This is a genomic window from Streptomyces sp. NPDC059256, assembly GCF_042753785.1.
Classification (GTDB): Bacteria; Actinomycetota; Actinomycetes; order Streptomycetales; family Streptomycetaceae; genus Streptomyces.
This window is the reverse complement of the sequence record NZ_JBHYZO010000001.1, coordinates 908,964-965,656: the sequence shown is the minus strand read 5'-3', so window position 1 is coordinate 965,656 and position 56,693 is coordinate 908,964. Positions and strand designations below refer to the sequence as shown.

51 protein-coding genes (1 of these 51 only partly in view) are annotated in these 56,693 nt (G+C 69.6%); 27 read left to right on the top strand and 24 right to left on the bottom strand.

Features of this window, described 5'->3' with window-relative positions:
• Positions 1-687 carry the 5' portion of a sigma factor-like helix-turn-helix DNA-binding protein gene (locus ACFXJL_RS04185; RefSeq protein ID WP_384688975.1) on the bottom strand. The gene continues 1,044 nt to the left of window position 1, outside the view, so the window shows 687 of its 1,731 coding nt (coding positions 1-687); its start codon is at positions 685-687; the stop codon falls past the left edge of the window.
• Between the two features lie 116 nt (positions 688-803).
• Between ACFXJL_RS04185 and ACFXJL_RS04180 the strand changes: the two genes are divergently transcribed.
• Entirely contained in the window at positions 804-2,948 is a 2,145-nt protein-coding gene (locus tag ACFXJL_RS04180; RefSeq protein WP_384688972.1) for a DUF6350 family protein, read from the top strand.
• Between the two features lie 284 nt (positions 2,949-3,232).
• Here the strand turns inward: ACFXJL_RS04180 and ACFXJL_RS04175 are convergent, their stop codons facing one another.
• Entirely contained in the window at positions 3,233-4,021 is a 789-nt protein-coding gene (locus tag ACFXJL_RS04175) for a hypothetical protein (protein WP_358876404.1), read from the bottom strand.
• Between the two features lie 305 nt (positions 4,022-4,326).
• On the opposite strand from ACFXJL_RS04175, the gene purN reads away from it, so the two are divergent.
• Both purN and purH read left to right on the top strand, forming a co-directional pair.
• Positions 4,327-4,971, top strand: coding sequence for a phosphoribosylglycinamide formyltransferase (purN, locus tag ACFXJL_RS04170; protein WP_358876403.1), 645 nt, complete (start codon positions 4,327-4,329; stop codon positions 4,969-4,971).
• Positions 4,968-6,557: a bifunctional phosphoribosylaminoimidazolecarboxamide formyltransferase/IMP cyclohydrolase gene (gene purH, locus ACFXJL_RS04165; protein WP_384631657.1), complete on the top strand. Its 1,590-nt coding sequence runs from the start codon at positions 4,968-4,970 to the stop codon at positions 6,555-6,557. Before purN ends, purH begins: the two co-directional genes overlap by 4 nt.
• Positions 6,558-6,868: 311 nt before the next feature.
• On the opposite strand, the gene ACFXJL_RS04160 is transcribed toward purH, so the two are convergent.
• Positions 6,869-7,474, bottom strand: a complete 606-nt coding sequence (locus ACFXJL_RS04160; RefSeq protein WP_358876401.1) for a hypothetical protein — start codon at positions 7,472-7,474, stop codon at positions 6,869-6,871.
• A 255-nt stretch (positions 7,475-7,729) separates the two neighbouring features.
• On the opposite strand from ACFXJL_RS04160, the gene ACFXJL_RS04155 reads away from it, so the two are divergent.
• From ACFXJL_RS04155 to ACFXJL_RS04140, 4 genes are all read left to right on the top strand, one after another.
• On the top strand, positions 7,730-8,593 hold the full coding sequence (locus tag ACFXJL_RS04155) for a bifunctional methylenetetrahydrofolate dehydrogenase/methenyltetrahydrofolate cyclohydrolase (RefSeq protein WP_329022376.1): 864 nt from the start codon (positions 7,730-7,732) through the stop codon (positions 8,591-8,593).
• Between the two features lie 21 nt (positions 8,594-8,614).
• A complete protein-coding gene (locus tag ACFXJL_RS04150) occupies positions 8,615-9,382 on the top strand; it encodes a DUF3017 domain-containing protein (protein WP_384631654.1) in 768 nt (255 codons plus the stop codon).
• A 390-nt stretch (positions 9,383-9,772) separates the two neighbouring features.
• Positions 9,773-10,825, top strand: coding sequence for a helix-turn-helix domain-containing protein (locus ACFXJL_RS04145; protein ID WP_384688966.1), 1,053 nt, complete (start codon positions 9,773-9,775; stop codon positions 10,823-10,825).
• A 260-nt stretch (positions 10,826-11,085) separates the two neighbouring features.
• On the top strand, positions 11,086-12,075 hold the full coding sequence (locus ACFXJL_RS04140; RefSeq protein ID WP_384688963.1) for a malate dehydrogenase: 990 nt from the start codon (positions 11,086-11,088) through the stop codon (positions 12,073-12,075).
• A gap of 198 nt (positions 12,076-12,273) precedes the next feature.
• On the opposite strand, the gene ACFXJL_RS04135 is transcribed toward ACFXJL_RS04140, so the two are convergent.
• From ACFXJL_RS04135 to ACFXJL_RS04125, 3 genes are all read right to left on the bottom strand, one after another.
• Complete coding sequence (locus tag ACFXJL_RS04135; RefSeq protein WP_358876397.1) at positions 12,274-12,624, bottom strand: hypothetical protein; 351 nt, start codon at positions 12,622-12,624, stop codon at positions 12,274-12,276.
• Between the two features lie 34 nt (positions 12,625-12,658).
• Positions 12,659-13,696, bottom strand: coding sequence for an alpha/beta hydrolase (locus ACFXJL_RS04130; protein ID WP_358876396.1), 1,038 nt, complete (start codon positions 13,694-13,696; stop codon positions 12,659-12,661).
• Positions 13,697-14,002: 306 nt separating this feature from the next.
• Positions 14,003-14,815 carry a DMT family transporter gene (locus ACFXJL_RS04125; RefSeq protein WP_358876395.1) on the bottom strand — a complete coding sequence of 271 codons (813 nt, stop codon included), beginning with the start codon at positions 14,813-14,815 and terminating at the stop codon, positions 14,003-14,005.
• A 131-nt stretch (positions 14,816-14,946) separates the two neighbouring features.
• On the opposite strand from ACFXJL_RS04125, the gene ACFXJL_RS04120 reads away from it, so the two are divergent.
• Positions 14,947-15,228 carry a hypothetical protein gene (locus tag ACFXJL_RS04120; protein WP_358876394.1) on the top strand — a complete coding sequence of 94 codons (282 nt, stop codon included), beginning with the start codon at positions 14,947-14,949 and terminating at the stop codon, positions 15,226-15,228.
• A 15-nt stretch (positions 15,229-15,243) separates the two neighbouring features.
• On the top strand, positions 15,244-16,425 hold the full coding sequence (locus ACFXJL_RS04115; RefSeq protein WP_384688958.1) for a glutathionylspermidine synthase family protein: 1,182 nt from the start codon (positions 15,244-15,246) through the stop codon (positions 16,423-16,425).
• A gap of 70 nt (positions 16,426-16,495) precedes the next feature.
• Here ACFXJL_RS04115 and ACFXJL_RS04110 read toward each other — a convergent pair whose 3' ends face one another.
• A complete protein-coding gene (locus tag ACFXJL_RS04110; protein WP_358876392.1) occupies positions 16,496-17,161 on the bottom strand; it encodes a polysaccharide deacetylase family protein in 666 nt (221 codons plus the stop codon).
• A 396-nt stretch (positions 17,162-17,557) separates the two neighbouring features.
• Positions 17,558-18,763 carry an ornithine--oxo-acid transaminase gene (gene rocD / locus ACFXJL_RS04105; protein WP_384688955.1) on the bottom strand — a complete coding sequence of 402 codons (1,206 nt, stop codon included), beginning with the start codon at positions 18,761-18,763 and terminating at the stop codon, positions 17,558-17,560.
• A 297-nt stretch (positions 18,764-19,060) separates the two neighbouring features.
• Here rocD and glyA point away from each other — a divergent pair, with 297 nt between their 5' ends.
• The gene (glyA, locus tag ACFXJL_RS04100) at positions 19,061-20,329 is read left to right on the top strand and encodes a serine hydroxymethyltransferase (protein WP_358876390.1); all 1,269 of its coding nucleotides are present in this window, start codon (positions 19,061-19,063) and stop codon (positions 20,327-20,329) included.
• Here the strand turns inward: glyA and ACFXJL_RS04095 are convergent.
• Entirely contained in the window at positions 20,319-20,888 is a 570-nt protein-coding gene (locus tag ACFXJL_RS04095) for an RNA polymerase sigma factor (protein WP_384688952.1), read from the bottom strand. The genes glyA and ACFXJL_RS04095 overlap by 11 nt on opposite strands.
• Positions 20,889-20,943: 55 nt before the next feature.
• Between ACFXJL_RS04095 and trpS the strand changes: the two genes are divergently transcribed.
• Together trpS and ACFXJL_RS04085 are read left to right on the top strand one after the other, a co-directional pair.
• Positions 20,944-21,957, top strand: a complete 1,014-nt coding sequence (gene trpS / locus ACFXJL_RS04090; protein WP_358876389.1) for a tryptophan--tRNA ligase — start codon at positions 20,944-20,946, stop codon at positions 21,955-21,957.
• A gap of 325 nt (positions 21,958-22,282) precedes the next feature.
• The gene (locus ACFXJL_RS04085) at positions 22,283-22,873 is read left to right on the top strand and encodes a 2'-5' RNA ligase family protein (RefSeq protein WP_329022404.1); all 591 of its coding nucleotides are present in this window, start codon (positions 22,283-22,285) and stop codon (positions 22,871-22,873) included.
• 116 nt (positions 22,874-22,989) lie between these two features.
• Here the strand turns inward: ACFXJL_RS04085 and ACFXJL_RS04080 are convergent, their stop codons facing one another.
• Together ACFXJL_RS04080 and ACFXJL_RS04075 are read right to left on the bottom strand one after the other, a co-directional pair.
• On the bottom strand, positions 22,990-23,745 hold the full coding sequence (locus tag ACFXJL_RS04080) for a decaprenylphospho-beta-D-erythro-pentofuranosid-2-ulose 2-reductase (protein WP_358876388.1): 756 nt from the start codon (positions 23,743-23,745) through the stop codon (positions 22,990-22,992).
• Between the two features lie 70 nt (positions 23,746-23,815).
• The gene (locus tag ACFXJL_RS04075) at positions 23,816-25,243 is read right to left on the bottom strand and encodes an FAD-binding oxidoreductase (protein WP_384688947.1); all 1,428 of its coding nucleotides are present in this window, start codon (positions 25,241-25,243) and stop codon (positions 23,816-23,818) included.
• A 260-nt stretch (positions 25,244-25,503) separates the two neighbouring features.
• On the opposite strand from ACFXJL_RS04075, the gene ACFXJL_RS04070 reads away from it, so the two are divergent.
• The 4 genes from ACFXJL_RS04070 to ACFXJL_RS04055 all read left to right on the top strand — a co-directional run bounded on the left by ACFXJL_RS04070 (position 25,504) and on the right by ACFXJL_RS04055 (position 28,786).
• A complete protein-coding gene (locus ACFXJL_RS04070; RefSeq protein ID WP_384689170.1) occupies positions 25,504-26,163 on the top strand; it encodes a phosphatase PAP2 family protein in 660 nt (219 codons plus the stop codon).
• On the top strand, positions 26,156-27,118 hold the full coding sequence (locus ACFXJL_RS04065; protein WP_358876385.1) for a decaprenyl-phosphate phosphoribosyltransferase: 963 nt from the start codon (positions 26,156-26,158) through the stop codon (positions 27,116-27,118). Before ACFXJL_RS04070 ends, ACFXJL_RS04065 begins: the two co-directional genes overlap by 8 nt.
• Before the next feature lie 55 nt (positions 27,119-27,173).
• Positions 27,174-28,076 carry a YihY/virulence factor BrkB family protein gene (locus ACFXJL_RS04060; protein ID WP_384688944.1) on the top strand — a complete coding sequence of 301 codons (903 nt, stop codon included), beginning with the start codon at positions 27,174-27,176 and terminating at the stop codon, positions 28,074-28,076.
• 122 nt (positions 28,077-28,198) lie between these two features.
• Positions 28,199-28,786, top strand: coding sequence for a dihydrofolate reductase family protein (locus ACFXJL_RS04055; RefSeq protein WP_384688941.1), 588 nt, complete (start codon positions 28,199-28,201; stop codon positions 28,784-28,786).
• A 107-nt stretch (positions 28,787-28,893) separates the two neighbouring features.
• On the opposite strand, the gene ACFXJL_RS04050 is transcribed toward ACFXJL_RS04055, so the two are convergent.
• Positions 28,894-30,114 (bottom strand): D-alanyl-D-alanine carboxypeptidase family protein, encoded by a 1,221-nt coding sequence (locus ACFXJL_RS04050; protein ID WP_384631932.1) that lies wholly within the window; start codon positions 30,112-30,114, stop codon positions 28,894-28,896.
• Positions 30,115-30,259: 145 nt separating this feature from the next.
• Here ACFXJL_RS04050 and ACFXJL_RS04045 point away from each other — a divergent pair, with 145 nt between their 5' ends.
• Both ACFXJL_RS04045 and ACFXJL_RS04040 read left to right on the top strand, forming a co-directional pair.
• Positions 30,260-30,511, top strand: coding sequence for an SCO4848 family membrane protein (locus ACFXJL_RS04045; RefSeq protein ID WP_329022412.1), 252 nt, complete (start codon positions 30,260-30,262; stop codon positions 30,509-30,511).
• Between the two features lie 11 nt (positions 30,512-30,522).
• On the top strand, positions 30,523-31,992 hold the full coding sequence (locus ACFXJL_RS04040; protein ID WP_384688938.1) for a metallophosphoesterase: 1,470 nt from the start codon (positions 30,523-30,525) through the stop codon (positions 31,990-31,992).
• Here the strand turns inward: ACFXJL_RS04040 and ACFXJL_RS04035 are convergent.
• Both ACFXJL_RS04035 and ACFXJL_RS04030 read right to left on the bottom strand, forming a co-directional pair.
• The gene (locus ACFXJL_RS04035) at positions 31,958-33,715 is read right to left on the bottom strand and encodes a sensor histidine kinase (RefSeq protein WP_384688936.1); all 1,758 of its coding nucleotides are present in this window, start codon (positions 33,713-33,715) and stop codon (positions 31,958-31,960) included. The genes ACFXJL_RS04040 and ACFXJL_RS04035 overlap by 35 nt on opposite strands.
• A complete protein-coding gene (locus ACFXJL_RS04030; protein ID WP_358876381.1) occupies positions 33,712-34,419 on the bottom strand; it encodes a response regulator transcription factor in 708 nt (235 codons plus the stop codon). The genes ACFXJL_RS04035 and ACFXJL_RS04030 overlap by 4 nt, the downstream gene beginning before the upstream one ends.
• A gap of 222 nt (positions 34,420-34,641) precedes the next feature.
• Between ACFXJL_RS04030 and ACFXJL_RS04025 the strand changes: the two genes are divergently transcribed.
• Positions 34,642-37,098: an MMPL family transporter gene (locus ACFXJL_RS04025; protein ID WP_384689168.1), complete on the top strand. Its 2,457-nt coding sequence runs from the start codon at positions 34,642-34,644 to the stop codon at positions 37,096-37,098.
• Between the two features lie 185 nt (positions 37,099-37,283).
• On the opposite strand, the gene ACFXJL_RS04020 is transcribed toward ACFXJL_RS04025, so the two are convergent.
• From ACFXJL_RS04020 to ACFXJL_RS04010, 3 genes are read right to left on the bottom strand one after another with little or no spacing between them, the layout of a single operon-like run.
• A complete protein-coding gene (locus ACFXJL_RS04020; RefSeq protein WP_358876380.1) occupies positions 37,284-38,099 on the bottom strand; it encodes a TetR family transcriptional regulator in 816 nt (271 codons plus the stop codon).
• 9 nt (positions 38,100-38,108) lie between these two features.
• Entirely contained in the window at positions 38,109-38,543 is a 435-nt protein-coding gene (locus ACFXJL_RS04015) for a thiol-disulfide oxidoreductase DCC family protein (protein ID WP_384631634.1), read from the bottom strand.
• Positions 38,544-38,547: 4 nt separating this feature from the next.
• Positions 38,548-38,997, bottom strand: a complete 450-nt coding sequence (locus ACFXJL_RS04010) for a hypothetical protein (RefSeq protein ID WP_358876378.1) — start codon at positions 38,995-38,997, stop codon at positions 38,548-38,550.
• A 134-nt stretch (positions 38,998-39,131) separates the two neighbouring features.
• Here ACFXJL_RS04010 and ACFXJL_RS04005 point away from each other — a divergent pair, with 134 nt between their 5' ends.
• From ACFXJL_RS04005 to ACFXJL_RS03995, 3 genes are read left to right on the top strand one after another with little or no spacing between them, the layout of a single operon-like run.
• Positions 39,132-39,944 carry an alpha/beta fold hydrolase gene (locus ACFXJL_RS04005; protein WP_384688932.1) on the top strand — a complete coding sequence of 271 codons (813 nt, stop codon included), beginning with the start codon at positions 39,132-39,134 and terminating at the stop codon, positions 39,942-39,944.
• Positions 39,945-40,002: 58 nt separating this feature from the next.
• Complete coding sequence (locus tag ACFXJL_RS04000) at positions 40,003-40,299, top strand: hypothetical protein (RefSeq protein ID WP_358876376.1); 297 nt, start codon at positions 40,003-40,005, stop codon at positions 40,297-40,299.
• On the top strand, positions 40,299-42,779 hold the full coding sequence (locus ACFXJL_RS03995) for a DUF4132 domain-containing protein (RefSeq protein WP_384688929.1): 2,481 nt from the start codon (positions 40,299-40,301) through the stop codon (positions 42,777-42,779). Before ACFXJL_RS04000 ends, ACFXJL_RS03995 begins: the two co-directional genes overlap by 1 nt.
• Before the next feature lie 107 nt (positions 42,780-42,886).
• Here ACFXJL_RS03995 and ACFXJL_RS03990 read toward each other — a convergent pair whose 3' ends face one another.
• From ACFXJL_RS03990 to ACFXJL_RS03965, 6 genes are all read right to left on the bottom strand, one after another.
• Positions 42,887-43,411, bottom strand: coding sequence for a hypothetical protein (locus tag ACFXJL_RS03990; RefSeq protein ID WP_358876374.1), 525 nt, complete (start codon positions 43,409-43,411; stop codon positions 42,887-42,889).
• Between the two features lie 189 nt (positions 43,412-43,600).
• Positions 43,601-44,359, bottom strand: a complete 759-nt coding sequence (locus tag ACFXJL_RS03985; RefSeq protein WP_358876373.1) for a succinate dehydrogenase iron-sulfur subunit — start codon at positions 44,357-44,359, stop codon at positions 43,601-43,603.
• Positions 44,359-46,113 (bottom strand): succinate dehydrogenase flavoprotein subunit, encoded by a 1,755-nt coding sequence (gene sdhA / locus ACFXJL_RS03980; RefSeq protein ID WP_358876372.1) that lies wholly within the window; start codon positions 46,111-46,113, stop codon positions 44,359-44,361. The genes ACFXJL_RS03985 and sdhA overlap by 1 nt, the downstream gene beginning before the upstream one ends.
• 20 nt (positions 46,114-46,133) lie before the next feature.
• Positions 46,134-46,610, bottom strand: a complete 477-nt coding sequence (locus ACFXJL_RS03975; protein WP_329022437.1) for a succinate dehydrogenase hydrophobic membrane anchor subunit — start codon at positions 46,608-46,610, stop codon at positions 46,134-46,136.
• Between the two features lie 8 nt (positions 46,611-46,618).
• Entirely contained in the window at positions 46,619-46,999 is a 381-nt protein-coding gene (gene sdhC, locus ACFXJL_RS03970) for a succinate dehydrogenase, cytochrome b556 subunit (protein WP_308312055.1), read from the bottom strand.
• A gap of 223 nt (positions 47,000-47,222) precedes the next feature.
• Positions 47,223-47,678, bottom strand: coding sequence for a 2-oxo-4-hydroxy-4-carboxy-5-ureidoimidazoline decarboxylase (locus ACFXJL_RS03965; RefSeq protein WP_384631926.1), 456 nt, complete (start codon positions 47,676-47,678; stop codon positions 47,223-47,225).
• 655 nt (positions 47,679-48,333) lie between these two features.
• Here ACFXJL_RS03965 and ACFXJL_RS03960 point away from each other — a divergent pair.
• The 4 genes from ACFXJL_RS03960 to ACFXJL_RS03945 all read left to right on the top strand — a co-directional run bounded on the left by ACFXJL_RS03960 (position 48,334) and on the right by ACFXJL_RS03945 (position 53,756).
• A complete protein-coding gene (locus tag ACFXJL_RS03960; RefSeq protein WP_384688922.1) occupies positions 48,334-49,881 on the top strand; it encodes a glycoside hydrolase family 20 protein in 1,548 nt (515 codons plus the stop codon).
• 537 nt (positions 49,882-50,418) lie between these two features.
• Positions 50,419-51,015 carry a hypothetical protein gene (locus ACFXJL_RS03955; protein WP_358876369.1) on the top strand — a complete coding sequence of 199 codons (597 nt, stop codon included), beginning with the start codon at positions 50,419-50,421 and terminating at the stop codon, positions 51,013-51,015.
• A gap of 786 nt (positions 51,016-51,801) precedes the next feature.
• Complete coding sequence (locus ACFXJL_RS03950; RefSeq protein ID WP_384688918.1) at positions 51,802-52,608, top strand: RNA polymerase sigma factor; 807 nt, start codon at positions 51,802-51,804, stop codon at positions 52,606-52,608.
• Complete coding sequence (locus ACFXJL_RS03945; protein WP_384688915.1) at positions 52,608-53,756, top strand: hypothetical protein; 1,149 nt, start codon at positions 52,608-52,610, stop codon at positions 53,754-53,756. The genes ACFXJL_RS03950 and ACFXJL_RS03945 overlap by 1 nt, the downstream gene beginning before the upstream one ends.
• A 245-nt stretch (positions 53,757-54,001) precedes the next feature.
• Here ACFXJL_RS03945 and ACFXJL_RS03940 read toward each other — a convergent pair whose 3' ends face one another.
• Positions 54,002-54,907 carry a L,D-transpeptidase family protein gene (locus ACFXJL_RS03940; RefSeq protein WP_384688912.1) on the bottom strand — a complete coding sequence of 302 codons (906 nt, stop codon included), beginning with the start codon at positions 54,905-54,907 and terminating at the stop codon, positions 54,002-54,004.
• A 172-nt stretch (positions 54,908-55,079) separates the two neighbouring features.
• On the opposite strand from ACFXJL_RS03940, the gene ACFXJL_RS03935 reads away from it, so the two are divergent.
• Entirely contained in the window at positions 55,080-56,660 is a 1,581-nt protein-coding gene (locus ACFXJL_RS03935) for a methylmalonyl-CoA mutase family protein (RefSeq protein ID WP_358876366.1), read from the top strand.
• Positions 56,661-56,693: the final 33 nt, after the last annotated feature.

Here is a 56,693-nt window from a genome sequence, read left to right as displayed (position 1 = left end):
AGGGACTGGAGACGCGGGATGGACGACTGGCAGAGCGGGGCTGGCCGGATGCGGAGGCGCCGGCCTGGCGGCGCGCTTCACCGCGGGAACGGGCCGGGTGGTGTCGTGCTGCTGCTTTCCTCGGGCCGGCTTGGGCGCCTGGGCGGCCTGCGCCTGGGGCGGTTTCGGACCGGAAGCGTCGCCGTACGACGCCCCTTCGTGGCGGTCCTCACCGTGTTCCTTCGCGACGGATCGCGGTTCCTTCGCGACGGAACGCGCTGGTGACGGTCGTGACGTCTGCGCCAGCTGGGCCGCTTCAACCGGATTCGTCGGAACCGGGTCCGCCGTGTCCAGTGCTGCGCCGTCCGGGCTCGACGCTCCCGTCGCCCCACCCGCAAGAGCGACCGCGGCAACCGCAGCCGACGGTCCCTGCGCGCTCTCGCCACCCGCCACGGCCGGGGCGCTGCCGGTGTCGACATCCGCCGTGGCCGATTCCCCCGACGGCGCCAGCAACCTCAGGTACGCCTCGCGGCGCCGGCCGCGCGGATCACTGCGGCCCGTCTCCCACGCCCGCACGGTCGCCTTCGTCACACCGAGCGCGATGGCGACCTCCTGCTCGCTCATCGACTTCGCCTCGCGCAATCTGCGCCGTTCCTTCGGGGAGGGCAGCGGAGTCCCGGAAGCGGAGTGGGTGGTGCTCTGGGTCATGTGGGGCTCCCCGAAGCGCTGCACTCGGCGTAAAAGTACATAAACGTATCTTGAGCGACACAACGGCCATTCGCCTGTTACATGGATAGAGCGCGTGTCGTTGGGAGCATGGGCCGGTGACCCAGACGACCGATCACGGCACTTTCCCCGCCCCGGCACCCGTTCTCGTACAGGGCCGACGGAAGGCCGCCCTGGTGGCCTGCTTCGCCCGTGGAGCCATCACCGCAGGGCTGGGGCTCGGCGCGATCGCCGTACTGGTGATGGTGCTGTGGATCAGTTCCCCGTACCCCGACAGCGGACCGCAGGGCGCGCTCCATGTGGCCGCCGGCATCTGGCTGCTGGCCCACGGCACCGAACTCGTCCGGACGGACACCCTCACCGGGCCGCCCGCGCCGATGGGCTTGGTGCCCCTGCTGCTCGTGGCGCTGCCCGTCTGGCTCATCCACCGTGCGGCCCGTGATGGGCTGCTGCCCGCCAACGGGCGCCCCAGGCCCTCGGTAGGCGGGGTGGTCTGCGCGGTGAGCGCCGGATATCTGCTCGTCGGCGCGGCGGCAACGGCCTACGCGGCCCGCGGCCCACTGATCGCGGACACCCGCAGCGCAGTGCTGCACCTGCCGCTCGTGACGGTCCTGGCGGCCGTGGCGGGCGTGTGGACCGCGAGCGGTCGCCCCGGTGGTTCCCTGCCGACCTGGCTGCCGAGGACCTGGCGGCTGACGCTCGCCCGCACCTGGGTGATCGTGGCAGTGCGCGCGGCCGTCGCCGGGGTGCTGGCGCTGTTCGGCGGCGGGGCGCTGCTCGTCGCCGCCGCACTGGTGTGGCACGCGGATGCCACCCAGGACACCTTCCTGCACCTCGCATCGGTGTGGTCGGGCCGGCTTGCGGTGCTGCTGCTGGGTCTCGTGCTCGTACCCAATGCGGCGGTGTGGGCCGCGGCCTACGGTCTGGGACCGGGGTTCACCCTCGGTACGGGAGCGACCGCCACGCCCATCGCCGTGTCCGCGGACCCGGCGCTGCCGCCGTTCCCGCTGCTCGCCGCCGTACCCGCGGAGGGGCCGGGAACTCCATGGAACTGGGCCTGCGCAGCGGTTCCGCTGATCGCGGCACTCGTGATCGCCCGGTTCGTGACGGTGACGGCAGCTCCGCGCGGCGGGCCGCGGGCGCTGGTGTGGAGCAACCGAGAGACCGCCCTGACCGCGCTGTGCGGTGCCGTGGGGTGTGGCCTGTTGACGGCGGCGATGGCCGCGGCCTCGGGCGGCGCGCTGGGGACGGGGCGACTGACGCACTTCGGTCCCGTGTGGTGGCAGTCGGGCGGGGCCGCGCTGCTCTGGTCGGCCGCGATCGCGGTTCCCGTATCCGTCCTGCTGCGCATGTGGCGCGTACGAGGACAGCGTGCGCCGCAGTCATCGGCGGCAGACGAGTCCGGGCCCCAGCCGTCGATGACCGCGGCTCGGTCAGCGCGGGTCGACGAGGTGAGCATCGACGACGGTGGCGATTGCTATGACTTCCTGCCCACGGAGCCCTGGCGCGAGTGGGACGATGCGGCCCACCCCACTGCCGCGTCTGCGTCTGCGTCTGCGTCGGCGCCTGCGGCGCAGGGCGCGTCAACCACGCCACCTCCGCTCCCCACGCCACCCTTGCTGCGGCCGGCTCAACCCGGTGCCGGGAGTGCGGATGACGGCACCCCGGACGGTGACCGGGTTGAGGCTGCGGGACAGTCCCCGTCCGCGGAACCGTCTCGTATCGACTGGGTGAAACGACAGCCGGAGATCGGTACGGCGTGGATGGCACCGCGACCGGCGTCAGGGCAGGGGGCTGCCGTGTCCGTCGCATCAGACGCGGGGCACCCCGACCCCACCGACGTCCACCCGAAAGAAGCAGGGCCCATGACGGAACTGAACCCCTCCGGGGAAGGTCCGACCGTCCCCGGCGCAGGAAGCGGAACGTCCGTGGACGCCGTCTCCCGGCCGTCCGTCTCCCTGCGCAAGCCCTACCTGCGCAAGCCCTGGTCCGCGCCTCCCAGCCCCTGGCCGAGCAGCCCCGGCAACCTCAGCAGCCCCGGCGACCCTGGCAACCTCAACAGCCCTGGCAACCTCAGCAGCCTCGGCGACCCTGATACGAGCGATGCCCCTACGGGCCAGGGGACGCCATGGCGCGAGGGCAATCGGGAGGGCACTCCGGAGGCGCCGGCCGTGCCCGGCCATCAGAGTGCGCCGGACTCTCGGAAGGCGCCCCAGGCCCCCGGGCAGACAGATGATCGATGATCCCGGCCGGACCGCCCCTCCCGGTCCGCGGGAGTAACGGCCGGCCGCCCCGGCACGGTCCGCCCCGTCGATCCGGTCAAAGCGCACGGCCGATCGGTCGAGCGGCCGATGAAGACGGGCGCCGAGCGGATGCGTCCAGGGGCCGCCCGACTCGCTGACGGCCCCGACGAACGGCGGGCGTCCCCCGTGGTCGACGCCCGCCCGGCCTGGTGTTCGGTTCGCTCCCGGGCGGTGGTACCCGCCTGCTCCCCGGCCGGTCTGCTCCCGGACGCTATTCCCAGACGCTATTCCTGGACGCCGAGCACTCCGCGGAGGTCCTTCGGCAGCTCCTGGTTGCAGGCGATCTGGGCATTCTTGGTCAGCGCGTCCCGCTCACAGGTGTAGAAGTCCCTGAAGACCAACTGGGAGGCGAAGACACCGGCGACGATGAGCAGGGCGATGCCCGCCATCACCACACCGGTCACCGCGGCGGTGCGCTGCGACCTGCCGGCGGCTTGGGCCGATGCCCCGTTGGCAGCCGCGCCCGGGACGGCCGAGGTGTCGCGCTTCTTGTTCGCCTTGAGGGAGCTGATGCCCCAGTACAGCGACAGGGCGCCGAGCAGCAGGGCGATCTCCGTGAAGTCGAACAGCACGAAGAAGAAGGCCCACATGCCCGAGAGCAGTGAGTAGCGGGCCCGGCGCTGGGCCGGGTCGGTGGGGTCCCAGCGCAGCCCCGGAGGGGTGCCACCGGGGCCCTGCTGCCCGCCGTTGGACCCGTCGGAGCCGCCCGGGCGACCGCCGAAGCCGCCGCCCGATGAGCGGCCGGGCTGGCGGCTGCTCCACTGGCTGCCCCATCTGCCGCGCTCGTCGGACGAGCCCGATGATCCCGATGAGTCGGGTGCACCGTTGTCGGGTGATTCCGAACCGGACGAGCCGGTGGATCCGGAGCCGGATGATTGGTCGTTCGAGGGCTGCCGCGGCTGCCACGGCTGGTCCGGCTTCCCCTCCGGCGGCGGCGCGAAGGGGTTGTTGTCGTCGGTGGACTGGCGCTCCCGCGACAACAGGAGGTCCGTACGGCGGCGTCGGTCCCGCATCTGGTGAACGTCTTCCCCTCAGACCCTGTGCACATGGGGTCGTGTGTCGTCGTACCCGTTGTGAGACGGGTGTGTTCCCCTGACGCTACCTCCCTGCTCCGCCCCCGTCCCGTGGGGGCCTTCCCGCGTGCCGGTATCGTTGCTGACGGTCGGCCTCTTCGTAGGGTTCCCCGTATGCGGGAGCGTGACTCGTTCGTACGACCGTACAAAGACGATCGACCGCACTCAGAGACGATCCGCTGGGAGCCGTCACCCTCGGTCGATCACGTACAACCCCAAGTCGATCACGCAGAAAGAGACCCGCTGTGGCCTCTCCGTCCTTCGTCCCTTCAGCCGACCGACCGGCCCGACTGGTGGTCCTGGTCTCCGGCTCGGGCACCAATCTCCAGGCCCTGCTCGATGCGTGCGCCGCCGACCCCGAGGGTTTCGGCGCGCGGGTCGTCGCGGTGGGCGCGGACCGGGACGGCACGGTCGGCCTGGAGCGCGCCCGGCAGGCCGGTCTGCCGACGTTCGTGTGCAAGGTGAAGGACCACGACGACCGTGAGGCGTGGGACCGGGCGCTGACGGACGCCATCGCCTCCCATGAACCGGACCTCGTGGTGTCGGCGGGATTCATGAAGATCGTGGGCAAGGAGTTCCTCGCCCGTTTCGAGGGTCGGTGCATCAACACCCACCCCGCCCTGCTGCCCAGCTTTCCCGGGGCCCACGGAGTGCGCGACGCCCTCGCGTACGGCGCCCGGGTCACCGGATGCACCGTCCACTTCGTCGACGACGGTGTCGACACCGGCCCGATCATCGCGCAGGGCGCGGTGCAGGTCCGGCAGGAGGACGACGAAGCCGCTCTCCATGAGCGCATCAAGGAAGTCGAGCGAGCGCTGCTCGTCGAGGTCGTGGGGCGTCTGGCCCGCAACGGCTATCGCATTGAGGGACGAAAGGTAGTTATCCCGTGACTGTTGAGGCTACTGAGACTGCCGTGGCCGAGAAGCGGGCCATCCGGCGAGCGCTGATCAGCGTGTACGACAAGACGGGCCTGGAGGACCTCGCCCGCGGTCTGCACGGCGCCGGTGTGGAGCTCGTCTCCACCGGCTCCACCGCTGCGAAGATCGCCGCGGCCGGGGTGCCGGTCACCAAGGTCGAGGAGCTGACCGGCTTCCCCGAGTGCCTGGACGGGCGGGTCAAGACGCTCCACCCCCGGGTCCACGCGGGCATCCTCGCCGATCTGCGGCTCGATTCCCACCGTGACCAACTCGCCGAACTGGGTGTCGAGCCGTTCGGCCTGGTGATCGTCAACCTCTACCCCTTCCGGGAGACCGTCGACTCCGGCGCGGCCCCCGATGAGTGCGTGGAGCAGATCGACATCGGCGGACCCTCCATGGTCCGCGCCGCGGCCAAGAACCACCCGTCGGTGGCCGTGGTCACCAGCCCCGCCCGGTACGCCGACGTCCTCGCGGCGGTGCAGGACGGCGGCTTCGACCTCGGTGCCCGCAAGCGCCTGGCCGCCGAGGCGTTCCAGCACACCGCGGCCTACGACGTGGCCGTCGCCTCCTGGTTCGCCTCCTCCTACGCGCCCGCCGACGAGTCCGGCTTCCCCGACTTCGTGGGCGTCACCTACGAGCGCTCGTCGGTGCTGCGCTACGGCGAGAACCCGCACCAGGCCGCCGCGCTCTACGTGGGCGGTGACCTGCAACAGGGCGGCCTCGCCAAGGCCGAGCAGTTGCACGGCAAGGAGATGTCGTACAACAACTACACGGACACCGAGGCCGCACGCCGTGCCGCGTACGACCACGAAGAGCCCTGTGTCGCGATCATCAAGCATGCGAACCCCTGCGGCATCGCCATCGGCGAGGACGTCGCCGAGGCCCACCGCAAGGCGCACGCCTGCGACCCGGTCTCCGCGTACGGCGGTGTGATCGCGGTCAACCGGCCGGTCTCCGTCGCCCTCGCCGAGCAGATCGCGGGAATCTTCACCGAGGTCGTCGTCGCGCCCGCCTACGAGGACGGCGCGGTCGAGGTGCTCGCCCGCAAGAAGAACATCCGGGTCCTGCGCTGCCCCGACGCCCCCGCCGCGCACATCGAGGCCAAGCCCATCGACGGCGGCACGCTGGTGCAGATCACCGACCGGCTCCAGGCGGCGGGTGACGACTCCGCGAACTGGACGCTGGCGACGGGCGAGGCCCTCAGCGCCGACGAGCTGGCCGAGTTGTCCTTCGCCTGGCGGGCCTGTCGGGCGGTCAAGTCCAACGCCATCCTGCTCGCCAAGGACGGCGGATCCGTCGGCGTCGGCATGGGGCAGGTCAACCGGGTCGACTCCGCGAAGCTCGCGGTGGAGCGCGCCGGCGAAGAGCGTGCACGCGGCTCCTACGCCGCGTCGGACGCGTTCTTCCCGTTCCCCGACGGCCTGGAGATCCTGACGGCTGCGGGCGTCAAGGCCGTGGTCCAGCCGGGCGGATCGGTCCGTGACGACGCGGTCATCGAGGCGGCCAAGGCGGCCGGCGTGACGATGTACTTCACCGGTACGCGCCACTTCTTCCACTGACACCTCGCCCGGACAGGGCGGCCACGGCCCGCAGTTCCCCTGGGAGCTGTGGGCCGTCGCGTATTGCGGTGACGGCTGACCGCCGAGGGGGCAGATGGCCGGGGTGGGGCGGGGCAGAGCGTCTTCGACGTACCTCGCCGCCGTGTTCCGCAGCGCTCAGAGGCTGTGCTGCGGAAAGAGCGGAAAGAACAGAGGCCGTGACGTTTCTCCAGGGATGGGGACGCCATCGGGAGATCGGTCACGGCCTCGGGCCGCAGCGCGGTCGACGGGGGTCGGTCGTGCGGCTCCGAACCACCGGTTGCGGCGGACGGTCAGTGCCGGGGACGGTTGAACCAGGCCGCACCGTCGGACTTGCCGACGAACACGGCTATCAGCACGGCGAGCACCGTGTAGATCAGACCGACGAGGACGAAGATGAACGGGTAGATCCCGAGTACCGCCGTGACGACGGCGAAGACGAGCGTGGTGACCCGGATGCCGTTGCCGCCCTTGGCGAGCTTCGCAGCCAGGAACATCGCAAACACACCCCACAGCAGGGCGAGCACACCCACGACGTGGAAGCTGTCGCTGTACTGGGCCAGATCCTGGAACGCCTGGTCGTTGCGGAACTCCGGGTCGTCCTTGAGTTCCTCGATGCCCACGCCGGCCCAGAACAACAACAGCGCACCGATGAGCTGGAATCCGCCGATGACGTACAGCATGACGCGGGACGCCTTCACCCCGCCCGGCATCTCGGTCGGCGGGCCACCGTACCCGTACCCGTCGCCGTATCCACCGCCGAAGGACTGCACCGGCGGCGCCTGGGGATAGCCGAACGAGGGCTGTGCCTGGGGCTGCCCCTGCTGGGGGTAGCCGTAGCCCGGCTGACCGCCCTGCTGCTGCTGGCCGTAGGGGTTGTTCGGGTCGCCGAAGCTCATGGGGGGATTCCTCCGTTGGAAGCGGGGACGCACGGCCGACGGAGGACGGTCGAACGAGCGGTTGTCCCCCCGACCTTCCGCGGTTATCTACCACGTCATCGTGGTGTTGCCACGGACTTTTTGTCCAGTCGGTATGCCTATGTGTTGTGCAAGTGCAACCTCGGAATCGGGCGGGGGCCATGGCATTCGTCCCCCGGGCCCGAGGGGGAGGCAGGGGATTGGAACCAGGACGGGTCCATCCGCGAGGATGGGTCTATGACTGCCCAGATTCTCGATGGCAAGGCCACCGCAGCCGCGATCAAATCCGAAATTGCCGTCCGTGTGGAGGCCCTCAAGGAGAAGGGGGTGACACCGGGGCTCGGCACCCTCCTCGTGGGGGACGACCCGGGCAGCCGTTGGTACGTCAACGGCAAGCACCGTGACTGTGCGCAGGTCGGCATGGCCTCGATCCAGCGCGAGCTGCCGGCCACCGCGACCCAGGAGGAGATCGAGGACGTCGTCCGGGAGCTCAACGAGAACCCCGAGTGCACCGGCTACATCGTGCAGTTGCCGCTCCCCAAGGGCATTGACGCCAACCGGGTGCTGGAGCTGATGGACCCGGAGAAGGACGCGGACGGCCTCCACCCGATGAGCCTGGGCCGGCTGGTGCTCGGCGAACCGGGGCCGCTGCCCTGCACCCCGTACGGGATCGTCCAGCTGCTGCGGCGCCATGGCGTGGAGATCAACGGCGCCCATGTCGTCGTCGTCGGCCGGGGCATCACCATCGGGCGTCCCATGCCGCTCGTGCTCACCCGGAAGTCGGAGAACGCGACGGTGACGCAGTGCCACACCGGCACGCGCGATCTCGCGTCGCATCTGCGGCAGGCCGACATCATCGTCGCGGCGGCCGGCGTGCCGCACCTGGTGAAGCCCGAGGACGTGAAGCCCGGCGCGGCGGTCCTGGATGTCGGCGTGAGCCGGGACGAGAACGGCAAGATCGTCGGTGATGTCCATCCGGGGGTCGCCGAGGTCGCCGGTTGGGTCGCTCCGAACCCCGGTGGCGTCGGCCCGATGACCCGGGCCCAGCTGCTGGTGAACGTGGTCGAAGCGGCGGAACGCTCGGTCGCAGTGGCGGGTTGACCAGGAGAAGAGGCTGCCCTGATGGGCGTACGTACGAATGACGACCCCGAGGCGGGGGGGCCGGCGCCGCACCAGGCTGCTGGCAGGCCCGTCGGTGCAGGGGGTCGTCCTGCCGGGCAGGACGCATCGGCCCGACCGGAGGGGGCGACCGGCCCCAACGGGTCGGCGCCGGACGCCGCGGGCGGTGGCCGACCGTCCGACAACGGCGCAACGACGCCTGCCGGTGACGGGGCACAGGATCGAGGGAGGGACGCGGACTCCGGGTCGGAGACGACGGAGCCCCCGCAGGAGCCGACAGCGGGACAGGGGAAGGAACGGGCGAACGGGCGGGCGAGGGCGGATTCGCCGGAGTCGAACGCCGACGCCACGGCGCCCTCGGCGCCCTCGGCGCAGACCTCCCGCCGACCGCCGACCCTCACCACCGATACGGCCCGCCCCGAAGGTGGCGGCCGAGCGGCCCCCGGTGACGCTCCGGCTCCCGCCCGTCAGTGGCCGCTGCTCGCCGTCCTCGCGCTCACCGGGGCCGGCCTGCTGATCATCGGACTTGACCCGTTCGCGGAGGCGTTCCGCATCGGCGCGATCCTGGTGGGTGTGGCGCTGATCACAGGTGCCGTGTTCCGTCGCACCCTGCCCTCGGTCGGCATGCTCGCGGTGCGTTCGCGCTTCACCGACATGGTCACGTACGCCGTGCTCGGTGGAGCGATCACCCTGCTCGCCCTGATGGCGCAGCCGAACCCTTGGCTGGAACTTCCGTTCCTGAAGGATCTGGTCGAATTCGCCGTGCGCTGACCGACGGTGGGCTGCCGTTCGGCGCGCTGACGTACGGCGCCTGTCCTCTCCCCCGAGGAAGGACAGGCGCCGCAGCCGTCCCAGAGTCATGGACGCGCCAATTCGGTTTCAAGGGACGAAGGTGGCCTGTGGCACGGAAGTGACCATTCCGCCATGGTGTGATCCCCCTGTCCCGGGAGTGGGAGACTGATGGCGCATTCGGTATGGGGGCGCACGTGGGGCGCGGTCGTCATTCCGAATGCTCCCGTGCACGCCGGTGGCAGGAACTGACATCCTGGCCCTGCGCATCTTCTTGAACGGTCCGCCGTGGTGGACCGTTCGGAATGGCGCAGGGGGCGGATAGGCGCGGGGCACTGCACCTACGTTCGGGGGGACAAGGGGGGTTAGACCATGCCTCGTTGGAAAGCGCTGCCAGATGAGCTCGACCCGGAGGTCCGGGAGTTCGCCGAGAATCTACGGCGACTCGTGGACCGCAGCGGGTTGAGCATCGCGGCAGTATCGGACCGCACGGGCTACAGCAAAACGTCGTGGGAGCGCTATCTCAATGGGCGAATACTCGCGCCCAAGGGCGCTGTCGTCGCACTGGCGGAGGTGACGGGCACCAGCACCATCCACCTCACCACCCTGTGGGAGTTGGCGGAGCGCGCCTGGAGCCGGGCCGAGATGCGTCACGACCGCACGATGGAACAGATACGGATATCCCAGGCGCGGGCCGCGCTCGGGGAGTCGGGCTCCGTCGGGCGGTCGCCGTCGATGGGCGACCCGATGGACGGCGGGCGGCCCAGGGGGGCGGCGACCCGCCCGGGCACTGCGGCTCCCGCCGGGTTTCCTCCGTACACGGGACAGGCGGCCAGCATGGGGCAGGCCCCCGGCCGGGCCGGTCATCGGGCGGTGCCGCCGTCAGGCCGACGCCAATCCGGTGGCAACGGTACGCCTCCCGGCAAGCGCAGGGTCGGCATGTTCCTCGGTGGGGTGGTCGGTGCGCTGGCGGTGATCGCCGGTGCCGTGCTGCTCACCGACCTCGGCGGGGAGCAGGACCACACGAAGAACGTGGCCGCGACCCCCTCGCAGGCGGCCACCAGCAGCACCCCGGTGCTGCCGGAAGGGGTGAAGTGCAGCGGCAAGGACTGCACCGGTCAGGACCCGGAGACGATGGGCTGCGGCGGTGAGTTCGCCAAGACCACCGCGACCGCGCAGATCGGCGAGGCCAAGGTGGAGGTCCGCTACAGCGAGATCTGCAAGGCGGCCTGGGCCAGGCTCACGGCAGCCGCCCCCGGCGACACCGTGGACATCAGCGTGGGTGGGAAGGGCCGGCAGGAGGGCCTGGTGAATGCGGACAACGACGCCTATACGCCGATGACGGCCGTGGCGGCGGGCACCGAACCCAAGGCGTGCGCGACCGCGACGGCGACGGGGGTCAAGACCTGCACCGAGGTGCAGTGAGCCGGCGCCCGGTGTGACACCGGGCGCGCCGCCGCCGTACGCACCCGTACTGAGCTGCGCGGTTTCCGGCGTTCGTGTGGGCGTGAGCTGCACCACAAGGGGTCGCCTGAACGCGTCGCCTCGGGTCGGATAGCCTGACCGCTGGATGTCTCTTCACATCAAGATTCATCAGGAGTCACCGTGCTTCCTGACGGGTGCGAAGGGGTGTTCCGGACCCGGGGCAGCAACGCCCCCACGCCAGCTGTCTTACGGAGATCGCCATGACCCGCACTCCCGTCAACGTCACCGTGACCGGCGCGGCCGGCCAGATCGGCTACGCGCTGCTGTTCCGTATCGCGTCCGGCCACCTGCTCGGCCCGGATGTGCCGGTCAAGCTGCGCCTCCTGGAGATCACGCCGGCGCTCGGCGCCGCCCAGGGCACCGCCATGGAGCTGGACGACTGTGCCTTCCCGCTGCTCCAGGGCATCGACATCAGCGACGACCCGAACGTCGCCTTCGACGGCGCGAACGTCGCCCTCCTCGTCGGCGCCCGCCCCCGTACCAAGGGCATGGAGCGCGGTGACCTGCTGGAGGCGAACGGCGGCATCTTCAAGCCCCAGGGCAAGGCCATCAACGACCACGCCGCGGACGACATCAAGGTCCTCGTCGTCGGCAACCCGGCCAACACGAACGCACTGATCGCGCAGGCGTCCGCCCCGGACGTGCCGGCCGACCGCTTCACCGCCATGACGCGCCTCGACCACAACCGCGCCATCTCGCAGCTGGCCGCGAAGACGGGCTCCGCGGTCTCCGACATCAAGCGGCTCACCATCTGGGGCAACCACTCGGCCACCCAGTACCCGGACATCTTCCACGCGGAGATCGCCGGCAAGAACGCCGCCGAGGTCGTCAACGGCGAGGCATGGCTGGCGGACACCTTCATTCCGACCGTCGCCAAGCGGGGTGCGGCGATCATCGAGGCGCGCGGCGCGTCCTCGGCCGCCTCGGCCGCCAACGCCGCGATCGACCACGTCCACACCTGGGTGAACGGCACCGCGGACGGCGACTGGACCTCCATGGGCATCCCGTCGGACGGCTCGTACGGTGTGCCGGAGGGTCTGATCTCCTCCTTCCCCGTGACGACGAAGGACGGCCGGTACGAGATCGTCCAGGGTCTGGACATCAACGAGTTCTCGCGCGCCCGCATCGATGCCTCGGTCAAGGAGTTGGCGGAGGAGCGCGACGCCGTGCGCGCTCTCGGCCTTCTCTGAGCCGGCGGCGTAGCCAGCTCGCTCCACCCGGTCTGACGGGTCAAGCCCCCGGTCGCGGCATGCGACCGGGGGCTTCCCTGCGTCGAACGGCGCGCTCTCGGCCCTGGATGGTCGCCTGTCGTTGATCTGAGCCGCATCCGCCCGGATCCGGGCGGACCGTACGTCCGCCGGCGGGCACCATCGCGGATCGCCCTGTTGTCAGTCGCCCAGGTCCACTCCCGGGACGGGGAAGCGGCCTTCCTCGCCCCATTGCGCGGGGGCCAGCAGGGCCAGTTCGGCCTCGTCCAGGGGGCGGGACTCCGCGTGCCACACGGCCGTCAGCGGTACGTCGAACGGGAACTCCACCTGGGTGCCGTCCTCGAAGGAGACCACCACATGGGTATCGGGGCCGGCCGGATGGTTGTCGAGCCAGAGCACGTCCTCCACCACTGCCGTCAATCGTCCCCCTGGCCCCACCAGCCGATACCCCTCGTCCACGCCCTGTGAGGACACGGACAACAGGGTGGGCTGGTGGAGCGCCGCCCGCTCGTCGCGGTAGTACGAGGTCACGTGGACCCTTCTTTCAGGACTCGGAGGAAGGGACCTAGGGTCGACCCGCTCCGAGGAACGACAGCACTTCCCGTTCGAAGCGCTTCTTCGCCTCCAGCTGGGGGAGGTGGCCCACGCCGTGCAGTTCCACGAGCCGCGCGCCGGGGATGGCAGCGGCGGCCAGTCGGCCCAGTACGGGGAAGTTCCCGAGCTTCGCCCGGTTCTCCGGGGTGGCGTACGACTTGCCGACCGCGGCGCGGTCCTCCTGACCGATCACCAGCAGCACCGGAAGCCGTAGGGCGGGCAGGTCCTGCACCACCGGCTGGTGGTATGCCATCTGATAGGTGCGGGCCGATGCGAGCGCCCAACGCGGGTACTCCCCGCTGAGGGTGACGCGGTACCGCAGTTCCACATTCCGCTCGTAGGCCCGTCGCCAGGTCACCACGTACGACTGGTAGAAGGCCCGGATGCCGGGGAGGGCGGTGTTCGCCAGTTCGTCCGCGAACAGTCGCTCGGTGGTGTGCGCGGGCACCAGCTCCCGGTAGTCCTCCAGTCCCACCGGGTTGGCGAGCACCAGACGGCGGATCCGCGTCGGATGCAGCAGGGCGAAGCGCACTCCGAGCATTCCGCCCATGGAGTGGCCCACCACGTCGACGTCCGCGATGCCGAGGTGGTCCAGGAGTGCCACGGTGTTGTGCGCGAGCAACTCGAAGCTGTAGTCGAGGGCGGGCTTCGACGATCGCCCGAACCCGATCTGGTCCGGCACCACGACCCGGTTCCCGGCCGCCGCCAGTGCGCGGGCGGTGGTCGTCCAGGCCCCGCCGTCGAAGTTCTTGCCGTGCAGCAGCAGCACCGTGCGCCCGGTGGGGGACTGGCCCGCGGGCGCGATGTCCAGATACGCCATGTCGACGGTCTCGCCCTGGTTGACCATCCGCAGGAACCGTACGGGGTACGCGGTCGTGTACCCCTCCATGGCGATCCCCAGCGGCTGGTCGTACGTCGGGTCGGCGGGGGTGTGCAGCGCACCGGCCCCCTGTGCCGGAGCGGCAGCCGCCACTCCCGTACCCATCGTGGCGACGGCCCCCGCACCCACGGAGAGAAACGTCCGGCGTGTTGTCACACATCCCCCAACTCGGTCGTACATCTGTGCGCTCATAGTGCACCAACTCCCCACAAGATCAAAGGAGTCCGCAGTTGGCTGTGGACTGATCAATGGATTGGCAAGGGGGTCGGCCCGGGGGTCAATTGGGGGCGATCGAGGGCTTGCAGGGGGAGCCGATGGCGGCCCCTCGGCGTACGGCCGTGGTCGCCGGTGGACCGGCAGCGGATCAGCGGCGGATCGGCAGCGGATCGCCGGTGGACCGGCACGCGCGGCCGGTCCTGGAGGCGGCGCATCCGGTCAGGGCTCGCCGAAACGCGCCAGCGCCAGAGCGCCGGCGACGGCCACCGCGAAACCCAGCACCGCCAACCACGCCAACCCCGGCCGGGTGTGATCGCCCAGCCAGACCACCCCGACCACGGCCGGGCCGACCGTCTCACCGAGGACGAGCCCCGCCGTCGCCACCGTCACCGAGCCTCGGGAGAACGCCGAGGTCAGCAGGAGGAAGGCCGCTGCCCCGCCCAGAAGCAGCGCATAGAGCGCGGGATTGGCCAACACCTCGGGCAGGGCGACCGAATCGATCAACCGGACCGCGACCTCCACCACCCCGAATCCCGCGCCTGCGCCCAACCCCAGCACCAGGGCGCGCGATCTGTTCGGAAGCCTGCCGGCGAGCGCTCCGACCAGCAGGACCGCGACCGCGACCCCCAGCAGTGACCAGCCCATCGCGGTGGAGCCGGGGCGGTCCCCCTCGGCCCCGGCTGCCAGACCCAGCATCGCGAGGCCGGCGCAGACCGTACCCACCGCGCCCCACTCCACGGCGCTCAGCCTCATGTGCAGCAGTCGGGAGGCGACCAGGGCGGTGACCGCGAGGGAGGCGGCGAGCGCCGCGCCCACCACATAGATGGGCAGCGACCGCAGGGCCACGATCTGCAACGCGAAACCGAATCCGTCGAGTGCGAGCCCCAGCAGATAGCGCCACTGGCGCAGGGCCCGCAGGAGCAGTGCCGTATCGACACCGGAACCCGAGCCCGGTTCGGCGGCCTTCGCCGCTATGGCCTGGAGAACGGAAGCGGTGCCGTAGCAGAGAGCTGAACCAAGTGCGCAAAGCATGCCAAGGATCACAAAACGACTGTAGATCAATGGGGTTGATCGCCCGTTTGAAGGCGGTGTGCCTGTCGGCCACTAGTCTGTCGTCGATTTACGGTGCGTTGTAGGACAGTCACACGAACGGGGGTTGGGTGATGGCTCGTCGACGCCTGAGGTCGAGAACGGTACTGCTGGGAGGCATGGGGGTGTTGGCCGTGTCCCTCACCTCGTGCGGTGCGGAACCGGACAAGCGAGGCGCGGACCGACTGTCCCCAGAACAGCTCGCGATGAGCGAGTGCAGAGAACACGGTGGCGAGGGTGACTACGCCTCCTCCGCCTACGGTCGGGGCGAGGGCGGCGCGGCCACGGGCGGCAGCTTCGACGAGGACGCCGTCGAGCGGGGCGGCTTCGGCTGCTCGGGCTCCGGCGGCGGTTGAACGGGGACTGGTCCAATGAAGCGTCACACCATCGAGCCGCGTCCGGGCTGGCAGGCGATCGTCGAACAGCAGGGGTGCATCTACCCCCTGACTCGCTACCCGGACGGCTCCCTGCGCCCCTATTGGGACGAGAGCGCCTACTACGAGTTCTCGCTGCCCGAGGTGGAGGCGTTGGAAGAGGTTGTCGAGGAACTCCACGCGATGTGTCTCGCCGCCGCTGCACACATCGTCGAACGGGACAGGTTCGCCGAATTAGGCATCATCCAGCCCCGGCTGGTCTCCCTGGTCGCCGAGTCCTGGCGGCGACGGGCCGAACTCCCCACCATCTACGGCAGGTTCGACCTCCGCTACGACGGCACCGGGCCGGCCAAGATGTTGGAGTACAACGCCGACACGCCGACCTCGTTGGTCGAGGCCGCGAGCCCCCAGTGGTTCTGGATGGAGGACCGCTTCCCCGGCGCCGACCAGTGGAACTCCCTGCACGAGCGGCTCGTCGACGCATGGCGCAAGCAGGCTTCCCTACTGCCGCCCGGGCCCGTGCACTTCGCCCACTCCGCGGGCGACGACCTCGGTGAGGACCTGATGACGGTCGCCTACCTCAGGGAGACCGCGGAACAGGCGGGACTCGTCACCCAGGCGCTCGCGGTGGAGGAGATCGGTTGGGACCGGCTGTCCCGGCGCTTCGTCGACCAACGTCTGCGCTTCATCCGCTCCTGCTTCAAGCTCTACCCCTGGGAGTGGCTGACGACCGACCGCTTTGGACCCCATGTGCTCGAAACGCTCGACAACGGCGGCGGCACCGGCACCACCTGCTGGATCGAACCCGCCTGGAAGATGCTGCTCTCCAACAAGGCGCTGCTCGCGATCCTCTGGGAGCTCAACCCCGGCCATCCCCATCTGCTGCCCGCCTATCTCGACGGTCCGCGTGAACTGGCCGCCGAGGGCGGCTATGTCGCCAAACCGCTCCTGGGGCGGGAAGGCGCGGGGGTCACGATCCACGGGGCAGGCACCGCACCCCTCTTGCGCGAGGAAGCGTGCTGCTACCAGGGCTTCGCCCCGCTACCGGACTTCGACGGCAACCGGGTGGTGCTCGGTGCGTGGACCGTCGAGGGCGAGGCAGCGGGGCTGGGCATTCGGGAGTCGTCCGGTCCGATCACGGACGGGTACGCCCGCTTCCTGCCCCACGTCATCCTCTGATGTCACCCCGGCCGCGACCCGGGTGGGGTGTGTGGCCCTTCAGGAATTCTGGGCAGGAGCCGGTGGGTCGTCAGTCGGCGATGTAGTCGCGCAGACGGGCGGGCTTGAGGCCGGCCGCATCGGCCGCGGCCAAGGCGCGATTGAGGTCGGCGGGCAGGTCGTCGGTGAAGTGCAGCAGGATGATGTCGCCGGCCTGGAGTTGCGGGGTGGGGGGCTGCCAACTGCCCCAGGTGGTGAAGTCGTGCGTCCAGGTCACCAGTGCCTTCGCACCGCAGGCGCCGGCCGCGATGCGGGTGTCTTCGTTGTAGTCGCCGTAGGGCGGACGCAGCAGCCGGGGCTCCAGACCGAAGGTCGACAGGGCCCGCTGACGTGCGCCGCAGATCTCGGCTCGCTGGCCCGCCAGGTCCAATGAGCTGAGGTACGGGTGGGTCACGGTGTGGTTCTCGACCCGGGACGGACCGTGGTCGAGCAGATTCCGGAAGTACGGGACGCCGTAGCTGGCGGCGTCCGACACCAGGAACAGCGAGGCGGGAACGTTCCGGTCACGCAGGATCTTGGCCGCGGCGGGACTCTGCGCCCAGCCGTCGTCGATGGTGATGAAGACGACCGGATCGTCCGTGGTGACCTTCGAGACGACGGGGACCGGCGTCGGCCATGCTGCCTGCGCGGGGGTGGTCAGGCCCAGGAGGGCGAGGAGAGGTACGAGGACGGCGAGTAGCACTCGGGGTCTCGGCATGGCCCGCATCATTGGTCCAGACCAGCGGTCGTGTCAATGGCCTGGATGACGTCCCGATCGGTAGCCGTGTCCGAGGTTGTTGGAACGTGTCAGTCCGGTCTGAACTCACCTTTCCCTGGAGGCTCATGAGTGTCGCCGGGCCGCGGGCGGCGACCCGTGCGTTCCTGTGCTGGAGGGGTGCGGGGGTGGATTCCCTGGGATCCCGAGGCCGGCGGCTGACCTCCGGGCCCGATCATCATGGGCCCTCGTCATGCATCGCGGACCCTCGTCATCGTCGGGCGCTCGACGATGACGAGGGGCGAGGGCGGTTGAGGGGCGAGGTGGGCGAGGGGCGGGCACTAAGGGGGGTGAGGGGCTGAGGGAGTTGTCCTCAGCGCGGTCGTGCCGCGGCTGGGCTCAGCCCGCTAGCACCGCCCGCAACTGGTCGAGGCCCCAGTCCAGATCCTCCTTGCTGATCACCAGCGGCGGGGCGATCCGGATGGTCGAACCGTGGGTGTCCTTCACCAGTACGCCCCGGTCCATCAGCTTCTCGGAGATCTGCCGACCCGTTCCGCGCTCCGGCACGATGTCCACGCCCGCCCACAGCCCCCGGCCGCGTACGGCTTCCACCGAGCCCGTACCGACCAGGAGGCCGAGTTCATGGTGGAGATGCTCACCGAGTTCGCTCGCGCGCTGCTGGTACTCCCCACTGCGCAACATCGCGATCACCTCCAGTGCCACCGCACAGGCCAGTGGATTCCCGCCGAAGGTCGAACCGTGCTCCCCGGGGCGGAAGACGCCGAGCACCTCCTGCGAGGAGACCACAGCGGACACCGGGACGACTCCGCCGCCGAGCGCCTTGCCGAGCACGTACATGTCCGGCACCACGCCCTCGTGCTCCAGGGCGAACGTCCGACCGGTACGGCCGAGGCCCGACTGGATCTCGTCCGCGATGAAGAGGATGTTGCGCTCCTGGGTGAGTCGACGGACCCCCGCCAGATATCCCGGCGGCGGCACCAGAACCCCCGCCTCGCCCTGGATCGGCTCCAGCAGCACCGCCACCGTGTTCTCGGTGAGGGCGGCCTCCATCGCCGTGAGGTCCCCGTACGGGACGATCTCAAAGCCCGGGGTGTACGGGCCGAAGTCCGCCCGGGCCTCCGGATCGGTCGAGAAGCTGATCACCGTCGTCGTGCGCCCATGGAAGTTGTTCGAAGCGACCACGATCTTCGCCATGTTGTCGACGACGCCCTTGACCCGGTAGCCCCACTTCCGGGCGGTCTTCACCGCGGTCTCCACGGCCTCCGCGCCGGTGTTCATCGGAAGTACCGACTCCATCCCGCACAAATCGGCGAGCTGCTCGCAGAAGTCAGCGAAACGGTCGTGGTAGAAGGCGCGCGAAGTGAGCGTGACACGTTCCAGCTGTGCCTTGGCGGCATCGATCAGACGACGGTTCCCATGGCCGAAATTCAGCGCCGAGTATCCCGCGAGCATGTCGAGGTACCGACGGCCCTCGACATCAGTCATCCATGCGCCCTCCGCCGAGGTCACAACGATGGGGAGCGGGTGGTAGTTGTGCGCGCTGTGGGCTTCGGCGGCGGCAATGGCGCTCTCTGATGCAGACACGGGATCTCCGATCGCGTAGTTCACATGGATCTCGCGGAGGCTTGTCGTAAGACAAGGCTTCCGGCTGGGGCAGGGTGATGCCCCTGTTTCTATCGTCGCTCGCCGAGTGGGTGAAGAAACCTTGCTGCGCACTCCGAGCGATCCGGCCCGCCCCGGAGACGCGTACTAAGGTTGCGGGTACGCACGGCGACTGGCGCACGGGGAACTGACCCCGAGGGAGCCCTGCGCGCAACAACCAACGAGGTGTCGCCCGCCTGGGCACCCGGGATCGTCAAGAACGATGACCCGGAGGACGTCATGAGCCTGCCCCCGCTCCATCCCGCGCTACGCGCCACCGATCCAGAACTGGCCGCACTCATCCTCGCCGAGGAACAGCTTCAAGCCACCACTCTGCGGCTCATCCCCAGCGAGAACTATGTCTCCGCCGCCGTTTTGGAAGCGTCCGGCACGGTCCTTCAGAACAAGTACAGCGAGGGGTACGCCGGCCGCCGCTACTACGAGGGCCAGCAGAACATCGACCAGGTCGAACGGCTAGCGGTCTCCCGCGCCAAGGACCTGTTCGGTGTCGAGCACGCCAATGTGCAGCCCTATTCGGGCTCCCCGGCCAACCTCGCCGTCTATCTGGCCTTCGCCGAGCCCGGGGACACGGTGATGGGGATGGCACTGCCGATGGGCGGGCACCTCACACACGGCTGGGGCGTCTCCGCCACCGGACGCTGGTTCCGCGGTGTGCAGTACGGCGTACGCCAGGACACCGGACTGATCGACTTCGACGAGGTCCGCGAACTGGCGCTCAAGGAACGCCCGAAGATCATTTTCTGTGGTGGTACCGCCCTGCCCCGCACCATCGACTTCGCCGCCTTCGCGGACATCGCCCGTGAGTCCGGTGCCGTCCTGGTCGCCGACATCGCGCACATCGCCGGGCTGATCGCAGGCGGTGCGCATCCTTCCCCCGCACCGCACGCGGACGTCATCTCCACGACCACGCACAAGACGCTCCGAGGCCCCCGTGGAGCGATGCTGATGTCCCGCGAGGAGCACGCCAAGGCGATCGACAAGGCTGTCTTCCCCGGTCTCCAGGGCGGCCCCCACAACCAGACCACCGCGGCCATCGCCGTGGCGCTTCGCGAGGCCGCGCAACCCTCCTTCCGCAGCTATGCACATGCCGTCGTCGCCAACGCCCGGGCGCTGGCCGACGAACTGCTCGCACGCGGTTTCGACCTGGTCTCCGGCGGTACGGACAACCATCTGATCCTGATGGACCTCACCCCCAAGGACGTCCCCGGCAAGGTCGCGGCCAAGGCCCTCGACCGGGCCGGGATCGTCGTGAACTACAACACCGTCCCCTACGACCCCCGCAAGCCGTTCGATCCTTCCGGCATCCGCATCGGGACGCCCTCCCTCACCTCGCGAGGGTTGGGCACCGACCAGATGGCCGCCGTGGCGGACTGGATCGACCGAGGTGTGACCGCTGCCGGTGCGGGTGATGAGGACGCATTGGCCGCGATCCGCTCGGAGGTGGCCGAGTTGATGGCCGCCCATCCCGCCCCGGGGCTCACCGGCTAGTGGATCGGGCCGGCAGAGCCGGCCAGAGGTATCGGGTGGCCGGGTCGCCCCCGTTTGACGCCCCGGCCATCTGCCGGGCCGCTGAGCCGCCCCCGTGGCGCCTCAGCCGCCCGCCAGCCGACAACAATCCCGTCCCTCCCGCCCCTTCGTCCGACGAGCGGGAGGAACCTTCGCCGTGACACAGCAGTGCGGCCGGGCCGGCGCCCAAGAGCACCGCTTCTCGCCCTGCGAGCGCCCGCAGCCGCACCGCCGAGCGCACTGTGTTCCTCGTCTCATTGACCCCGATCTGGAGGAGCCAGGGGCGAAACGCACCGCCCTCCCAGAAGCGGTCCAGCGACTGGTACGCCGTGAGGAAGGAGGTCTGCACCAGGTCTTCCGAATCGTCGCCTGCGCCGAACGCCACTGCCGCCCGCAGCGCCACCTGGGTGTGGGCGCGCACCGGCTCCGTGTACGCCTCCGGCTCCCCGGCGCGCACCCGGGCGATCACCGCGCCCTCGTCCAGGATGCCGCGGTCTCCCCTCCGTACCCGCCCCTGTAGGCGCCCCTCCCGCGTGCTCACACCTTTGATGCACCGCCGACCGGAGATCGGTTCCACACCTGAGAGAATGAGCGACATGGCCGCACTCCGACCCCGTGCTCTCTCCGGCATCCAGCCCACCGCCGGCTCGTTCCACCTCGGTAACTACCTGGGAGCGATCCGCCAGTACGTGGCGCTGCAAGAGACCCATGACGCGTTCTACATGGTCGTCGACCTGCATGCGATCACCGTGCCGCAGGACCCGGCCGAGCTGCGGGCCAACACCCGCCTCGCCGCCGCCCAGCTGCTGGCCGCCGGCCTCGATCCCGAGCGCTGCACCCTCTTCATCCAGAGCCACGTCCCTGAGCACGCTCAGCTCGGTTGGGTGATGAACTGTCTGACGGGCTTCGGCGAGGCGTCCCGGATGACGCAGTTCAAGGACAAGTCGGCCAAGCAGGGCACGGACCGGGCGACCGTGGGCCTGTTCACCTACCCGGTCCTTCAGGTCGCCGACATCCTGCTCTACCAGGCCGATGCGGTACCGGTCGGCGAGGACCAGCGCCAGCACATCGAGCTGACCCGTGACCTCGCCGAGCGCTTCAACACCCGCTTCGGTGACACGTTCACCGTCCCGGCGCCGCACATCGTCAAGGAGGTCGCGAAGATCTACGACCTCCAGGACCCGACGATCAAGATGAGCAAGTCGGCCTCGACGCCCAAGGGCCTGGTCAACCTGCTCGACGAGCCGAGAACGACCGCGAAGAAGATCAAGAGCGCGGTCACCGACACCGACACCGTGATCCGTTTCGACCCGGTCGACAAGCCCGGTGTCAGCAATCTGCTGACGATTTACTCCACCCTCACCGGCACCACCGTCGCCGCGTTGGAGAAGGAGTACGAGGGCAAGATGTACGGCGCGCTGAAGACGGACCTCGCCGAAGTGATGGTGGAGTTCGTCACTCCGTTCCGTACCCGGACGCAGGCGTACCTCGACGACCCCGAGACGTTGGACTCGGTGCTCGCCAAGGGTGCCGAGAAGGCGCGTGCGGTGGCCGCCGAGACCCTGGCCGCGGCCTACGACAAGGTCGGCTTCCTGCCCGCCAAGCACTGAGCGCCCACCGGCGCCCGGCTCGGTTCGCCCCCGTGGCCCCGGCCCCCGTACCGTCGGGTGCGGCGCGAGCCGCGGGCGGACCGGGCGGACCGGGCCGACCGTCGCAGAAGGTCGGTGTTTGACCGCCGGCGGGCGGTATTGCAGCCGCCCGCACCAACCCTGACCAGCCACGGGGCAACCTTGGGGCCGGCCGGCAGCGCCGGGTGTGTCCAACGCCTCTGGTCACATGCACCGTGCAGCCGCCACACTGGCGGCTGCACCACATCCGTCAACAGCTGACGTGCGGATGGACAGCCAGCCCGTACGAGACGATGAGGAGAACGACGTGGGGACCGTAACGCTCGGCGTTTCGATCGCGGTCCCGGAGCCCTACGGCAGCCTGCTCCAAGAGCGGCGTGTGGGCTTCGGTGACCCCGCCGCACATGGGATTCCCACGCACATCACCCTCCTGCCGCCGACCGAGGCGGACCCCGCGCTGCTGCCCGCCATCGAAGCCCACCTCACGGAGATCGCCCGCGCCGGTCGACCGTTCCCGATGCGCCTGTGCGGTACGGGCACCTTCCGCCCCGTGTCGCCCGTGGTCTTCATCCAGGTGGTCGAGGGCGCGGCGGCCTGCTCCTGGTTGCAGAAGCGGGTGCGGGACGACTCCGGGCCGCTGGTGCGCGAGCTCCAGTTCTCGTACCACCCGCACGTGACGGTGGCGCACGCCATCTCCGAGGAGGCGATGGACCGCGCCTATGCGGAGCTGGCGGAGTTCGAGGCGGCTTGGACGTGCGCCTCCTTCGCCCTCTACGAGCAGGGTGCGGACGGGGTGTGGCGCAAGCTGCACGAGTACGCGTTCGGTGGTGGCATCGGATCCGTGCCGGCCCAGGGCTCCCCGGTCGACGAGCCGGCCACGGCGCCCTCCACCTCGTAACGCCCCCCAGGGACGCTGCGACCCCGCCGCACCGACCGGGTGCCGGGGCAGCCGGTCAACTCACACGGTCAAAGTCACACGGTCGAGATCGCAGGGTCGAGATCACACGGCGGACATCAGAGGGGCAGTCGGCGAAAGAGACCGCGCGGCGCGTGCCGCAGGGCCGCCATCACCACCCGTAGCAACCCCGGCACCCAGATGGTCTCGCTCCTGCGCCGCAGTCCCAGCTCCACGGCTGTGGCGACCGCTTCGGGGGTGGTGGCGAGAGGCGCCTCAGGCATGCCGGCCGTCATACGGGTCCGTACGAACCCGGGGCGCACCACCATGACGTGGACCCCGGTGCCGTGGAGTGCGTCCCCGAGGCCCTGGGCGAAGGCGTCCAGACCGGCTTTGCTGGAGCCGTAGATGAAGTTGGTGCGGCGGGCGCGTTCGCCCGCGACCGACGAGAGCACCACCAGCGAGCCGTGCCCCTGGTTCTGGAGGGCCACTGCGCAGATCAGTCCGGCCGAGACGGCGCCCGTGTAGTTGGTCTGGGCGACGCGGACCGCGGCCGGGGGGTCGCCCTCGTCGTTCGCCTGGTCGCCGAGGACCCCGAACGCGAGCAGCACCAGGTCGATGTCCCCCTCGGCGAAGACCTTTCCGAGCACCTCTTCGTGCGGAACCGGGTCGAGCGCATCGAAGGGCACGGTGCGCACCTCTGCGCCGAGCGTGCGCAGCGAGCCGGCCGCGGCCTCCAACTCGGGGGAGGGCCGGCCGGCCAACCAGACCGTGCGGACGCGGCGGGCGATCATCCGCCGGGCGACGGCCAGCCCGATCTCCGATGTGCCGCCGAGGACGAGCAGGGACTGTGGGGTGCCGAAGGCGTCCTTCATGCCGGATGACTCCTTGGGATGTGTTCTGACTGACTGCTGGATCGGGGCGGGGCGCGGAACGGTCGCGGTGTCAGAGGGCGAGGCGACGAGCCAGGTCGGAGCTGAAGACCCCCTGCGGGTCCAGTCGGGCCCGTAGTTCGCGGAAGTCCGTGAGCCGCGGATACATGCCGTCGAGGAGTTCGGGGCGGAGCCGGGAGTCCTTGGCCAGGTAGATCCGTCCGCCCGCCGCCGCGACCTCCTCGTCGAGTTCGTCGAGGAAGGCGCCCAGGCCGTCCAGCCCGGCGGGAACGTCCAGGGCGAGCGTCCAGCCGGGCACGGGGAAGGAGAGCCAGCCGGGGTCCGCCGCGCCGAAGCGCTTCAGCACGGCGAGGAAGGAGGGGCAGCCCCGTTCGGCGATGCGTCGGACGATGCGCCGCAGGGCTTCCTCCTGGCCGTGGCCGACCACGAACTGGTACTGGACGAATCCGTCGGGGCCGTAGATCCGATTCCAGTGCGGTACGGCGTCCAGGGGATGGAAGAACCTGGTCAGCGGCTGGAGTTCGGCTCTGCGGGACCGCGGTGCCCGGTGGTACCAGAAGGCGTTGAAGAGTCCCACCGAGGTTCGGTTGAGCAGTCCCCGCGGTACGTGGGCGGGGGGTGCGGGCAGCCGTCCCGGACGGAAGGCCAGTGGTGTCCGTCGGGCCCGGGCGTCCAACGCGTCCAGCGGGGCGTGCTCCCCGCGGGTGAGGACCGCGCGTCCGAGGGATCGGCCGCGGGCGAGGAGGTCGATCCAGGCGACGGAGTAGCGGTAGCGGTGGTCGTCGGTGGTGAGTCTGGACAGCAGATCGTCCAGGTCGGTGGCGCGCTCGGTGTCCACCGCCACCCAGGAGGTCGCCACCCGGTGCAGCCGTACGGTCGCGGACAGGATCACTCCGGTGAGTCCCATGCCGCCCGCTGTGGCATCGAAGAGGGCGGTGCCGGGCCGAACGGTCTGGATCTCGCCGTCGGCGGTCAGCAGGTCGATGGATTCCACATGGCGCGAGAAGGAGCCGCTGACGTGGTGGTTCTTGCCGTGGATGTCCGCACCGAACGCGCCTCCCACGGTCACTTGCCGGGTGCCTGGTGTCACCGGGACGAACCAGCCGAGCGGGAGCAGCACCTCCATCAGCCGGTGCAGGCTCACTCCGGCGTCACAGGTCACGGTTCCGCTGTGCGTGTCGATGCCGTGGATGCGGGCGAGAGCGGTCATGTCGAGCACACAGCCGCCGGCGTTCTGGGCGGCGTCGCCGTAGGCACGCCCGAGACCTCGTGCGATCCCGCCCCGCGCGCCCAGGCTCCGTACCACTGCCGCGGTCTGTTCGGCGGAGTGTGGACGCATCATCCGTGCGGTGGTCGGTGCCGTACGTCCCCAGCCGCTCAGTCGGACGAACGGATCGGCCTCGTCGAGGAGGCGCGATGGGGTGTCGGTGTCCACGAAGCCGTCGGGCGGAGCGGGGTCAGAGGGAGTGTCGACAGACATAGCGCCGACCGTATAGCCGGTTATGCCCGCATTTTCGTAGTGCCTTGCTGACTCGCCGAAATGGGTGATTAAACGAGTGTCATCAAAGAATGGCGTGAAAACTGGGCGATCGCCCAGAAGAGTCGCCCCTGGTTCATGGGAAGGGGTGGTGGATGACCGACGCAGTGGACACCGGATGCGCCGGACACTCCGCGGCGGACCGCGGCTGGGCTGCGACCGCCGGTGGATGGCTGGCCGCCGATCGACGGCTGCTGTCCGCGATGCGGGAGTGCGGCACCCAGCCGGAGATCGCCGCGGTCGCCCGAGCGCTCTCCTTCGTCGGTGAACACGGCGCGCTCTGGCTCGCTGCCGGCCTGGTGCACGCGGCAGCGGACCGAAGGCGCCGGAGGGCGTGGCTCCGGGCGACGGTGGTGGTCGGCGGGGCGCATCTCGTGAGCGTGGGCGTCAAACGGGTGGTGCGCAGAGCACGCCCCGGCGCGGCTCCTTACTCACCTCCGCCGAACGGAACGGAAGCCGATGCCCCGGGGCGCATGCAACAGGAGGACGCCTATGCCGTCCATGCCACCCATGCCGCCCATGCCGTCCGCCCGGGTGCGCGGGCCTCGAAGCGGGACGAGGCGCATCGGTCGTCCGGGCCAGCCGTATGGACACCCCTGGTGAGCACCGCAGGCCGCTACTCCTTCCCCAGCTCCCACGCCACCTCGGCCGCCGCGGCTGCCGTCGCCTTCGGCGCCCTGCTGCCCGCGGCGCGGCGCCTGCTGCCCCCGGTCGCCGCCGCCATGTGCGTCTCCCGGCTCGTCGTCGGCGTCCACTACCCCACCGACATCGCCGCAGGTGCCGCGCTCGGCGGGCTTGCCGCCCACCTCGGACACCGTTGGACGCTCCGCCCCCTCGTCGGGGGAGGAGGGCACGATGAATGAACCCGGCACCGCCCTGCTGGTACGGCCCGAGCGGGGGTCCGGGCGCTCGCCCGCGCCGCCCCGCGGCGGTCTGCTGGCCGGTCTGCTGAGGACCGCCAGACCCCGGCAGTGGGTCAAGAACCTGCTGGTCCTCGCCGCGCCTGCCGCCGCGGGCGAACTGGACTCCCGATACACAGCGGCGCGGCTCGCGGTCGTCTTTGTCCTCTTCACCGCCGCCGCTGCGGCCGTCTATTTGATCAACGATGCCCGGGACGCCGAAGCGGACCGCGCCCATCCGGTCAAGTGTCGCCGCCCGGTCGCCGCCGGGCTGGTGCCCGTACCGCTGGCCCACGCCGTCGGCGCGCTCCTCGCCGCCCTCGCCGTGGCGGGCGCCGCCGCCTTCTGCAACGCCATGACCGGGGCGCTCATCACCGCGTACCTCTCGATGCAACTCGCCTACTGCATTTGGCTGAAACACGTACTCGTCGTCGATATGGCCGTCGTCACCACCGGCTTTCTGCTGCGGGCCATGACGGGAGGAGTGGCACTGGACATTCCGCTCTCCCGGTGGTTCCTGATCACCACGGGGTTCGGAGCGCTGTTCATGGTGGCGGCCAAGCGCTACTCGGAAGCCGTGCAGATGGACGGCAGGGGCGGCGGCAAGGGTGCGACCCGGGCCCTGCTGAGCGAGTACACCACCGGCTATCTGCGTTTCGTCTGGCAGCTCGCGGCCTCGGTCGCCGTACTCGCCTACTGCCTCTGGGCCCTGGAGAACGGCGTCCCGAACGAGTCCGCACTGCTGCCCTGGCGGCAACTCTCGATGATCGCCTTCATCCTCGCGGTCCTGCGGTACGCCGTGTTCGCCGATCGAGGGACCGCGGGTGAACCCGAGGACGTGGTGCTGGGCGACCGGGCGCTGGCGGTGATCGGTCTGGTGTGGGCCGCGATGTATGCGTGCGCAGTCGCCGGACTGTGATCTTCCGATGCATGATCCGGCCACTGCCGACGGCAACGGAGGGTAGGCGTAGGCCATGGATTGGTTGACCAAGCTCCCCGTCGTCGGGCCCACCGTCGTCCGGCTGATGCAGACGCACGCCTGGCGTTCCTACGAGACGCTGGAACGAGTGCACTGGACCCGGCTCGCCGCGGCCATCACCTTCCTGAGCTTCCTGGCGCTCTTCCCGCTGATCACGGTCGCCGCCGCAGTCGGGGCCGCCCTGCTCAGCGACGACCAGCTCGGCAAGCTGGAGGACAAGGTCAGCGAGCAGGTGCCCGGCATCTCCGAACAGCTCAACATCGACTCGCTGGTGGCCAATGCCGGCACGGTCGGTCTGGTCGCCGGTGCGCTGCTGCTGCTCACCGGCATCGGCTGGGTCGGCGCCATGCGGGACTGTCTGCGCGCCGTGTGGGGGACCGACGACGAGGACGAGGGCAACCCCTTCGTCCGCAAGGCCAAGGACGCGGGCGTACTGCTGGGTCTCGGCGCGACCGCGCTGGTCTCCCTCGGCGCCTCCGCACTCGGCTCCAGCGCGGTGGGCTGGACGGCGGATCGACTCGGCCTCGACAAGGACGGCGCCTGGGGAGTGCTGCTGTCCGTCGTGGCGATCGCCATCGCCGTCCTCGCTGACTTCCTGATGCTGCTCTATCTGCTCACCCTGCTACCGGGTGCCCAGCCCGAGCGGCGCCGGCTGATCGTGGCCGGGCTGATCGGCGCCGTCGGATTTGAACTGCTGAAGCTGCTCCTGAGCGGCTATATGGCGGGTGTGGCGTCCAAGAGCATGTACGGCGCCTTCGGCGTACCGATCGCCCTGCTGCTGTGGATCAACTTCACGGCGAAGCTGCTGCTGTTCTGTGCGGCCTGGACGGCGACCCCCAGCAGGAGTTCGGCGATCGTGGCGGACATCGAGGGACCGAAGGCACCGCGGGCGATCTGAAGGGCCTCCCAGAAGGGCGGGGGGGGGTGACCCCGTCTCGCCGGCCTTCCGCCGCAACCGATGAATTCCGCTCCCGGGCCTGGTCAACCTCGGTGGAGCAAGCGCACAGATGGGAGCAGCACATGGGACAGCTGGTCGTGGTCAACTTCGTATCGTTGGACGGCGTCATGCAGTCGGTCCTCTCGGCCGACGAGGACCGGGACGGTGGGTTCGATCAGGGCGGCTGGGTGCTGCCCTATGTCGACGAGGTGGTGGAGCGGTTCATGAGCCGGGCCACGGCTGGTGCCGGAGCCCTGCTGCTGGGCCGTAGGACGTATGAGATCTTCGCCGCCACCTGGCCGTACGCCGATATGAACGACCCCGCGGTGGCCGCGATGAACGCGATGCCCAAGTACGTGGCTTCCCGCACAGTCAGGGATCTGACGTGGGCGAACTCCACCGTCCTCGGTGCCGATCTGGCGGCGGAGGTCAGCCGCATCAAGGCCGCGTCCGAGCGCGAGACGGTGGTGTTGGGTAGCGGGGGGCTGCTCGGGACCCTGATCGAACACGACCTCGTCGACGAGTACCGGCTGCTGGTCTTTCCCCTGGTCCTGGGCGGCGGGAAGCAACTCTTCGCCGACGGCAAGAGCCCCCGCCGTCTGACGCTGACCGCCACGCAGCCGACACCGTCCGGCGTCTTGATCAACACATATCGTCGCGCTGAAGGCTGAGGGCCTCTCCGTCAGGCCCTTCACCAGGCCCTTCACCAGGCCCTTCACCCGGCCCGGGACCCGGCCCCGGACCTGGGCTCCTGCGAGCGCCGTCCGGCCGGACCCCATCATCCCCGGTGGGAGGGCCAGCGCCGGTTCACCACGAAGAACGCGCCGGCGAGCGCCACCAGCACACCGCCCACGATCGCCAGGGCGATCCCGACGCCCCCGGAGGACTCCTCCCGGGCGATGGCCACCGGCTTCGCCTGCGTACCGTCCTTCCCCGGGCCCGCGCCGACCGCCTCCTTGAGGCGTGCAGAGCGCGGCGGCACCAGCTCGCCGACCGGCGTGACCTTCCCGCCGGCGGCGAAACCCCAGTCGAGCAGTCGGGCCGTCTCCTTGTAGACGGCCTGGCTCTCATCCGATTCGGGGTTCATGACGGTGACCAGCAGCACCTTTCCGGCCCGCTCGGCAACCCCGGTGAACGTCGATCCCGCGTGGGTGGTGTTGCCGTTCTTGACGCCGGCGATCCCCGGGTAAGGGGTGACGCCGTCCTCGCCGGTCAGCAGCCGGTTGGTGTTCTGGATCTCGAAGGTCTCCCGCTTGTCGCCGTCCATCTCGCCCGGGAACTGGGCACGGACGGTGGCGGCGTAGTCCCGGAAGTCCTTCTTCTGCATCCCGTTGCGCGCGATGAGCGTCAGGTCGTACGCGGAGGAGACCTGGCCGGCGGCGTCATAGCCGTCGGGTGAGGCGACCCGGGTGTCCAGCGCCTGCAACTCCTCCGCGTGGGCCTGCATGTCCTGGACGGTCTTGGGGATGCCGCCGTTCATGGCCGACAGGACGTGGACGGCGTCATTGCCGGAACGGAGGAAGACTCCCAGCCAGAGGTCGTTGACGGTGTAGGTGAGCTCCTCCTTCACCCCGACGAGACTGCTGTTCGTGCCGACTTCGGAGAGTTCGGCGGCGGAGACCTTGTGGGTGGCCTCCTTCGGGAGTTTCGGCAGCAGGGTGTCCGCGAACAGCATCTTGATCGTGGACGCAGGTGGCAGTCGCCAGTGGGCGTTGTGGGACGCGAGCACGGCCCCGCTCTCGGCGTCCGCCACGATCCAGGACCTGCTGCTGATGTCCTTGGGGAGCACGGGCGCACCCGTGCCGAGGTTGACCTGGGTGCCCGCCTTGCCGAGTTGCGCCCCGCCGACCGTGGACATCACCGACGGGGGATTCGGCTGCTTGCGCGCCTTGCCGTCGGCCGTGCGCTCATGGGTGTCCGCAGCGGCGGGCGCGGCGACGAGCAGCGGCAGCAGCGAGGCGGCGGTGACCGCGGACGCGGTCCGACGCACGGCCTTCATCGTGATCATCTTCAAAGCAGGCACGTGCGTGAAATTACAGTGCTGATCAGAAAATATGCTTATCGGGTTGATGACTCGCCGGGAACGCCGCCGAGACGGCCCACCCCACCCACCTCGACCGATGAACGGCAGCGATACTGGACGGATGAAGCTCAACCGCCCCACATCCTGGTTCCTGCTCGCGTTCGGGGTGTGGAGCTGGTTCATCTGGGTCACCTTCGTCAAAAACCTTTGGCAGGACGGCAGCGGACTCGCCTTCGACGACGCGGGCGATCCCACGGGCTACTTCTGGGTTCATCTGCTGCTCGCCATCACGTCCTTCCTTCTGGGGACGGTCGTAGGACTCATCGGGTTGCGTGGGGTACGCGCCTTGCGGCGCGAAGAACGCGAAGAATAGGGGAGCTTTCTGTGATCGTGGTCGTCGTGCTCGTCTTCGTGGCGGTGCTCGCCCTCCTTGCAGGCGCGCACTGGTACGTCTGGCGGAGATTGGTCCGCGACACCACACAGGCCCGTGGCGTGGCCCGTGGAGTGGGTACCGTCGCCCTCTGGGTGCTGCCGCTGCTCTCCTTCGGAGCGCTCGTGGCAGGCCGTGCGGGCGCGCCTTTTTGGCTGGAAAGGGTGGTGGCCTGGCCGGGATACCTGTGGCTGGCGGTGCTGCTCTATCTGGTGCTCGCCCTGCTGGTGGGGGAAGTCGTCCGAGCGGTGTGGCTACGTCGCTCCCGTGGGTCACAGCAGCCCCAGCAGCTTCGGGGGGCAGGTGCATCCGCGGCTCCCGCCCCAGTCGATGCGCCGCCATCGGACCAGGAACCCGCGGTGGTCACCGTGCCGCCGTCGGAACCCGCCACCGAGAGCGGCACCACCACGCTCGCGTCCCCGGGCAGGACCCACCCCGAGAACGCCACGGCCGCCACGGCCGCCACGGCCGCCGCCTCCGCGGCAACGGACACCCCGTCATCCGTACGGGGTACGGGGGCCGGCGACACCGACACCTCAGCTGATCGAGCAGCCACCCACGAGGTCAAGCCCGCCACCACGCCCGACGACCCCCGTACCGTCTCCCGGCGCCTCTTCGTCTCCCGGGTCGTCGGTGGCGGTGCCGCCGTCGCCGCACTCGGCACGGTCGGGCACGGCGCCTACGGGGTGCTGCGCGGTCCCAAGATCAAACGGGTGACCGTTCCGCTCGCCAAGCTGCCCAGGTCCGCGCACGGCTTCCGCATCGCCGTCGTCAGCGACATCCATCTCGGACCGATACTCGGCCGTGCCCACACCCAGCGGATCGTGGACACCATCAACGCCGCGTCCCCCGATCTCGTCGCCGTCGTCGGCGACATGGTCGACGGCAGCGTCGCCGACCTCGGGTCCGCGGCAGAGCCCCTGAACCAGCTCCAGGCCCGGCACGGCTCGTTCTTCGTCACCGGGAACCACGAGTACTTCTCCGGGGCGGAGGAGTGGGTCGACCACGTGCGGGAACTTGGGCTGCGCCCGCTGGAGAACGAGCGCGTCGAGATCGCCGGATTCGACCTCGCGGGAGTCGACGACATCGAGGGCGAGAAGTTCGGCAGGGGGCCCGACTTCCGCAAGGCCCTCGGCGACCGGGACAGCGCCCGGGCCGCCGTCCTGCTGGCCCACCAGCCCGTGGTCATCCACGACGCCGTGGAACACGGGGTCGACCTCCAGCTCTCCGGTCACACCCACGGCGGCCAGCTCTGGCCCGGCAACCATCTGGCCGCGCTCGCCAATCCGACCGTCGCCGGCCTTGAGCGGTACGGCGACACCCAGCTCTATGTGACCCGCGGCGCCGGCGCCTGGGGGCCACCCGTGCGGGTCGGCGCCTCATCGGACATCACCGTGGTGCAGCTGGCGTCCCGCCAGGCGTGACCGTGCCGGTGTCGGACGGCGGCGTGTGGGAGGCATCGGCGGTGGCCGCGGGCAGCAGCACTGTCACGGCCAACCCCCGGCCCCGCGCCGTCCGGACCGACACCTCACCGCCGTGGGACGCGACGACGGCCTGCACGATCGCCATGCCGAGCCCACTGCCGGGAGGCTGCGGCCCTTCCCGCCAGCCCTCGCCGACGGTTGCCTCGTCACCCGTCGCCGGCGGGACCTCCCCGGAAGCCAACGCGTCGGCAGCCACCTCGTCGGCCCCGACCGATCGACCCACAGCCGGTTCTGTCTCCCGTACCGCTGCTTCCCGTACCGCTGTCTCCCGCTCCTCCGGCTCCTCCGCCTCCCGTGTGGCCGCCGTCCCTCCCGCGGCCCGGAAGAAGCGGTCGAAGATCCGGTCCGCGTCCTGAGCCGCCATCCCCGGGCCCTCGTCGGCAACGGTCAGCCGCACCCACCCGGGGCGGCCTTCCCCACCCGGCTGCCGCGCCAACTCCAGCGTTACCGGGGCGGTGACCGGAGTGTGCGCCCGGACGTTCCCCAACAGGTTCCCCACGATCTGACGCAGCGCGGACTCATCGCCCTGCACCGCCAACGGCCCTGACGCGCTCAGGGCGACGGGCCGGTCCGGCTGCTGCGCCCGCAGGTCGTCGGCCCCGTCCCGTACCAGTTGCGCCAGATCCACCGGAGCCATCCGCAGCGGGGCCTGTCGGTCCAGTCGGGCCAGTGTCAGCAACTCCTCGACCAGTCGGCCCATCCGGTCCGCTTCGGCGTTCATCCGTGCCAGCGCCCGGGAGCGCTCCACCGGGCCGCGCAGCATCCCACGGTCGTACAACTGGAGGTAGCCGCGGATCGCGGACAGCGGGGTGCGCAGTTCGTGCGAGGCGTCGGCGACGAACCGGCGCAGTTGGGCCGCGCTGCGCTCCCGGGTCTCAAAGGCCGATTCCACCTGGTGGAGCATGGAGTTGAGCGCGACCCGCAGTTGCTCGATCTCGGTCGCCGTGGGGGAGTCGGCCGGAACCCGGCGGGTCAGATCGCCCTCCGCTATGGCGGACGCCGTCTCCACCATGTCCTCCAGCGGACGGAGCCGACGCCTGGCCCAGCCCATGGTGACCAGGGCCAGCAGCACCAGCAACAGCACACCGAAGACGATGTCGAACTTGAGCGCCTTGCGCAGGGCGTTGTGCATCGCGCCCGTACTGGTCGCCATCAACACGACCGTGCCGTCGGCCAGTCGGGTGCCGACCACCCGGTAGGGCTCCCCGTTGACCTGGATGTCCCGGACCGCGCTGGAACGGCTGAGGGCGGACGGATCGGCGACGGCCGAGGCGATGGCTCGCTGGCGGGAGGTGGGCTCGATCCCGGCGAACGAGGTGGGCTGCCCCCGGTCGTCGAGCGCCACGATCATGGTGTCCGAGCGCGGCAGTCCGGACTCCCGGTCGCCGGGTGCGAACTGCTCCAGCAGGGTGCCGAGGGCCCTGAGCGATTCGACTTCCTTCTGGGTGAAGCCGGTTCGCTCCAGGGCGTTGCGGTTGCCGACGAGTTCGGTGTCGACCCGGTCGATGAGGAAGTGCTGCATCCCCATCAGGCTGACGGCGGTCGCCACGGTGATGCCGAGGGCCAGCAGAATGACGTTGACGGCCGTCAGTTTGGCGCGCAGGGAGTGCGGCGCGTGCCGGTGGCGGCGCCCACGCCGGGTCCCGCCGGCTGTCCCCTTCACGAGAGCCCGTACCCCACACCCCGACGGGTGGTGATCAACGGCGGCCCGAGCGGGTCGAGCTTGCGCCGCAGATAGCTGATGTACGTCTCCACCACGGTCGACTCCGCTTCGTGCTCGTAGCTCCAGACGTGCCGCAGCAGTTGGTCCTTGGGAACCACCCGCCCACCGTTGCGCACCAGGAACCGCAGCAGGGCGTACTCGGTGGGTGTGAGTTGTACGGAACGCCCCCCGCGCCGCACCGCGTACGTCGTCTCGTCCAACTCCAGGTCCCCGTACCGCAGTGGAGGCGGTACGGACAGCACATCGGCCGGTCGGGTGCGCCTCAGTACGGCGGTGACCCGGGCCACCACCTCGTCGACGTTGAACGGCTTGGTGATGTAGTCGTCACCGAAGCCCAGCGCCCCCACGATCTCCGCGGGTGCGTCCCGGGCCGTGAGGAAGACGATCGCCGTGTCCGGGTGCAACGCTCGCATCTCGCGCCCCAGCACCCGGCCGTCACCGTCGGGGAGCATCACATCGAGCAGGGCCGCGTCCGGTCTGGTCCGGCCGGCCAACCACTGTGCCTGGCGCACACTGCCCGCGGTCATCACCTCGAACCGGTGGTACCTCAGGGCGATGGACAACACATCGGCGATGCTCGGCTCGTCCTCCACGATCAGGACCGTCGCCCCGGCGCAGCCCCCGCCGCGCTCCTCCTGGCTCATTCCGCCCCCTCCCGACCCGATGAACCCGGGCCGTCGCTTCTTTCCCATCGATCCAGGTCGATGGGGATCTCAGTATCGGCACCCCGGGCGGGTGAGCGGCCGTTCGCTACCTGGGAGTTCCTTGTGAGTCAGGGACGAATCCCGCCATGACCGCACCGCACGGCCGATTCTGAAGCCACTCGGGGGCTGGGGATCGACGAAGGAGCAGTGATCGTGACGGCGTTGGCACGGTGGTGCTATCGGCATCGGCTGGTGGTTCTGGTGTTGTGGGTGGGGGCGCTGTTGGGCCTGGGGGTGGCCGGAACCGCCGCGGGCACTCACTACTCGAATGTCTTCAGCCTTCCCGACACCGACTCCAAGAAGGCGCTCGACCTTCTGGTCAAGGCGTTCCCGGAGCGGTCGGGGGACCAGAACACCCTGGTGTGGCGGGTGCAGGACGGCTCGGTGCGGGACGCCCCCGTACGGCAGCGGCTGGAGCCCGCCCTCCGGGAGATCGCGGGGATGCGCGGGGTCGGCGAGGTCATCAGCCCCTATGCACCCGAAGGCGCGACCCAGATCAGCAGGGACGGGCGGACCGCGTACGCCCAGATCACCTTCGTCGACCAGGCCGACGCGGTGCCCAAGGCGCTCGTCCAGGACGTCGTGGACCTCACCGAGGAGGCGGCGGCCGACGGATTGCAGACGGAGATCGGCGGACAGGCCGTCAAGCGCATCCAGGAACCGCCGATGGGCACCGCGGAACTCGTGGGCCTCGCAGCCGCGGCCGTCGTGCTCTTCCTGGCGTTCGGCTCCCTCTTCGCGATGGCGCTGCCCCTGGTCGTCGCCGTGTTCGCGGTCGGTACGGCGATGATGGCGACGATCCTGCTCAGCCATGTCACGGACGTGCCCGAGGTGGGACCGCTGCTCGGCTCGCTCATCGGGCTCGGGGTCGGCATCGACTACGCGCTGTTCATCGTCACCCGGCACCGCAAGGGGCTTCTCCGCGGCATGGAGCCGGAGGAGTCCGCGGTCAATGCGCTCAACACCTCCGGGCGCGCAGTGCTGTTCGCGGGCGGGACGGTGTGCATCGCGCTCGCCGGCATGCTCGTGATGAACCTCCGCTTCCTGGACGGCGTGGTGATCGCCACCTCGCTCACCGTCGTCCTGAGCGTCCTGGCCGCCGTGACCCTGCTGCCCGCGCTCATGGGGGTGCTCGGACCGAGGGTGCTCAGCCGTCGGCAGCGGCAGCGGTTGGCCGCGAACGGGCCCGCGCCCGCCGAGGCGAGCGGTCTCGCCGCCCGTTGGTCAGCGGTGGTCCAGCGTCGGCCGCGAGCGATCGGAGCGGTGGCGCTGCTGGTGATGGTGGCTCTGGCGATCCCGGTGTTCTCGCTCCGGCTCGGCGCGACCGACCAGGGCAACCACCCGGAGGAATCCACGACGCGCCAGGCGTACGACCTGCTGGCCGACGGCTTCGGCCCCGGGTTCAACGGGCCCCTGCAACTGGTCGCCGACGGTGTCGAACCCCCCGCCGTCCAGGAACTCGTGCAACGAGTGAGCAGGACCGAGGGCGTGGCCTTCGCCGCGGCGCTGCCGTCCCGGCCGGGCTCGGGACTGACCGTGATCCAGGTGGTTCCGACGACGTCACCGCAGTCCGAGGAGACCGACCGACTGATCGACGTCCTACGGGAGGACGTCATCGCCGCGTCCGGTGAGAAGGTCCACGTCGGCGGGGTCACGGCCGTCTTCAAGGACTTCGCGACCGTGACCAGCGAGCGGCTTCCGTACTTCGTCGCCACGATCATCGTGCTCGGCTTCATCCTCCTGATGATCGCCTTCCGGTCGATCCTCGTGCCGCTGACCGCCGCGGTGATGAACCTGATCGCCGCAGCCGCGTCCTTCGGGGTGCTGGTGGCGATCTTCCAATGGGGCTACGGAACCGAACTCCTCGGCATCGGCAAGGAGGGGCCGATCACCGCGTTCCTGCCGGTCATCATGTTGTCCCTGCTCTTCGGACTCTCCATGGACTACCAGGTCTTCCTGGTCAGCCGGATGCACGAGGAGTGGGTGCACACCAAGGACAACGCCCGGGCCGTGCGGGTGGGGCTGGCCGAGACCAGCCGGGTCATCAACTGCGCCGCCCTGATCATGATCTGTGTCTTCGGTGCCTTCGTCCTCAGCGGCGACATGGAGGCGGGCATGGCCGGTGTGGGGCTGGCGGTCGCGGTGGCTCTGGATGCCTTCCTGCTGCGCACGGCGCTGGTCCCGGCCGTGATGCATCTGCTCGGACGGTCCAACTGGTGGTTGCCTGCCGTGCTGGAGGCTCGACTTCCGCATCTGGCGGTGGAACCGGGCGACGCCCTGCCCGACGTGCCGGCGTCGGCCTCCCGTACGGCGGTGCCCACGGTCGGCTCGACCGGCTCGACCGGCTCGACCGGCTCGGTCGTGCACGGGCTGGTCCACACCGGGCGGGGCGAGCCGGTGATGGGCGGTGTGCTGACGCTGGAGTCACCCGACGGCGCACGGATCGACCGGGTGGTGTCGCTGGCCGACGGCTCGTACGTCCTCTCGGCTCCCGAGGGCGGCGCCCACCTCCTGACGGTCACATCGCCCGGGCACGAACCGTGGGTGAGGCACGTCGTCGTCGGTGATGAGCCCCTGGTGCAGGACGTGGTGCTGGCCCCGGAGGGTGCTCGCCGCTGAAGGGCAACTGAACACCGTAGGAGCCGCGAAGGAGCCGCTGAGAAGTAGCCGAGGAGGGGAGTGGCCGGGCGGTCCGGTCACTTCTCCGGGTCGGTGTCCGCCTCGCCGTCCGGTTACTCCTCCGGGTCGGTGTCCGCCTCGCCGTCCGGTTACTCCTCCGGGTCGGTGTCCGCCTCGCCGTCCGGTTACTCCTCCCGGTCGGTGTCCGCCTCGCCGTCCGCGCCCATGTCCGGGGTGGCTGCCTTCCCCGTCGGCGCGGATGCGGTCCGACGGCGCGGGGCGGGGGCCTTCTCCTTGCGGGCAGCGACGTTCTGCGCCATCCCGGGCAGCAGGTCCGTCAGCAGTTCGTGCACGTCGTGGACGAGGGGGCGCAGCACCCGGAAGCGGGCCAGGGTGATGCCCCGGGCGGTGACCCGCGCACCGCGCACCGCCAGTTGTCTGCTGCGCTCGTGCCCCTCCGAGCGGTCGAAGACCCAGTAGAGGACAAGCCCCATCTGGGAGAGCCACATCAGCTCGGGGAAGGCGTCGGCCAACTCATCGGGGACCTTGGCCTTGGCACCCGCGAGCGTCTGGCGGTGGACGTCGATGGCCTCCTCACGGGCGGGCTCCGACTCCGGTGAGAACGGGCTGAGCGGGCTGTCCGGGTCGGCCGCGTTCTTGAAGAACTGGGCGGCGAACTCGTGGTACGGCTCCGCGATGTCCAGCCAGGCCAGCAGCACCCCCGCGAGCCTGGCCTCCAACTTGGTCTCCCGCGCCAGCACGGGACGGACAGCGGCCTGGTGCTCGGCCGCGATCCTGTCGTAGAAGCCCTGGATGAGGTGCTCCTTGGAGGAGAAGTAGTAGTAGGCGTTGCCTACCGAGACCCCGGCCTCCTTGGCGATGGCCCGCATGGTCGTCTTGTCGTAGCCGCGCTCCTGGAACAGCCGGAGCGCGGTTTCGAGGATGAGCGTCCGGGTCTGTTCGCTCTTCGGGATGCTCCTGGGGGCCTTCTCTTCACTCACGGTGCGAGCCTAGCCGGGCAGTTCGCACTGGTCGTCGCAGGCTGCCTGCCCGGAACCGGTGCCCGGACCCGCACCGGAGAGCTCGCGGTACTTGGCGGCGGCGAGCATGGTGCCGCGGACGAAGGGCGCTCCGCTCGGGGTGGCGAGCCAGTGGGCCTTCGGGCGGTGCTCGGCGAGCGCCCACAGACAGACGATCCATGCCGCGGATCCGCTGAAGATCTGGCCCTGGTCGCCGATGACGGTGATCTCCCGCTGGGTGCGGGCGTGGTCGAGTTCGGGGAACAGCCGCTGTGCCTCCACGGATCCGGCGGGCACCAGGCGCAGCGGTACGAGTTGGGGCTGGCCCTTGAGCCAGTGCCGCAGATGGACGCAGAGGGAGCAGTTGGCGTCGTAGAGGACAGTCAGCGAGGCGATCGGGGCGTGGGGGCGGGGCTGGCTGGCCATCGGGTCACGCTCCGGCCCTGGCACGGCCGCCGTCGTTGGGGGGCGGGGTGCGGTCGGCCGGGTTGGTCCAGCCCTGTGGGCTCACCGGCGGGATCTGCTCGCGCTCCATCACACCGCGCCTGCGGATCTTGTTGAGGACGTAGACATTGCCGAGGTGCATCACACCGAGGACCAGCAGCACCACGCCGAGCTTCACCGAGAGGGCATCGAAGAGTTCCCGGGCGTCGTCGACGGTTTCGGCGACCCGCAGATAGAGGGCGACGAAGCCGAGGTTCACCAAGTAGAAGCCGACGACGAGGAGATGGTTCACGGCTTCGGCCAACTTCTCGTTGCCGTGCATGACGTCCGACAGGAAGATCCGCCCGTTCTTGCTGAGCGTGCGGGCCACCCAGATCGTCAGGGCCACGCTGATCAGCAGATAGACGATGTACGCGACCACATTGAGGTCGTCCATGCCACACACTCCTTGAACACGTTCAAAAATGCTGACGGGATTGAATGTAGACCTGTTTTTGAACATGTTCAAGTGAGTCTGGCGAGGGGGAAACTCAGGAGCGCTCACCTCGGCACGCGCTTAATGTCAGCCCGGTGAACCTGACTTATGACCTGGCCGGCACCGGCCCCACCGTTCTGCTCCTGCACTCCACCGTCTGCGACCGCCGCATGTGGGACCCCCAATGGCTGGCGCTCGTGGAGGCGGGCTGGCAGGTCATCCGCTGCGACTTCCGTGGGTACGGGGAGACCCCCGCGGGTCGCGGCCCCTACAGCGACGCGGACGACGTCCTGGCGCTCCTGGACGAACTCCACATCGACGAAGTCGCGCTGGTCGGCTCCTCCTACGGCGGGCGGATCGCCCTGGAGACCGCGGCCCTGGCCCCCGAGCGGGTCACCGCCCTCGCCCTGCTCTGCGCCGGGCTGCCCGATATGGGCGCCAGCCCCGAACTCGTCGCGTTCGACGAGAAGGAGACGGAACTCTTCGAGGCCGGCGATCTGTTCGGCGCGGCCGTACTCAACGCCCGCACCTGGCTCGGCCCCGACGCGGGACCCGCGGCCCACTCGGCGGTGCGCCAGATGCAGCAGCACGCCTTCGAGGTGCAGGACGCCGCCGCCCATGAACACGGTGAGCACTACGGCGACCGGGACTTCGACCCCCAGACCCTCACCGCGGTGACCGCGCCCGCGCTCGTCGCCTTCGGCGCCCACGACCTGCCCGACTTCCGTGCTACCGCGAGCCGTCTGGCCTCGCTGCTCCCCTCGGCCGAACTAAGGGAGTTGGCCTGGGCGGGCCATCTGCCCGCACTGGAACGCCCGGACGAGACCACCGGGCTGCTGTTGGACTTCCTCCGCACGCACCACAGCCCCGCGCCCGCCCGAACAACTCCACCTGTCGACCACCCCTGACCGGGGCGCCCCGCTCCCATCGGCGTTGATGTCAGTGGGCTCGACTACGGTCGTTCGCATGGGACTGGTGACCTTCGTCGACGAGACGACAACTGGTGAACGACTGGGCTCCGTGGGCGTCGTGGTCGCCGAGGAGCGGCTGCCGCTCGGGGAGCTCATTCGACGACGGGTGAGACAGGAGGCCCCCGGCGAGGAAGCGGACGCCGCCTGTGAGCGCGCCATCGAGGCATTCGGCCGCAACGGCTTCCTGGTGCTCGTGGGGGAGCGGCAGATATCCGAGCTCGACGAGGTCGTCTGCCTCGCGAAGACGACCGAGGTCACCTTCCTCAAGCTCGTCCCCCTGGTCGGTGGCTGATGCAGAAGGGGCAATCGGCGTACGCCGACATCATGGCCGTCCGCGCCGCCATCGCCGCGGGGGACCTTCCCGAGCTCGCCGAGCTGCTCCTTCAGATCGGCACCCGGGAGGACAACCAATGGCCGGGCGACCGGGCCTGTCTGCTCAAACGGATGAGCGAACTGCCCGAAGACCAGCGCCAGGAGCTGGCCCGGCACTGGATCAGCCGCTATCACGAGGGGGCCGACACCGGAGTGGCCCTCAGCGTCATGATCACTCTGATCCGCACCGCCGACCCCGGCGCCGAACTGCTCGAAGTCGAGCGCAGGGAACGGATCGAGCGCCTCTCCCAGAACACCGTCCACTACGACGCCCACCAGTTGGTGGAGCTCATCCGAGGCGAGCAGAAGGCAGGCCGCCCCCTGCCCGGACCCTTCATCGCCATGGTCCGACGCTCCCGACTGGCCGCCTACTGGTCCGAGGACCCTCTCGACGACATCCTCAGTGAGCTGACCGAGCCCGTGCTCAACCCGGGCGAGGCATGGGCGGACCGAGCCCTCGCCGACGCCTCGACCTGGGGGGAGCCCGGGCGACTGCTGCTCCAGCGGCTCCTGGCAGCCAGGTCTGCGAAACCCACCCGCGCGTGGGAGCGGGCCGTCCGCGCCCTGGTGGCGGAGATCGGCCCGAGGACCGTTCGGACCTCGGCGCTGACCTGGTTGGGACTGGTCGGCAGCCCCCGGACGCTCCCGCTCAGATTCACTTACGGATCGGACCAGGAGTACGACGCCTACAACGCCGACGCACTGCGCGGTCTCGCCTGGCTGGCCTCCCTGATGGAACCGGAGCAGGACACCGTGCGTGCCCTGGGCGCACTGGTCACGACCTCGTTGCGCAAGCTCCCCGACGTCGGACCCAGGAGCCCCAAGGTCGCCAACGCAGCCGTCGTCGCACTCTCCCGCACGGAGGGCGAAGCAGCCCTCGCCGAACTGGCCCGACTGTCCACCCGGGTCGTCTACAAGCCCACGCTGAAGATGATCGGCACCGCCCTCGACTCACGCGCGGAGGACGCCGGCATCTCCCGGGAGGAGATCGAGGAGCTCAGCACCCCCACGTACGGACTGACCACTGTCGGGCGCGGTGAACGGGCCGTCGGTGACGCCATCGCCCTGCTGGAGGTGCGCGGGAGCAAGACACTGCTCTCCTGGCGGACCGCCGCGGGACGGATCGTGAAGAGCCCGCCCGCCGCGGTCAGGAGCGCCTACGCGGAGGAGGTCAAGGAGGTCAGGGCCGCCGCCAAGGACATCGACAAGATGCTCACCGCGCAGTCCGAGCGGCTGGACCGACAGTTCCTCGCCCGTCGCAGCTGGCCGCAGGGCCGCTGGCGCGAACGCATCCTGGACCACCCGCTGGTGGGGACGCTCGCGCGCAGACTGATCTGGGCCGTCGACGGTGTAGGCGTCGCCCTGGACGGCACGGAACTGCGCACGGTCGACGGCGAGCGGGTGAGTGCCGACCCGAGCGCGACCGTCACCCTCTGGCACCCGGTGGGACGCCCCGATGCCGAAGCCGCGGCCTGGCGGCAGTGGTTGGAGGACCGGGAGATCACCCAGCCGTTCAAGCAGGCCCACCGGGAGACCTACCCCCTCACCGAAGCCGAGCGCACCACCGGGAACTACTCCAACCGCTTCGCCGGCCACTTCCTGCGGCAGTACCAGTTCCACGCCCTGGCCGCAGCCCGCGGATGGACCTCCAAGCTGAGACTGTGCGTCGACGATGTCGCCCCGCCCCCCTACAAGGAACTGCCCCTGTGGGGGCTGCGCGCCGAGTTCTGGATCGAGAGCGTCGGCGGCCCGGAGGACGGCGACCTCAGCTCCTCGGGCGCCTACCAGCGCATTGCCACCGATCAGGTCCGCTTCTACCCCCTGGAAGCCGCGCACAACTGGGCCCATGTCGGCGGCGGCGCCTATGCCCAGCGCGCCTACTGGCGCAAGGACGGGGCTCCGATACTCGACCCCCTGCCGCTGCACGCCGTACCCGAACTGGTCCTCTCCGAAGTCCTGCGGGACGTGGACCTCTTCGTCGGCGTGGCCTCCGTCGGCAACGACCCCACCTGGCAGGACGGCGGACCGGGCGGCCACTTCCGCGACTACTGGCAGTCCTTCGCCTTCGGCGATCTGTCCCGCACCGCCCAAGCGCGCGGCGAACTGCTCACCCGACTGCTTCCCCGGCTCGCGATCGGAGACCGCTGCACCGTGGAAGGGCGGTTCCTCCAGGTGCGGGGCGAACTCCACACGTACCGCATCCATCTGGGGTCGGGGAACATCCTGATCGCACCGATGGACCGCTACCTCTGCATCGTGCCGGGGGCCCGGACCGGTGCGACGGACAGCGGATATCTGCCGTTCGAGGGGGACAACACCCTCGCGGTGATCCTCAGCAAGGCGATGCTGCTGGCCAACGACAAGGAGATCACCGATCCGACGATCACCACCCAGTTGTGACATCCGCCCTGAGAGGGCGGCACCCTGGTCCCGGGAGCGGACATGGGTGGGGGCAGACGCCCGAAGGCCGTCTGCCCCCACCACACAAGCTCCCCCGTACGGTGTCGCTAGAGGCTGCTCACCGAGCGGGCGTAGTTGATCTGCCCCATGATCTCCTGGAACGCATAGGGGCTGTGCACCGGAATCATCGTCGCGTGGTGCTTGCCCCCGCTCGCCACCGTCACCTGGACGAAGCCCGTCGTCTTGCGCTCCTTGATCAGCAGGAAGAGCAGACCCAACAGACAGGCCAGGGCGAAGACGATCGCCAGCACCACCGCGTACGTCGGAATCTTCTCCTCGGTGCGTGACATGTCCGTGGCGTTCCAGACGGCGCCCTTCAGCGGCATCGGTCCGGCCGGCGTGATGATCGACTCGCTCATCACCGTGATGTCACCGATCGCCAACAGCGGGGTCCCGCCCGTCGGCGGACCGTGCACGGGCACCGGGACCCCTGCCGGCTGGGTCTGGGAGTAGCCCGCAGGCTGGTGCGGGTAGCCGTATCCCGGAGTGTCATGTGGGTATCCGTAGGGCTGTGTGGGCCCCCACTGGTACTCGGGCTCGCCCTCCGCCGCGTATGGATTCGGCTCGGTCATCTTGGTTTCCCCGCTTCCCGCTGCAACACATACAGACGTTCCCACCGATCCTGCCAGGTCTCGCCGCGCTCGGTGAAGTCCGTGCCGGTAACGGTGCCAAAGGCGAAGGCCCCGGTCCGCAGGGAACCGGAGCCTTCTGCAACACCCTTGAGCCCGGAAGCGCGTCCGGAAGGCAGGTATGACGTTCGATCAGAAGCGGCGGGTGATCAGCGCCCGCTTCACTTCCTGGATCGCCTTGGTGACCTCGATCCCACGCGGACAGGCGTCGGTGCAGTTGAACGTCGTACGGCAGCGCCACACGCCGTCCTTGTCGTTCAGGATCTCCAACCGCTGCTCCCCGGCCTCGTCGCGCGAGTCGAAGATGAAGCGGTGCGCGTTGACGATGGCCGCCGGGCCGAAGTACTGCCCGTCGTTCCAGAACACCGGGCAAGAGCTGGTGCACGCGGCACACAGGATGCACTTGGTGGTGTCGTCGAAGCGCTCGCGGTCCTCGGCGGACTGGAGGCGCTCACGCGTCGGCTCGTTCCCCTTGGTCACCAGGAACGGCATCACGTCCCGGTACGCCTGGAAGAACGGCTCCATGTCCACGATCAGGTCCTTGAGGACCGTCAGGCCCTTGATGGGCTCGACCGTGATCGGCTTGGCGGGGTTGAGGTCCTTGATCAGCGTCTTGCAGGCGAGCCTGTTCTTGCCGTTGATCCGCATCGCGTCCGAGCCGCAGATCCCGTGCGCGCACGAGCGGCGGAAGGTCAGCGTGCCGTCGACATCCCACTTGATCTTGTGAAGACCGTCGAGGACCCGCTCCTTGGGGTCGATCTCGATCGGGAAGTCCTCCCAGACCGCGTCCTCGGAGACCTCCGGGTTGAAGCGGCGGATGCGGAAGGTGACCGTGATGTACGGCGAGGCGGCTGAGTCGGCCTCGACCTTGTCCAGTACGGGGGTAGCCATCAGTACTTACGCTCCATCGGCTGGTAGCGGGTCTGGACGACCGGCTTGTAGTCGAGACGGATGCTCTCGGAGCCGTCGTCGCCGACCTCGCGGTACGCCATGGTGTGGCGCATGAAGTTGACGTCGTCACGGTTGGGGTAGTCCTCGCGGTAGTGACCGCCGCGGGATTCCTTGCGGGCCAGCGCCGAGACGGCCATGACCTCGGCCAGGTCGAGCAGGTTGCCCAGCTCGATGGCCTCCAGCAGGTCCGTGTTGAACCGCTTGCCCTTGTCCTGGATGGACACGTTCTTGTAGCGGGCGCGAAGCTCGCCGATCTTCTCGACCGCCGTCTTGATGGTCTGCTCGGTGCGGAAGACCATGACATTGGCGTCCATGGTCTCCTGGAGCTCGCGGCGGATGTCGGAGACCCGCTCCTTGCCGGTGGAGTTGCGCAGCCGCTCCACCTGCTCCTGGACCAGCGACGCCGGGTTCTCGGGGAGGTCGACGTAGTCGTTCTTCGCGGAGTACTCGGCGGCGGCGATGCCGGAGCGCTTGCCGAAGACGTTGATGTCCAGCAGCGAGTTGGTGCCCAGTCGGTTGGCGCCGTGCACCGAGACGCAGGCGACCTCACCGGCGGCGTACAGACCGGGAACGACGGTGGTGTTGTCCGCGAGGACCTCACCCTCGACGTTGGTGGGGATGCCGCCCATGGCGTAGTGCGCGGTCGGCTGGATCGGGATCGGGTCCGTGTACGGCTCGATGCCCAGATAGGTGCGCGCGAACTCCGTGATGTCGGGCAGCTTGGCGTCCAACTGCTCCGGTGGCAGGTGGGTCAGGTCGAGGTAGACATGGTCGCCCTCGGGTCCGCAGCCGCGACCCTCGCGGATCTCCGTGTAGATGGAGCGCGAGACGACGTCCCGCGAGGCGAGGTCCTTCATGACGGGCGCGTACTTCTCCATGAAGCGCTCGCCGTCCTTGTTGCGCAGGATGCCGCCCTCACCGCGGGCGCCCTCCGTGAGCAGGATGCCCATGCGCCAGATGCCCGTCGGGTGGAACTGGAAGAACTCCATGTCCTCCAGTGGCAACCCGCGCCGGTAGCAGGCGGCCTGCCCGTCACCGGTGAGCGTGTGGGCGTTGGAGGTCACCTTGAAGAACTTGCCGGTGCCGCCGGAGGCGTAGATGACGGCCTTCGCCTGGAAGATGTGGATCTCGCCGGTGGCCAGCTCGTAGGCGACCACGCCGGACGACCTCTTGACCCCGTCAACCTCGGTGATCAGCTGGTCCAGGACGTAGAACTCGTTGAAGAACTCGACGCCCTCCTTGACGCAGTTCTGGTACAGCGTCTGGAGGATCATGTGGCCGGTGCGGTCCGCCGCGTAGCAGGACCTGCGGACGGGGGCCTCGCCGTGGTTGCGCGAGTGCCCGCCGAAGCGGCGCTGGTCGATGGTGCCGTTCGGGGTGCGGTTGAACGGCAGGCCCATCTTCTCCAGGTCGAGGACGGCGTCGATGGCCTCCTTCGCCAGGATCTCGGCGGCGTCCTGGTCGACCAGGTAGTCACCGCCCTTGACCGTGTCGAAGGTGTGCCACTCCCAGTTGTCCTCCTCCACGTTGGCGAGCGCGGCGGCCATGCCGCCCTGCGCCGCACCGGTGTGGGAGCGGGTGGGGTAGAGCTTCGTCAGGACTGCGGTCCGGCTGCGCTTGGTGGCCTCGATGGCCGCGCGCATGCCCGCTCCGCCAGCGCCGACGATGACGGTGTCGTACTTGTGGATCTTCATGTGGTTCGTCAGCCCCGGCTTTAGCGGATGTTCGGGTCGAAGGTGAAGATCACCAGCGTGCCCAGCAGGATGGTGAACACCGTCGCGGTGTACAGCAGGCCCTTGAGCCACAGACGCGTGTTCGGCCGCTCGGCGTAGTCGTTGATGACGGTACGCAGGCCGTTGGCGCCGTGCAGCATGGCGAGCCAGAGCATCAGCAGGTCCCAGACCTGCCAGAACGGGGACGCCCAGCGACCGGCGACGAAAGCGAAGCCGATCTTGGAGACGCCGCCGTCCAGCACCAGCTGGATCACGAGGTGGCCGATGACCAGCACGACCAGCACCACGCCGGAGAGCCGCATGAAGAGCCAGGCGGCCATCTCGAAGTTGCCGCGGGTGGCGCGCGGGGTCTTGCCGGTGCGCTTGCGCGGGGCCTCGATCAGGGGGGCCGGGTTGTCCACGTCGTAGAGCGAGCCGCTCTCGACGGGACCGATCGCGGAAGAGGTGTCAGCAGACATGTCCGGCATCAACTCCCGAAGACTTCACGTACGGCGTGTCCGAGGACGGGGTAGAGCGCACCCGCCATCAGCACGATCCAGATGCCCATGACCGTCCAGAGCATCTGCTTCTGGTAGCGCGGTCCCTTGGACCAGAAGTCCACGGCGATGACCCGCAGGCCGTTGAGCGCGTGGAACAGCACGGCGGCGACGAGGCCGTACTCCAGCAGGGCAACGATCGGCGTCTTGTAGACGGCTACGACCTTGTCGTAGTCCTCGGGGGAGACACGGACGAGAGCGGTGTCAAGGACATGGACGAACAGGAAGAAGAAGATGAGGACGCCGGTGACTCGATGAGCCACCCATGACCACATTCCTTCCCGGCCGCGGTACAGCGTTCCAGCCGGCACGGAAGAGCCCTCCGGGAGCGGGGATTGGGGCCTGCCGGCTTGCGATGGTCGGTCTGGCCCGGCCGGGTATGGTCCACCGGCCCCGGCCATCGTAGCGACGACTTGTCGGTTCGTTCGCGCCGGGTCGGCAGGTGTGATCAAACAGGCAATCAAAGAGCCACGGACGGGCTATCGCCAGGCCGGGTGGTATGGGGACGTGCCGGGGCCGTGGTCGCCGAGGGGGCTAGGACACCAGGCGGATCAGTCGGGATCGGGCCAGACCGCGCAATTCCTCTGCGGCGACCTCCCGCTCTGTGTCGGGGGTATGGGCGAGTCGCGCACGGATGCCGATCAAGATCTGATCGAGGTGTTCGGCTGGCCGGAATGTGACGAGGCAGATGACGAAGGAGTGGCCGAATCTGCTCTCGTACGCGGCGTGGGCCGCGGCCAGTGCGGTCAGGGCGGATGTCGGTACGTCCGTCAGGGCCCGGTCGGGCCCCGCGGCGGGTTCCCGGGCGAGCGCCTCGTGGAGATCGGCGGGGGAGAGGTCGTAGCTGGCCTCATCGCAGGCCGCCAGCAGGGCATCGAGATCGGGATAGGGGCGGTGGGCGACCAGCCGTTCGGCCCAATGCCGGCTCCCGCAGCAGTTCAGGAGGGCGGCGACGGCAGCGTCCTGGTCCATCCGGTTGAGGCGTTCCAGACCGGCGGGCGCCAGGGGACGCTGCCCGGGCGGTCGGGTTCGTGATCGGGGCGGCGGTGCGGTGGGAGTGCCCGGCGGGGCTGCCGGTCGCTTCGGGAGGCCGACGGGGACTTCGCTGGACAGCGTGGGCTCCTGGAACTGGGACGGGTCGAGCGCCGGAAGGTCGTCGGCGATCGAGCGGAGGGCTGGGTGAAGCCGAGAGGGCGACAGGGCAGGGCAAGTGGTTAACAAGTGAGCAAAGAGAACCAATGGAACTTATGGAACTAGTGCGACTGACGGTTGGTAAGGGAGGCGGTAAGGGAGGCGAGAGGTGTCGAAGAGGGAGAGGGTTGGGGCGGGCAGACGGTTGGGCGAGTCGGCCAGAACCCCGGACCATGTGAAGTAAGTGACAGAAGGGGCAGGAGTGTCTCCACGCTATCGATGCCGCTGAAGGGCTGTCCGACGGATGAGCGATTTTCACCCGGACGGGAGAGTTTCACCTGCTGTATCGGGTGATGTGAGGTAGTTGGGCGATTTCGTGAGATTCGTCTGATTCATAAGATTCACTCGTTTTAAGGGAGGTATGTAAGTGATACGGCATTTCGCGCGTACCGGATGGGGTGGTACGGCAGTCGTCGTGGCCGCTGCCCTCTCGATAGCAGCGACCGGCTGCTCAATGGGAACCTCGAATGAACCGGGAGATTCCGGTCAGTCGGGACGATCCAGTCGTACCGATGCCGGTGCTGACCGCGGCACGGCGGACCCCACGCCCAGCCCGTCACCCACCCGGACGTACCCCCTCTCCACTGCACCGGCGACGATCCCCGCCGTACGGAACCATGAACCGGCACGCGGTCCGGGCTGGCGCCCCACGCCCGGTTCGGGAGTCGTCGTCACCGCGGGCGGCGAGGCCCTGGCGGACGAGGCCAGACTGCTCGCCGGCGAACTCAAGATCGCCTACCGGGAGGCCGGACCCGTCAGGCCCGGCGATGTGGAACTGGTCCTCGCACCCTCCCAGCAGGGCGGCTCCGAGTCGTACACCGTTCACACCGCCGACAATCGCGTCCGCATAGCGGGGCCCTCCGAAGCCGGTGTCTTCTACGGCACCCGCACGCTCAAACAGGCGGTGCGCTCCGGCGGTGCCATGCCCGAAGGCGTCGTTCGGGACGCGCCCGACCGGCCTCAGCGCGGACTGATGGTGGACACCGCCCGCAAGCACTTCAGCGCGGGCTGGATCGAGGGGCGGCTGCGGGAGATGGCCGACCTCAAGCTCAATCAGTTCGGACTGCACTTCTCCGACGACCAGGGGTTTCGGATCGAGTCGGACAGCCATCCCGAGGTGGTGTCCCGCGACCATCTGACCAAGGCGGAGGTGCGTCGCATCCTCGCGCTCGCCGCCTCCCTGCACATCACCGTGATCCCCGAGATCGACTCACCCGGCCATCTGGGGGCGGTACTCGCCGCCCATCCGCAACTGCGACTCAGGGACGCGGCGGGTCGCAGCGTGCGGGGAGCGATCGACATCGGCAACCCGGCTTCGGCGCGACTCGTCGACGAACTCCTCATCGAGTACGCCGATCTGTTCGAAGGTGCCTATTGGCACCTCGGGGGTGACGAGTACCAGGCCCTCACCCGACGCAATCCGGAAGCGTCCTTTCCGCGGCTCGCCGCCATCGCCCGCGAGGAGTACGGCCCCGAGGGACAGGTCCAGGACCTGGCGACCCAGTGGGTCAACGACCGGGCCGAGGTGTTGCGTCCGCTCGATCGGCGGCTCAAGGCGTGGAACGACGGCTTCTTCCGCGGCGGTGAGGTCAGCGTCGACAAGGACATCGAGGTCGAGTACTGGACGGGCAAGGAGATAGGGGCCCGCCCGCCCGTGGAGTACCTCGCCGAGGGGCGCCGGGTGGTGAACGTCAACGACGAGTACCTCTACTACGTACTCGGCGAGCCCAATGACTTCCGCTATCCGACCGGTCAGCGCATCTATGAGCAGTGGACCCCGCTGGTGCTCCGCGGCACCCGACCGGTTCCAGCGAAGTACTCCGACCAGATCGTGGGGGCGCGGTTCGCCATCTGGTGTGATCTGGCGCGCTCCCAGACGCCGGATCAGATCGCACGGGCGATCGTCCTCCCGCTGAGCGCACTGGCCCAGAAGGTGTGGGACCCGCGGAAACCCACCCTCAGTTGGGCCCGGTTCGCGGCGCTCGCCGAACGACTGGACTGAAGCCCGCGCACGGCGAAGGCGGCGGGAGCGCGAGGTGCTCGGACGGGTCGGATCAGGGGCGCCGGCAGGGGTACGGGGTCGTACGACCGGTGCCGTCCAAGCGGGAGTCGAGGACCCGATCCGGGGCGGCGCGACGCCACGGCAGCATCCGGTCAGCGGGGTGCGGCGCGAGTCCGCCCGGGGGTGTGCGGACTCGCACCGCTGCTTCCCGGGAGCCCGCAGGAACGATGCACCGTCCCGTCAATCGAGCTCCAGGTGCGCAGAATGTAACAGAAGTGTGGTGCAAGTGTGTATGGGTAGTGCTCACTTGATAAATCGTGATGTGGGGCGTCCAAGACCGCTCAGCTCCGCCCAAACGTGGCGGACGGGGCTTGGATGGGAGTAGTTTGCGCCAAGCAGCCCGAGACCCATGCTGATGAGCGGTTCGTAGTACCGCCCTGCAAGGACCCGGTTCTCCGGTGCCTTCGGCATGACGCGATTGAGCCACGGGGCTCAGGTGTGCGCGGTAATGACATGCGTGCGCGATGGGAGGCGTCAGTGGCGTCGAAGAGCCTGAGGGAACTGATCGCACAGGCGGACGAGCGGGGATTGGCCGCAAGCGGGCTCGCCTGCCTGGAGCGCTGTCTGCCCCTGCTCGCCTCCGAGGCCGATCCACTCGGTCCGTTGTGGGATGGACTCGCCGAAGGTGCGGGGGGCTGGCCGGGACGGCTGGCCGAAGCCAGGGACACCCTCGCGGGGGCCGCGCCCCCGGGCGATGGCGAGGCGGACGAGGCCGCCGCTCTGATCCGTCACATGCTCGATGCCGCACCGGACGACTGGCAGGTCGAGCCGCTGCGCGAGTGGGCCGACGACTGTTCGGTTGCGGCTCTCGAACTCCACCACCGACTCGACGCAGGTCCGGCCGGCGAGCCGACCGCGTCCGCCGTGATCGAGGTGCTCAAGGGGTGCCGCGAGGGCGAGCCCACCGATGCGGGACCTCTGGTCACTGCCGAACTGCGCCGTCAACTGCGGGTCCTGGAGATCCTGGCCCAAGGGGAGGGCCGGATCGGTCTGCGGCAGGTGCAGCGCGTTTCCACCGAGGGGCAGCGGGTGCTGCGCGCGGTGGTGTCCCGCCGGGCCAGGGTCCAGCGCTGATCCGGTCGCGCCCGCGGTGAGCCCGGCGTGCGGGCGGGTTCAGGCGTGGCGTGGCGGGTTCAGGCGTGGCGTCCGGGGCGACCGGCCGCCACTTCGCCCGGGGGTGTGGCGGGGTGTGATGGTCGATGCTGCCTGCCCGACCTGCGCCAGGGCTGCTTGTCCTACTCGGCGTCGTGGTGCGTCAGTATCGCTCTGCCGCTCTGCCGCTCTGCCGCTCTGCCGCTTGCTCAGCTTGCTCAACGCGCGCGTATGCCGTCCCCGTCCTGCGCGGCACACCGATCCGAATATGGGTTCGATGATCGATGGCCGGTGCAGGCCATGTCCAACAGGGCGCGCCGGAGATCGGGGACCCCATGAAGGCCGGAGATCGGGACCCCGTGAACTCCGTCCGCTCGCCCAGTCCCCGCAGACCAACCCGGTCGACCGCGGATGACCACAGGGGGGAAGTGAGCGCGCTGGCGGCTCGAAGGCCGGTGGATGCCCGCCTGCCAGGGGGTTTGCCCGTGCCCGGCGGTGGCAGACGGAAGGACGACCGGGGCCGCCACCCCCCACAGGAGAGGCCCCGGTCGCCGTCCATCGGGGCCGCAAAGCGCCCCCGTACTCCATTCAGCGTCAAGCAGGCGATTTCTGTCACACACCCTTTCGTGTCGGGCGAGTCGGCATATTGTTGCAAGTTGTACAAGCCATGGACGTGGCCCCTGGGCAAGCCGTAGCGTGCTCACTCGCGTACAGGGGACGCGGGCAGTGATGACCAGCTGCGAATCTGAACAGGTACAGGTAGAGGTAGTGCTGGGGGACGACGCGGAGCTGACCGCCGCAGTGCTCGCGGCGCAGGACGGGGACGAGTGCGCCTTCCGCACTGTGTACCGCGCCGTGCATCCGCGGCTGCTCGGCTATGTACGAACACTCGTCGGGGAGCACGATGCCGAGGACGTGGCGTCCGAGACGTGGTTGCAGATCGCCCGCGATCTCGACCGGTTCAACGGTGACGCGGACAGATTCCGGGGCTGGGCCGCCAGGATCGCCCGCAACCGGGCCCTCGACCACGTCCGCATGCGCGGTCGCCGCCCCGCGGTCGGAGGCGACGAGAGCGAGCTCACCGGTCGACCGGCGAGTTCCGATACCGCGGACGAGGCCATGGAGGCACTCTCCACCGGAAGCACCCTGGCACTGATCGCCCAGCTCCCACAGGACCAGGCGGAAGCCGTCGTACTGCGGGTAGTGGTGGGGCTCGACGCCAAGAGCGCCGCCCAGACCCTCGGCAAGCGGCCCGGAGCCGTGCGCACCGCCGCCCACCGCGGGCTCAAGCGGCTCGCCGAACTCCTGGGCGCCGACAGCCTGGAGGAAGCCGAGTTCACCGAAGCTCCACCCGACTTCACCGCACAGGAGGCCGATTACCGGGAAAGGGCCACCAGCGCGTACGGTGCCAACGGTCCGGGTGGTGCCATGGACGCCGATGGGCAGCCGGTTGCCGACCCCGCGGAGTGCGGTGCGGATCTCAACGGCGTGCCTCCGCAGCGTGGACCACGGCCGGGTGCGACGGCACCCGCCGGTGTGACGCATACACGGCTGCGGACGCAGAAGGACATGTGATGGCCGATGAGCGGTACGAGTGGCTCGACGAGGAAGCGGCGGAGCGACTGCTCCGCGGTGAGCCGGTCGACGTCCCCGACGAACCCGCTCGCACGCAGGCCGCACGACTGACCGCAGCGCTGCGCAACGCGCGTCAACCGGAGGTTCCTGCCGGCGTCGACGACGCCGAGTTGGCGGGCGAGGCCGCCGCCCTGATCGCCTTCCGCCGAGCCCGGGACCGGAACGCTGCGGGCCAGGAACACGACTTCGGGATCGTACGGGTCCTTCCCGCTCCCCGCCCCTCGCTCGCGGCCCGGTTGATGCAGCCCGTGCGGTACGGCGTGATCGCCGCGCTCGCCGGGTTCGCGTTCGGCGGGGTGGCCGTCGGGGCGACCACCGGACTGCTGCCCTCGCCCTTCGACGAGGGCTCGACGCCCGCGACCTCGGTGTCGGGCGCGCCCACCGGAGAACCTCCGGGGGAGGAGCCGCCGTGGGCCCGGGGCGGGCAACCGACCCCGCGCGCAACCGAGGGGGGCGCCGCGCCCCCGAGGGTCCGGCCACACGAGGAGCGGACCACCACCGAGCCCCCCGTACCGGGGGCCACCACCGAACCGGCTGAACCACCGCCCGGGACACCGGGCGTGACGGTGACCGAGGAGCCCCCGGCGAAGAACGGCAAACAGCGCAAGCTGGAGGCCGCCTGTCGTGATCACCGGGCGGGCACGATCGACCGCAAGCGGCTGAAGCGGCTGGAGAAGGCCGCGCAGAGGCACGGCGTCACCGTGGACCAGTTCTGTGCCGATGTCCTCGGTGGTGCCTCGGGCAGCGGCCAGAACGGTTCCCACGGCCAGAACGGCCAAGGCAGTCAGAGCAGTCAGAACGGCGGCAGCGGCCAGAGCAACCAAGGAGCGCCGGGCGGCCAGGGGATCCAGGGCGGGCCGAACTCCAGCGGCTCGAACTCCAGCGGCTCGGTGACGGGCGCCGGCTCGACCGCTGTCGACCGCCCGTACGGCCGGCCCGACAAGAGTCACCAGAGAGACACCAGCAAGGTCAACGGCAAGCCGAAGCAGCGCGCGAGCGGTTCACAGAACGGCCGGGGCATTCGGGCCGCGGGCCCGGGCCCGGAGAGTGCCGATCCCGTTGTTCGGATCTACCGGCCGCAGCGCTGAGGCACCGGCCGAGCGCTCCGCATCATGCGTGTGACCAGCGATTTTTCGCCACCGTACGGTCAGGTGTGACGTTTCTGGAGCCTACGGCGCAGTAGTAAGTGAGCCGACTGGTCATCGGCGGCGCCAGAAGCCGGGGTTCCCCCCGTACCTACGGCTGGGCGCATCAGGCGCGGGCGGGACACGTTCCCCCGGTCCCGCCCGCGCCCTTCTCGACCGTCTTTCGCAGCCCCGCGAGCCAGCAGCCCTCACCAGTGGATGACGACCTTGTCGCCGTTGCGCACCTGCTCGTACAGGGCCGCGACGGCCTGTCGGTCGCGCACGTTCACACAGCCGTGCGAAGCACCGTTGTAGCCACGCGCAGCGAAGTCCGACGAGTAGTGGACCGCCTGGCCGCCGCTGAAGAACATGGCGAACGGCATGGGGGTGTCGTAGAGCGTGGACACATGGTCCTTCGACTTCAGGAAGACGCTGAAGGAGCCCTCGCGGGTCGGGGTGTACTGGGATCCGAAGCGCACGTCCATCGTCGAGCGCACTGTGCCGTCGACCACCCAGGACAGGGTGCGCGTGGTCTTGCTGACGCACATCACCCGGCCGTTGAGACAGCGCGGATCGAGCTTGGTGGCGGGCTTGTTGACCGCCTTGCCGTCGAGTTCGCCGCGCGTCGGCTCGGTCGTCATCCCCAGCAGCCGCTGCCAGGTGATCGTGTCCGTCGCCCCGTCGGCGGGCAGTCCGCGCTTGGCCTGGAACCCCTTCACCGCGGCGACCGTGATCCGTCCGTAGACCCCGGTCGGCGCATCGTCGAACCAGCCGATCTGGGCGAGGCGGGCCTGTAGTTCCCGTACCCGACCGCCCTGCGTGCCCTCGGACATCAGCACCTCGGCCGGGCTGGCGCTCTGCTCCTCGCTCGGCTCGGGCCGTGCATCGGCGGTCGGCGAACTCGACGGCGTTGCGCTCGGGGTCGGGGTCGGGGTCGGGACGCCATCGGGCGCCGCCGATCCCCGCGGTCTGTCATCCGTACGCACCGAAGGGGTGACGGCCGCCTGCGCCGAACAGCCCGCCGTCAGCGCGAGAACCGCCACCGCGGCCAGGCCCCGCCGAACGGCGCCGGTGGTGCGCCGACTCCGGACATCGCATCCTCGAAACCTCTTCATCCTTTGTGTCCCCCCGTGAACCAAAGACGATGATCCATCCCGCAGAGTCCCTGGAAACCCGGAAATGGAGACTCTGCCCCAGGAGATGGATTCCCGTCCGGTTCGGTTGCAGAACCCCGTGCGATGCGGGAAGAGCTGTGATGACGAATCGATTCAGGGGAGAGGCACCGCCATGGCCCACCACTCCGCATCGGGACTGCCCATCGATCCGGTCTACGGACCGGACGCGCTCAGCGGGTGGGATCCCGCCGAGCGCCTGGGCGAACCCGGTGCGTACCCCTACACCCGCGGTGTCTACCCCTCCATGTACACGGGCCGGCCCTGGACGATGCGCCAGTACGCAGGCTTCGGCACCGCCGCCGAGTCCAACGCCCGCTACCGACAGCTCATCGCGCACGGAACCACCGGTCTGTCCGTCGCCTTCGACCTGCCCACCCAGATGGGCCACGACTCCGATGCGGAGATCGCCCACGGCGAGGTCGGCAAGGTCGGGGTCGCCGTCGACTCCATCGACGATGTGCGGGCACTCTTCGACGGGATCCCCCTGGACCGGGTCTCCACCTCGATGACCATCAACGCCCCCGCCGCACTGCTGCTCCTGCTCTACCAACTCGTCGGCGAGGAGCGGGGCATCCCGGCCGATCGGCTCACCGGCACGATCCAGAACGACGTGCTCAAGGAGTACATCGCCCGGGGCACATACATCTTTCCCCCACAGCCGTCCCTTCGACTGGTCGCCGACATCTTCCGCCACTGCCGGACCGAGATCCCGCGCTGGAACACCATCTCCATCTCCGGCTACCACATGGCGGAGGCCGGCGCCTCGCCCGTACAGGAGATCGCGTTCACCCTCGCCAACGGCATCGCGTACGTGCGCACGGCCCTGGCCGCGGGCATGGACGTGGACGACTTCGGCCCCCGGCTCTCCTTCTTCTTCGTCGCACGGACCACGCTCCTCGAAGAGGTGGCCAAGTTCCGCGCGGCCCGCAGGATCTGGGCCCGGGTGATGCGGGAGGAGTTCGGGGCGCGCGACCCCAAGTCGATGATGCTGCGCTTCCACACCCAGACCGCCGGCGTAGAGCTGACCGCCCAGCAGCCCGAAGTGAATCTGGTACGGGTCGCGGTACAGGGGCTCGCCGCGGTCCTCGGCGGCACCCAGTCGCTCCACACCAACTCCTTCGACGAGGCGATCGCCCTGCCGACGGACAAGTCGGCCCGGCTGGCACTGCGCACCCAACAGGTCCTCGCGTACGAGACCGATGTGACGGCGACCGTGGACCCCTTCGCCGGTTCGTACGCCGTGGAGAAGCTGACGGACGAGGTGGAGGAAGCCGCCCTGGCGCTGATGGGACGGGTCGAAGACCTCGGTGGTGCGGTCGGCGCGATCGAGCGGGGATTCCAGAAGGGGGAGATCGAGCGGAGCGCGTACCGCATTGCCCGGGAGACGGACAGCGGCGAACGGGTCGTCGTGGGAGTCAACCGCTTCACCCTGGACGCCGAGGAGCCCTATGAGCCGCTGCGCGTCGACCCGCTGATCGAGGCCCGGCAGATCGAGCGGCTGGCGCGGCTGAGGGAAGAACGTGACGGATCCGCGGTCCTGGCCGCGCTGGACGCGCTCAGACAGACGGCTGCGGGGACCGACAACGTCCTGCCCCCGATGAAGGAGGCCCTGCGGGCGCGGGCCACCGTGGGCGAGGTCTGCCACGCACTCCGTGATGTCTGGGGTGCCTATGTGCCCGCGGACGCGTTCTGACGCCGGCACAGGACGTCCGACCGTCCCGGCGCT

Coding starts and splice junctions, on each gene's coding strand:
- ACFXJL_RS04175 (WP_358876404.1), bottom strand. CDS start 4,021: ATGCGGGACCGACGCCGCCGTACGGACCTCCTGTTGTCGCGGGAGCGC.
- ACFXJL_RS04160 (WP_358876401.1), bottom strand. CDS start 7,474: ATGAGCTTCGGCGACCCGAACAACCCCTACGGCCAGCAGCAGCAGGGC.
- ACFXJL_RS04155 (WP_329022376.1), top strand. CDS start 7,730: ATGACTGCCCAGATTCTCGATGGCAAGGCCACCGCAGCCGCGATCAAA.
- ACFXJL_RS04150 (WP_384631654.1), top strand. CDS start 8,615: ATGGGCGTACGTACGAATGACGACCCCGAGGCGGGGGGGCCGGCGCCG.
- ACFXJL_RS04145 (WP_384688966.1), top strand. CDS start 9,773: ATGCCTCGTTGGAAAGCGCTGCCAGATGAGCTCGACCCGGAGGTCCGG.
- ACFXJL_RS04140 (WP_384688963.1), top strand. CDS start 11,086: ATGACCCGCACTCCCGTCAACGTCACCGTGACCGGCGCGGCCGGCCAG.
- ACFXJL_RS04125 (WP_358876395.1), bottom strand. CDS start 14,815: ATGCTTTGCGCACTTGGTTCAGCTCTCTGCTACGGCACCGCTTCCGTT.
- ACFXJL_RS04120 (WP_358876394.1), top strand. CDS start 14,947: ATGGCTCGTCGACGCCTGAGGTCGAGAACGGTACTGCTGGGAGGCATG.
- ACFXJL_RS04115 (WP_384688958.1), top strand. CDS start 15,244: ATGAAGCGTCACACCATCGAGCCGCGTCCGGGCTGGCAGGCGATCGTC.
- ACFXJL_RS04110 (WP_358876392.1), bottom strand. CDS start 17,161: ATGCCGAGACCCCGAGTGCTACTCGCCGTCCTCGTACCTCTCCTCGCC.
- glyA (WP_358876390.1), top strand. CDS start 19,061: ATGAGCCTGCCCCCGCTCCATCCCGCGCTACGCGCCACCGATCCAGAA.
- trpS (WP_358876389.1), top strand. CDS start 20,944: ATGGCCGCACTCCGACCCCGTGCTCTCTCCGGCATCCAGCCCACCGCC.
- ACFXJL_RS04080 (WP_358876388.1), bottom strand. CDS start 23,745: ATGAAGGACGCCTTCGGCACCCCACAGTCCCTGCTCGTCCTCGGCGGC.
- ACFXJL_RS04075 (WP_384688947.1), bottom strand. CDS start 25,243: ATGTCTGTCGACACTCCCTCTGACCCCGCTCCGCCCGACGGCTTCGTG.
- ACFXJL_RS04070 (WP_384689170.1), top strand. CDS start 25,504: ATGCGGGAGTGCGGCACCCAGCCGGAGATCGCCGCGGTCGCCCGAGCG.
- ACFXJL_RS04065 (WP_358876385.1), top strand. CDS start 26,156: ATGAATGAACCCGGCACCGCCCTGCTGGTACGGCCCGAGCGGGGGTCC.
- ACFXJL_RS04060 (WP_384688944.1), top strand. CDS start 27,174: ATGGATTGGTTGACCAAGCTCCCCGTCGTCGGGCCCACCGTCGTCCGG.
- ACFXJL_RS04055 (WP_384688941.1), top strand. CDS start 28,199: ATGGGACAGCTGGTCGTGGTCAACTTCGTATCGTTGGACGGCGTCATG.
- ACFXJL_RS04050 (WP_384631932.1), bottom strand. CDS start 30,114: ATGAAGGCCGTGCGTCGGACCGCGTCCGCGGTCACCGCCGCCTCGCTG.
- ACFXJL_RS04045 (WP_329022412.1), top strand. CDS start 30,260: ATGAAGCTCAACCGCCCCACATCCTGGTTCCTGCTCGCGTTCGGGGTG.
- ACFXJL_RS04030 (WP_358876381.1), bottom strand. CDS start 34,419: ATGAGCCAGGAGGAGCGCGGCGGGGGCTGCGCCGGGGCGACGGTCCTG.
- ACFXJL_RS04015 (WP_384631634.1), bottom strand. CDS start 38,543: ATGGCCAGCCAGCCCCGCCCCCACGCCCCGATCGCCTCGCTGACTGTC.
- ACFXJL_RS04010 (WP_358876378.1), bottom strand. CDS start 38,997: ATGGACGACCTCAATGTGGTCGCGTACATCGTCTATCTGCTGATCAGC.
- ACFXJL_RS04000 (WP_358876376.1), top strand. CDS start 40,003: ATGGGACTGGTGACCTTCGTCGACGAGACGACAACTGGTGAACGACTG.
- ACFXJL_RS03995 (WP_384688929.1), top strand. CDS start 40,299: ATGCAGAAGGGGCAATCGGCGTACGCCGACATCATGGCCGTCCGCGCC.
- ACFXJL_RS03990 (WP_358876374.1), bottom strand. CDS start 43,411: ATGACCGAGCCGAATCCATACGCGGCGGAGGGCGAGCCCGAGTACCAG.
- ACFXJL_RS03985 (WP_358876373.1), bottom strand. CDS start 44,359: ATGGCTACCCCCGTACTGGACAAGGTCGAGGCCGACTCAGCCGCCTCG.
- sdhA (WP_358876372.1), bottom strand. CDS start 46,113: ATGAAGATCCACAAGTACGACACCGTCATCGTCGGCGCTGGCGGAGCG.
- ACFXJL_RS03975 (WP_329022437.1), bottom strand. CDS start 46,610: ATGTCTGCTGACACCTCTTCCGCGATCGGTCCCGTCGAGAGCGGCTCG.
- ACFXJL_RS03960 (WP_384688922.1), top strand. CDS start 48,334: ATGGGAACCTCGAATGAACCGGGAGATTCCGGTCAGTCGGGACGATCC.
- ACFXJL_RS03945 (WP_384688915.1), top strand. CDS start 52,608: ATGGCCGATGAGCGGTACGAGTGGCTCGACGAGGAAGCGGCGGAGCGA.
- ACFXJL_RS03940 (WP_384688912.1), bottom strand. CDS start 54,907: ATGAAGAGGTTTCGAGGATGCGATGTCCGGAGTCGGCGCACCACCGGC.
- ACFXJL_RS03935 (WP_358876366.1), top strand. CDS start 55,080: ATGGCCCACCACTCCGCATCGGGACTGCCCATCGATCCGGTCTACGGA.